This is a genomic window from Aeromonas sp. QDB25 (assembly GCF_027707725.1).
GTDB lineage: Bacteria > Pseudomonadota > Gammaproteobacteria > Enterobacterales > Aeromonadaceae > Aeromonas > Aeromonas caviae.
Genome location: NZ_JAPCIZ010000010.1, coordinates 1 through 57,671, shown reverse-complemented (window position 1 = coordinate 57,671; position 57,671 = coordinate 1). Strand labels below are relative to the sequence as shown.

The following is a 57,671-nucleotide window of genomic DNA, read 5'->3' as shown; positions in this document are numbered from 1 at the left end:
ACTGCCAGGGGGCTGGAGCCGATGTTGCCTATCTGCACGTCGCCGGAGGCGAGCGCCCGTACCACGGTGGCGCCGCTGTCAAACTTGCGCCAATCCACGGTGGCGCCGCTCTCCCTGGCGAAGCTGTTGTCGGCCTGGGCCACCTTGGCGGGTTCGGCGGAGGTCTGGTAGGCCACGGTGACGTCGAGGGCCTGGGCGGACTGGCCGAGCAGCATGGAGGCCGCGAGCCACAGAGAGATGCCTTTTGCTGTCATGATGCACTTCCTTGTTGGGGGTGTTGGAAGCCACATCTTTATCTGAACATCCCCGGTGGCGAAGGAACGAGAAGGGTGCTCTCATGCCGTTTGGTTCTTAGAAAAAGAACGGTAAATCAATGATCTGATTGAGATATGCCAGAAAGTGGATAGCTTGCTCACCCGCCGTCTATCGGGTGGCTGGCGCAAGGGGCCAAGGGCCAGCCCCCAGGGGGCGCAGTGACTGGCAGGGGGAAGAGAGGAAAAGGCCCCGCCAGGGTGGCGGGGCCGGGGGATCAGCGCTCCACCAGCGGGGCCGAGCGGTAGCTCCACAGGCCATAGGTACGCAGGGCGTCCCGGTAGATGCCAAGCAGTTCCTCCGGGCTTGCCTTGGCCAGAGCGGAGAGGGGCTTGTCCGGGTAGGCGACGCTGTCGATGCGGATGTTCGCCGGGCCGCTCTGCCAGCAGGCGATTTCCAGCAGGGTCTGGCCCCGGCGCACATGGCTCGCCGAGCTCACCAGGGTGGCGAACTCAATCTCGTGGCGGGCGAGGGCATAGCCGCTGTAGAGGGCGTTCTCCACCGTGCTGGTGGCGTAGTTCTCCTCGATGATGCGGGAGCGGTCGATGCCCTTTTTCGCCAGCCAGTCCGCCATCAGCTTGCCCTCGGTCTGGCGGTTCTGGGGCACGCCGCCGGTGAGGATGACGAGGGCCGCCGGATCGGCCTGGGCCAGGGCGCGGGTGGTCTCGAGGCGTCCCAGCAGGATGTCGTGCATGGAGCCGTCGGGATTGAGGGCATAGCCCAGGGTGACGATGGCGCGGCGCCCCTTCTTCTCGCCCCGTCCCTGACGTTCCTTGAGGGGGGTGGCGACCACCCTGTCCACGGTGGCGAACAGTCGCTGCAAGTCGGCGGCGCGACCGGCATTGAGCTCGCCGACCCGCTTGAGGTAGCCATCGGATTTGGCCTGGTTGCCCTTGAAGCGCTGCCAGGTGGCCAGATAGGTGTTGATGTCCAGATCGTCCGGGGCGGCGGTGAGGGCCTGCTCGAACAGGGCGATGGCCCTGTCCACGTTGCCGTTGTAGATCTGGGCGTTGGCCGCCGAGATGAGCAGATCGGTGCGATAGGGCTCAAGCTGGTGGGCCTCCAGCAGCAGGGTAGTCACCTGCTCCATGTTGCTCGGCATCTTGGCGGTAAAGCCCGCATCGGAGACCCGGGCGGGGGAGTGGAAGATGCGGGCGGCGTCTGCCAGCAGCTGATCCACCACCTGGCGCTTGCTGATGAACTGCTCGTAATTCTGCTCCTTTTGCAGGGAGCGCACCGGGGCGGCCCAGGCATCGGATGAGATAACGAGCGGCAGCGTCAGCAGGCTGGTGAGGGTCAGGGCAATCGCGGTTTTATTCATCATGGGGCTCCCTGTGGGGTGCGGGGCGCGATGCCTTGGCTCGTCCCCTGAATGCTTTTCCAATAAAAACAGATGCTTGGTTTGCTGCCTACTCTACTCCCTTCCCGATGAAAAAAACGTGAACCGTTCCGGTTATCCCGATGCCCCCCTCAGCGCAGCCCCAGACGCGCCTGCAGGAAGGCCAGCCAGGCCGCCACCTTGGCGGGCAGGTGGCGGCGCTTGGGATAGACGCACCAGATGCCGTGCTCGGGCAGGGCATGGTCTGGCAGGACGGGCACCAGCCGCCCGATGGCGAGATCCCGCGCCACGATGAAGTCCGGCATGTTGCCGATGCCAAGCCCCGCCAGCAGCGCGGTGTGGATGGCATCGCTGTTGTTGACCTCGAAATTGCCCCTGGGGGTGATGGCCACCTCTCCTTCGGGCCCGTGCAGCCGCCACTGGGTGCCGCCGCGAAACAGGGAGTAGAAGAGGCAGTTGTGGCGCTCGAGATCCGCCGGGGTGCGGGGCGTGCCGGCCTGCGCCAGGTAGGCGGGGGCGGCGCACAGGGTGCTGAGACAGGGGGCGAGGCGGCGGGCGACCAGGCTCGAATCCTCCAGCTCGCCGATGCGCACCGCCACGTCGAACCCCTCGGCCACCAGATCCTGCCGGGCGTCGCTCATCTCCAGCTGCAACTGCACCTCGGGGTGAAGGGCGAGAAACTCGGGGACAAGGGGGGCGATGTGGCGCCGGCCATAGACCATGGGCACCGTCACCCGCAGCAGGCCGCGGGGGGCCGATTGCAGGGCGCCGATGGCATCTTCCCCGTCGCTGGCCAGGCGCACTGCATGGCGCACCGTCTCGAAGTAGCGCTCCCCCGCCTCGGTGAGGGTGAGGGAACGGGTGGTGCGATAGAGGAGCTGGCAGCCGAGGGCCTGCTCGAGCTGGCTCACCTTCTTGCTCAGCACCGACTTGCTGAGGCCGAGCTGACGGGCGGCGCCGGAGAAGGTGCCCGACTCCACCACGGCGACGAAGGCGGGGAGCAGGGCGAAGGCTTCCTGGTTCATGTTGTTCTCGATATGGAAACAATGTTGTTCCAGGAGGGTAGATTATCCCCAAATCAAAAACAATTTACCCTGCTCGTCAGTTCAACCAAGGAGCAACCCCATGATCCCCCCGCTTGTTGACCGCGGCCCCGGCCGCCCCGCCCTCGGCCAGACACTTGGCCAGACCCTGGGTGCCCTGGCCGCCTTCGCCGCCGGCCTGCTGCTGGCGCTGATGATCGCCCAGAACGGCGCCCTGTCCCGCGCCACCGACCCCTGGCTCGCGAGCTGGCTGGCCCACGGGGTCGGCAGCCTGGTGGCCGGGCTCCTGTGGTGGCTCTCCCCAAGGCCCCCGACGCCGGAGGCGGCCCCGCCCTGGGCCTGGCTCGGCGGTCTGCCGGGGGCGCTCACCGTGGTGCTGGCGGCCCTCTGCCTCAACTCGCCCCTCGGCATGGCGGGCACCCTGGCCCTGCTGCTGCTCGGCCAGCTGCTGTTTGGTGCCCTGTGCGATGGCCTCGGCTGGCTCGGACTGGCTCGCCGCCGCCCCTCGGGAAAGGACGCGCTCGCCGCCCTGCTGGTGATGGCCGGCGCCCTGTTTATCGTGCTCGGCTAGGAGAAACACCATGACCCTTCTGATCCTGTTGGGACTGCTGAACGGCGTGGCGGTGAGCCTGTCGCGCACCCTCAATGGCCGCCTCGCCAGCGCCCGGGGCGCCATGACGGCCTCCCTTGCCAACCACCTGCTCGGCTTCGGGCTGCTCGGCGCCCTGCTCATCCTCAAAGGGGCACCCTGGGAGCGGCTAGCCGGGCTCGATCCCTGGCTGCTGCTCGGCGGGGTGCTGGGGGCGCTGTTCGTCGCCATCAGCAGTTGGGCCATCGGTCGGATCGGCGCCCTGGCCTGCGCCCTGCTCATCGTCACGGGCCAGCTGGCGGGGGGCGCCCTGCTCGATGCCCTGGCCGGACGGCTGGCCGCGAGCGATCTGCTCGGCATCCTGCTGGTGCTGGCGGGGGCTGCGCTGCAACGCTGGCAGGGCGGCAAGTCGTGCTCCCGAGGGTGAGTGATGCTGTGATGGCCTGGGTAAACCGGCAGGGATGACAGGAGCGCCTCCCTGCCTGGATGCCAAAGGCGGCTCGCCAGCCGGATCAGGGCCCAGATGAAAAGGAAAAGGCGAAAGAAAGGGAGGGAAAGGAAGAAACAGGAAGGCAACAGAGAGCAAAGAAAGAGAGGCGCCTGTAACCCTGGGCCAGCCCAAAAGCAGAACACCGGCGCAAGGCCGGTGTTCTGAACCGCATGGCGGCGGGCCCGACGGGGCGCGCGGTCAGGGCCGCTTAGGCGTAGAAAGCCTCGACGGTGCCCTTGACGGTGATCAGCATGGGGTTGCCGTAGCGATCCTTGGCCTTGGGGGAGGGGATCTTCACCCAACCTTCGCTGATGCAGTACTCCTCGACATTGGTGCGCTCCTTGCCGTTCACGCGAATGCCGATCTCGTGCTCGAAACACTCCGCCACATGGTGCGGGCTGCGCGGGTTGGCCGCCAGACGGTCGGGCAGTGCAGGTTTGTTGTCGCTCATTTTATAGACCTGAGTGTGATAAAAAGTGGGTCATTGTAGGCAATGCCCGCCATGGGCTCAAGGCTGGGTTGCGTCCCATAGGAGTGGCAAGTCCAGGCTACAGTTGCAGCTCGGGCAACAGCGTCGCCTGCGCCTGAAAATGGTCGCAACGGTGCTCAACGTCGTCTCTGTAACGTGCCAGATAAGCCAGCTCGGCGGGATTGTCTGTCTCAACCAGGGCGATGGCGGCATCAAGCTGATGCAGTATGTCGCTGGCCATCTTGTGCAAGGTCTGCTGCAACAGGCGTTTGGGCAGCTCGCATGCCTCGGCCATCTCCAGCAACTGCCATGCGTTGACCGCCTCGGGAGCAAACTCGTCGCCTATGGCCATGGCCAGATGCTGGTTGAACTCGGGGTAAAGCCCCACATTGACCAGATCGTACCAGGGGGTGGGCATCAGCCCTGCTTTTGATACGAAGAAGCTGTAGTTCTTGCCGTGGGCATCGTGATTGTTGACGCAGAGGTTGAAGAGCAGCCATTGCAGCATGTCCAGTCTGGCCTGCGCCGGATTGACGCAAAGTGCGCTGAGACTGAACAGCCGTGGCAGGCTCACCCCTTCCCGAATATGGGCCACGTCTCGCCCGTCACCGAAGTTGCGTTCATATTTTCGGGCGACGGGAAACCCCAGCCCCTGACAGGCATCGATCATATGGCGACGGCGCACCCTCAAGCCATCTTCATCGAGGCGCCGATCGAAGCGTTCTACCAGCAAACCTCGGTGGGACTTATCGCCTTGGCCGACCCTGTGCAGTTCGACCCGCGCCACCGGCATGCCCAGCAGTGCGGCCAGCCCCATGGTCACAAACTCATTGATCACCAGATGAGGGTGATGCTCGAACTTGAGGAGGTGGGTGGAACAGAGCTCGCCCTCGCCAAATCCCAGCGCCCCCTCGAGTCGCAGCAGGTTGAGCTTGGCCTGCACACCCGCAACCGAGAGGCGGGGGCGACCATCCCAGACTTCCAGCGGCCAGATCTCGGGCTGTTCGAGGCGCAGCAACAGCTCCTCTGGGGTGATGGGGCGAAACCGGGTGGGGACGTCGGGCTCTGCGGGCAGGGTAAAGGTGACAGCCCCGGAGACATCGCGGCCGATGCCGTGGATCAGGGCAAAGAGATTGCTGCGCGAAACGGAGAGCGCCTCAATCAGATGGTCCAGCCCGCGATTTTCAGGCAGCAAGTTGCCGAGATACGCCCGGATCTGGGCACTGCTGGCCGATCCATCCAGCGCCAGTGGGGGGGAGAGCGGGAAGCCACGCGCCTGCCACTCAGGTGTATAGCCGAGCTGAAACGCATCCTGGCTGGAGTCATACTCGAGATGGCCGATCAGCTGGTTACCCAGCCGAAGTTCCAGCCGATGGCGCTCAGAACCATTCATCATCACCGACCTCGGGTTGGCTGTTGCCGCTTGTTGCCTGTGAGCCCGTTTCCTGCACCAGTTGCAAGTGCAGCCCCAGCGCCTTCATTACCTGCAACAGGGTCGAGAGGTAGACATCCCCCCCCTTTTCAATCTTGATCAGGGTCTTCTTGGAGATGCCGCACAGTGAGGCCGTCACCTCCTGGGTCATCCTGGCGGCCTTGCGTCTCTCGCGGATCGCCAGCCCCAGCGAGGCGGGATCCAGTTCTTTCGGGCCGGTTTGCAACGATGCGTCTGCCATCATGATCACGGGAAAAAGTGTAGGTTGTTACACCTTAACCTATGGTAAGAGCAAACAGCAATCAAAAGTGTACGATGATGCACTTTTTATGGTCCTGGTGCTGGTTGAGATAAAAAGTGTAGAGGAGTTCACTTTTTAGGGCGGAAAAGTTGGTGAGGGATGGTCTGGGGGATGATCGAGGGGCCGGGAGGATGTCGCTTGCAGAGCCGCAGTGCACTTCATGTTCACTTCACCGAACGGGATTAGGGTAAGCACCAGTTTTCAGTTGGAGCTTCACTCTATGCCCACCATAGTCACCCATGCCGCCGTACCTATCTGCCTTGGACTCGGGCTTGGCAGCCGGATTATCTCGCTGCGTCTGCTGCTGGCGGGGGTTGCCATCGCCATGCTGCCCGATGCCGACGTGCTCGCCTTCAAACTGGGGGTCGCCTATGGCCATGTCTTTGGCCATCGCGGCTTTACCCATTCATTGCTGTTCGCCTTTGCCCTGCCCACGCTGGCCATGCTGTTTCACCGCCATCTTCGGGCCAGCGCCGCCACCGTCTGGTCGTTTCTGCTGGTCTCTTTGCTCTCCCACAGCCTGCTCGATTCCCTCACCACAGGTGGCAAGGGGGTTGGCTGGCTCTGGCCGTGGCGTGACGAGCGTTTCTTTGCCCCCTGGCAGGTGATCCGGGTCGCTCCCTTCAAGCTGGAGGCCTATCTCACCGCCCGAGGTGAGGCGGTGATCCTCTCCGAGCTCTACTGGGTCTGGCTGCCGGGAGTTGTGCTGGTGTTGATGGGGTGGCGGGTGTGGAAACGGGGGCGGTAATGGTGAGATTGGAAAGGGTTGTTGGATATATGGTGGCTGAGAAAAAAATCAAAACGTGGACACCCATCTTTTGGGTTCTGGCGATGTGACGTCTCGCTCAGAAAGGTGGGTGTCCCAGATTTGTGTTATGACAAAGAGTTTAAATAAAAATAATGACGAATCATCAGTAATGTTTCAGCAACTGACCTCAAATCAGCGCTATTATTTCAATAAATTAGCTTTCATATTATCCTCGATAACGATTAATACCCGCAACACTAGAAAATTATATATCTACTCCACACGAAATAATTTAACGCTTTTATCACAAACAATCTCATGTTTAAAAGGTAGGTTCACTTTATCTAGAATAGTATCTGGGAAGAAGCACTTTATCATGGACAAAACAACCGCCATTTTAACAGCGACTATTCTTTTTTCTCGACTTAAGCATGCGACAGAGATGGCATATAAACGAGGGTTGAACTCGGATTTATTTGACAACACCCAAACCCCACCTCCACTCATACCTTGTGGGGCGGGAAGATTCGCTCCCTTATTCTCGAGATTTTCGTCATCCCATCTTGCAGATATTGTCAGTAACTCATCAATGACATCATTAGACATCTTACCTAAAAAATGGTCGGTTGAATGAATTAATAACTTTGGTTTCTTGTATCTATTTTTAAGAAGTTTGTTCATAGAGCTCGGGTAGCCAGCAATAATAAGAAATGTATCCTCACCTAGGGCAGGTTGAAAGTACTTTGTACCAATAATCCTGTGCAATCCTATAAAACAATTTCTCTGAAAATCGATGGTTTTGAAAATACCATATCTTGAAACATTTAACTCTACAACGGCGATATCATGGTGGTGTGGCAAATCTAGACTATCATCGCCGATTATATCTTCGGTTATGGTGAACTTACATCCATCTGAAAAATTCCATATCCATAATTCTTTATCTTTCAAATTTTCTCTAGCATTCATCACATGAGATGCGGTGACAAGAAAAAAACGATCAAGTAAATTTACAATAATACATGTTCCGACAAGTATTTCTTTACCTGATTTCTGGTCATACCCAATAATTGGAAAATGGTATTTACTAATATAATCATATACAGTTGGTTCTGAGTCTTCATTCATAGTTGTTACTCATTCATATTTTTATAGGAGGCAACACTGGGACTCCCACCTTTTTAGTGTTGGCTATGCAGGGTTGTGCTCATAAAGGTGGGTGTCCTGATTTTGGTTTCGTTGCTCAGAAATAGGGGGGGGGCTAACTTTTTAAAGGTATCAGTTTGAATGCTCTCACCCCGATTGTGTCTGCAAGCCATCCGATAGCAGCGCTGGGACGCCCATCTTTTTGAATGTTGGCTATGCTAAACCTTGCTCAGAAAGTTGGGTGTCCCAGATTTGTGAATTGCAAACGCCGGAAGCTACTTTTCGCGCTTAACTTTTCTTTTCATGTTGTTCCCAAGCGATAAATGAGAAACGCATAACGTGCTAGATCAGGGGCGCGCAGCTTGCGGCGCGTCCCTTGGCGCGTAGGGTTAGGCCGTGAACGCTTTTGCTCAAAATAGTTTTTTCCATAGCTGTTCTATGCGCGTTCCCTCAGTGCCTTTTCCGACATTATCTAGGCCACGAACCATGACATATAGCCCACCAAGAATTTGAATGGCTTCAACTGGGCCAAGCTTTGAATAGTCAAAGTTTGGGAAGAATATGTAGTAGGTCATGATTACGCCAACGATAAACTCGAAAATTCCATAAGACAGACGAAAACGCTCACGGTACCAATAAAGGCCAATGCCAAGCACAGGAAGCGCGAACAATGTGCCCCAAATGGAAATTGTGGTAATGAGGTATTTAATATTTGAAAACGCGAAATTACCAAATAGCGCAGAAACAATACCAAGGACAAAGCTAATAATCAGGTAACGCCGCTGATTGGAAATAATTTGCTTGGCTGTTACTTCAATTTCTTTATCTACTTTGCCAATAGATGGTTCGGTCAGAAATTGACGGCCACTGATTGCGCTAATACCCCTAGAGCCAAGGAATTCCACAAGCGCACGATCTGCTGTAACAACACAGACTGCTTTGGTCCCCATGCGATCGGCATAATCTATAGCTATCCGCGCAATGGCTATATCAGCACCATTTAGCCTTTGAGCGGCCCTGTCAGAAGCAATCGGTTCTTGTTTGATACTTGCTGGAGTTGGGGCAACGTGAGCACCTTTCCCGATTGCTTCAGCAATCACGTCTTGTACCCCACGCTGAACTCCGCGCAACCGCGCATGTTGCAGTTCTTCAAGTACCGCTTGTGGAATAACTATTTTTTTTCCGGCGGCCATTGCTAGTACTTCGGGATATTGAAGTACTACATTAGTGTCAATTATGTAGCGATCAGCCATAACTTGTGAAGGCCTAACAGTGATTAGATAGAAGGCGGCACTAATCCGATAGCAGAGTCTTTCGTATCACTATGCTCTGCCCAGATAGTTTCCACGGAAAAAATAAAATTAAATAAAAATATTAACAGTCTGTATCTGATTCTTGCATGTATTCACTTGACCTCATCTTTTACTCTTTCATTACCACTGTATAAAAAACATATCGTGTATTTGGCTAAAAATCGTAGGTTAGCGCAATTATGCTCGCCTGTTGGTCTTCGATCCGCTCTGCACCAACCTACAACAACCACGCTACCGCCCCTGAGTGGCAGACCCCAGTTCGCTGCTGTTAACCTGCGAGATAGCAACAATCGCAGCCATGGTGTGCTCCCGAGAGAGATTGTCGTTTGGCTATCTTAAGGGGGAGGGGGGCGCCTTGAGAAGCGTGTTTTGGCGGGAATCTGTGTTGGATCAATAAATTAGTCATCGATTGTGCTTTGGGTGATCAACGCATTTGGCCGGGAATGCAAAGTTACCCTCACCCCAGCCCTCTCCCAAGGGGAGAGGGGGCTTGTTCACGGTTGCACGATAGCCTCAGGCGGGCACGGTTTTGATCCCCCTCTTATTCGTTGAGGCGAGCCCTCTTGTCCAGGCCGCGAGGCAGGATGCCGAGCGAGTGGCGTTGGGCCATGGACGGCCCATCGGCGCGTGCCGTTGGACAAGAGGGTGAGCCGAAGGAACCCGACATCAGTCGGGCGAATAAGCGGGGGAGAAGACCTTTGGTGTTATTTGCCAAAGAGAGCGGGTCTTTCCAAAGTCACTCGCCCCGGCCCGAAGGGCGGGCGAAACCCTGTCGAGGGCGGAGCCCTCGCGTTCCATGCGGCGAAGCCGCACCGCATCAAGGGCTCAACCGCTGGCTCGGGAATTCGGCGAGAGTCTGTCGTCGTGGAACAGACGATTTCTTGCGGTGCAATGCGCTGCGCTTATTGCACCCTACGGTGCTCCATTGCATGGCGAAGCCGCGCCACCACATCAAGGTCGCGAACGTCTGATTACGCTTCGCTAATCAGACCTACAGAGAAGCCAATCGCTGACGCCGGATAACAAAAGGGAGCCCAAGTGGGCTCCCTTTTTGCAAACATGGCCAATGGCATCTGACCCATGCCGCCCCTTATCGATTGGTCGCGGCCTTCATCCCTTCCACAAACTCCTTCAGGCGAGTGAGCATATGCTCCGGGTTCTGGTGGTGGGTCTCGATGATCTTCACCACTGCCGAACCCGAGATGGCACCGGCGGCGCCAGCCTTGATGGCATCACGTACCTGGGCCGGTTCGCTGATGCCAAAGCCGAGCAGGGCGGGGGGGGCGTTGAACTCGCGCAGGGTGTTGATGAGGCCCTCCACCGGCATGCCGGCCTTGGTCTCGGCACCGGTCACGCCGGCGCGGCTCACCAGATAGGTGTAACCGGAGCCCAGCTCCGCCACGGCCTTGAGCGTCTCGGCATCGCCGTTGGGCGGGGCGATAAAGATGCTGTCGATGCCGAACTTGTCGGCGGCCGCCTTGTAGGGTTCGCACATCTGCACCGGCACGTCCGCCACCAGCACGGAGTCCACCCCCGCCTGCTGGCACTTCTCGTAGAAGCCGTCGATGTGGCGCACATAGACCAGGTTCGCGTAGACCAAGAGGCCAATGGGCAGCTGTGGGTACTTGGCGCGGATGCGGGCGAGCAGGCCGAAGCAGTCATCCGGGGTGGTGTGGCTGGCAAAGGCACGCAGGGCGGCACCCTGAATGGTGGGGCCGTCCGCCACCGGATCGGAGAAGGGAATGCCGAGTTCGAGGGCGTCGGCGCCCCCTTCGACCAGGGCATCGACGATGGCCAGGGACAATTCGGGGGTGGGGTCACCCAGCATCACGAAGGGCACGAAGGCGCCCTGATTGGCCTTGTCCAGACGGGAGAAGAGTTGTGCGTAACGGTTCATGACAAGGTTCCTTCTTTTTCAAAGATGTCGGCAACGGTGAAGATGTCTTTGTCGCCACGGCCGGAGAGGTTGACGATGAGCACCTGCTCTTTTTCCGGTTCACTGCGGGCCATCTTGAGGGCATGAGCCAGGGCGTGGGAGGACTCCAGCGCCGGGATGATGCCTTCGGATTTGGCCAGCTCCTGGAAGGCGTCCAGCGCCTCCTTGTCGGTCACCGAGGGGTACTCGGCGCGGCCGATGGCGGCCAGGTGGGCGTGCTGGGGGCCGACGGAGGGGAAGTCCAGCCCCGCCGAGACGGAGTAGGACTCCTGGATCTGGCCCTGGTTGTCCTGCATCAGGAAGGAGTGCATGCCAAAGAAGACCCCCTTGCTGCCGTGACCCAGCGGCGCGCCGTGCTCGCCGCTCTCGATGCCGTGACCACCGGGCTCGACCCCGATAAGGCGCACGGAAGGCTCATCGATAAAGTCCGCAAACATGCCGATGGCATTGGAGCCGCCGCCAACGCAGGCGATCACCGCATCCGGCAGGCGCTCTTCTTTTTCGAAGCACTGGGCTTTGGCCTCTTCCCCGATCATCTTCTGGAACTCCCGCACGATAGTGGGGAAGGGGTGGGGGCCGGCGGCGGTGCCGAGCAGGTAGTGGGCGGTTTCATAGTTGGCAGCCCAGTCCCGCAGTGCCTCATTGCAGGCATCTTTGAGGGTGCTGGAGCCGGAGTGCACCGGGATCACGGTGGCACCCATCAGCTTCATGCGAAACACGTTGGGCTTCTGGCGCTCGCAATCCTTGGCCCCCATGTAGACCCGGCACTTGAGGCCGAGCAGGGCGCAGGCCAGCGCAGTGGCCACACCGTGCTGACCGGCGCCGGTCTCGGCGATGATCTCGTGCTTGCCCATGCGCTTGGCGAGCAGGGCCTGACCCAGCACCTGGTTGGTCTTGTGGGCGCCGCCGTGCAGCAGGTCCTCACGCTTGAGGTAGAGGCGGGTCTTGGTGCCCTTGGTCAAATTGCGGGTGAGGGTGAGCGGCGTCGGGCGACCGGCGTACTCGGTCAGGAGCGCCTGAAACTCGGCGACGAAGGCCGGATCATCCTTGGCATCGACGAAGGCCTTCTCCAGCTGGAGCAGGGCGGGGATGAGGATCTGGGGCACATACATACCACCAAATTCACCGAAAAACGGATTGAGCAGGGTCATGGTTATCTTCCTTTACATTCTGCAATTGAGATCAGGTATGAGCCTTGGCGGGCTGAGGCGTATGGCTGGGGCACATACATGTCATCGACGAAATTCACCAAAAAACGGATTGAGCAGGGTCATACATTATTCCTTGTGCTTATGGGCAAATGCAGTTCATTAATTCGTTGAATGAGTCACGGGGGAGCTCACAGTTGGCGCAGGGCGCCAAAGGCCGCCGCCAGCTTGTGAGCATCCTTCCTGCCCGGGGCACTCTCCACCCCGGAGTTGAAATCAAGGCCCACACAGCCAACTTGCGCGGCATCGAGGGCGTTGTCGGGGTTGAGGCCCCCCGCCAGCATCAGTTTGCTCTTGTCGAGCCCGGCCAGCAGAGTCCAGTCGAACGCCTGACCGGTGCCGCCGCTCTGGCTGCCGACTTTCGTATCCAGCAGCAGGCGATCCGCCGGGTAGTCGAGGGTGGGCAGGGTCTCGCCACTTGTGACTCCAACCGCTTTCCAGATCTGGCAGCCTGCCGGCAGCAGGGGGCGCAGGGTCTCGACATAGGCGGCATCTTCATCCCCGTGCAGTTGCACGGCGGCGAGCCCCAGCGCCTCCACCGTCTTGGCGATGGTGGCGGGCTGGGCATTGCGAAACACCCCGACGTAAGAGAGCGGCGCACCCGCCATCACGGCGCGGGCGGCGGGAATGTCCACGTAGCGCGGGCTTTTCGCCACAAAGATGAGGCCGCCGAACACGGCCCCCGCCTGATGGGCGGCGGCGGCGTCCTCGGGACGGGTCAGGCCGCACACCTTGTTCTGGCCGAGCACGAGTTTGCGCACCGCGGCCTCCAGATCCGGCTCCGCCATGAGGGAAGATCCCACCAGGAAGCCCTTGGCGTGGTGGCGCAGGGCCGCCGCCTGGGCGCGGTGGTTGATGCCGGATTCGCTGATCACCACCCGATCCCCCGGGATCCTGGCCGCCAGCTGCCGGGTGCGGGCAAGATCGACGCTCAAATCCCGCAGATCCCGGTTGTTGATGCCAATCACCGGGGCGCCGAGGTCGATGGCGCGGGTCAGCTCCTCCTCGTTGCTCACCTCGGTGAGCACCCCGAGGCCCAACTCTTTCGCCACGTTGAACAGGGCGCGATACCCCTCGTCGGTGAGCACGGAGAGCATCAGGAGGATGGCGTCCGCTTGATAGTGGCGGGCCAGATAGACCTGATAGGGGTCAATCATGAAGTCCTTGCAGAGCACCGGCTGCTGGACGCGGCCGCGTACCCGGGGCAGGAAGGCGAAATCCCCCTGGAAGAACTTCTCGTCCGTCAGCACCGAGATGGCGGTGGCGTAGTGGCCATAGATGTCGGCGATGGCCTCCGGGCTGAAGTCATTCCGGATCAAGCCCTTGGAGGGGGAGGCCTTCTTGCACTCCAGAATGAAGCGGGTGGAGCCTTTGCGCAGATCCCCCTCGAAATCCCGATCGCTTGGGGTCAGCGCGTCCTGGAAGCTCGCCAGGGGCTGGCTCTCCTTGCGGGCGGCGACCCACTCCTGCTTGGCCGCCACGATCTTGCCGAGGATGGTCTGGCTGATGGAGGCCATGTTCAGAAAGGCGTGGGGAGCAATGACATCTGACATCTCGTTATCCTTGCGAAGCTGGCTGTTGCCCGTCGGGCGTTCTGGGTGAGTGCCCCTGGGGCACGCTGTGGTGGTGGCTGACATCATGCCTCCTGATGGCTCAGGGTAGCGAGATCCCGGGCGAGGAGGGCGGCCTGGCCGCTTGCCAGCACCGCCAGCACCCGGGCGGCGGCCTGCCTAAAGTCCGGGGCCTCGCCCGCCATGACCAGGAGCGGCGCCACGTTGGCGGCGATGGCGGCGTTGTGGGCCGGGCTGCCGCGTCCTTCCAGGATGGCGGCGGTGATGGCGCGGTTCTCCTCGGGCTCACCGCCCTGGATGGCGCTGACCGGGTAGGTGTCGAGGCCAAAGTCCGCCGGGGTGAGCAAGTACTCGCGAATTTCGCCGTCACGGATTTCCGCCACCTGGGTCGGGCCGTGGATGGCAATCTCGTCGAGACCGGCGCCGTGCACCACCATACCGGTTTTCAGGCCGAGTGCCAGCAGGGTTTCGGCGATGGGGCGCACCAGCTCGGGGGCATAGACCCCCATCAGCTGGAAGCTGGGGCGAGCGGGGTTGATGAGCGGCCCCAGCACGTTGAACAGGGTGCGGGTCTTGAGGGCCTGGCGCACCGGCATGGCGTGGCGTACCCCGGCGTGGTACTGGGGGGCGAACAGGAAGCAGACCCCGAGCTCGTCCAGGCAGCGGCGGGCCTGGGCCGGGCTCATGTCGAGCTTGATGCCCATTTTATCGAGCAGATCGCTCGACCCCGACTTGCTCGAGACCGAGCGGTTGCCGTGCTTGGCCACTTTCAGGCCGCAGGCGGCGGCCACCAGGGCCGAGGTGGTGGAGACGTTGATGGTGTTGAGGCCGTCTCCCCCGGTGCCGACGATGTCGCAGAAGGCATAGTCCGGGCGCGGAAAGTCGCGGGCTTCGGCCAACAGCGCCTCGGCGGCGCCGGCGATCTCCTCCGGGGTCTCCCCCTTGATCTTGAGGGCGGTCAAAAGGCTCGCGAGCACGATGGGATCCACTTCACCACGAACCACCTGGCCGAAGGCGTCGCGGGCGGCGTCGCGGGTGAGAGACTGACCCTGATAGAGGGTGTTGAGATGTTGATGCATGGTCTCTTCCTTACCGCACGTGGCTTTCTGGACGGGTGACATGGGCGAGGGCCTGGGTGAGCAGGCGGGCCCCTTCGCTGGTCATGATGGATTCCGGGTGGAACTGGAAGCCCAGCACCCGCTCGTCACGCTGCTCTATGGCCATGGGCATGCCCTGATAGTGGGCAATCACCTGCAACTCTTGTGGCACATAGGTGGCCACCAGGGAGTGGTAGCGGGCCACCGGCAAGGGGCTCGGCAGCCCCGCGAAGGCGCCATGACCGTTGTGCTCAATCAGCGAGCGCTTGCCGTGGACGATCTCCCCCGCCGCCCCGACGGTGCCGCCGTAGGCTTCGCACAGGGCCTGATGACCGAGGCAGATGCCGAGGATGGGCACCCGGCCCCGGGCCAGCTTGATGAGATCGATGAGGCAGCCCGCCTCATGGGGTGCGCCCGGCCCCGGGGAGAGCACCAGCACGGCGTCCCCTTCGCAGGCGTCGATCTCCTGCATGATGCGGCTCGCAGGCAGGCTGTTGCGGTAGATGCGCACCGGGTAGCCCAGGGTGCGGAACTGGTCGACGAGGTTGTAAGTGAATGAATCGAAGTTGTCGAGCAGGAAGATATTAGTCATGGGACTGCTCCTTCGAAGTGCGGAACTGGTCGGCCAAAGCGTTGTAAGTGAACGAGTCGAAGTTGTCGAGCAGGAAGATGTTAGTCATGGCTCACGTCCTTGTGTTGTTCCTGCTGGGCGCTGAGGGCCTGCAGGGAGGTGCCATGGCTGGCAGCGATGGCGGCCAGCACGGCCGCCGCCTTGGCGCGGGTCTCGTCCGCCTCGGCCTGGGGTTTGGAGTCATAGACCACCCCGGCGCCAGCCTGGACATGGGCGACCCCCTCTTTCACGAAGGCGGAGCGGATGACGATGCAGGTGTCCATCTCCCCTGCGCCGTTCAGGTAACCCACGGCGCCGCCGTAGCTGCCGCGACGCTTGCCTTCCACCATGCGGATAAGCTCGCTGGCGCGCAGCTTGGGGGCACCGGTCAGGGTGCCCATGTTCATGCAGGCCTGGTAGGCGTGCAGGGCGTCAAGGTCGGCGCGAAGGGTGCCCACCACCCGGGAGACCAGGTGCATGACGTGGCTGTAGCGATCCACTTTCAGCAGATCCTTGACGTAGCGGGTGCCGGGGGCGGAGATGCGGGCGATGTCGTTGCGGCCCAGATCCACCAGCATCAGGTGCTCGGCCACCTCTTTCTCGTCCTGACGCAGCTCCAGCTCGATGCGGCCGTCCAGATCCAGGTTGATGCTGCCGTCCGGGTTGAGGCCGCGGCGGCGGGTACCGGCGATGGGGTACATCTCCACCTGGCGGCTATTGGCACAGAACTTGACCGCGCTCTCGGGGGAGGCGCCAAACAGGGTGAAGCCCTCGTCCTGCACGTAGAACATGTAGGGGCTGGGGTTGGTCTGCTTGAGGCGGCGATAGGCGGCGACGGGATCCGGGCAGGGGAGGGAGAAGCTGCGGGACGGCACCACCTGGAAGATGTCACCACGGCGGATGAAGCCCTTGAGCTTCTCGACCTCGGCACAGAACTGCTTGTCCCCCTTGTCGACGGCCAGGGCGCCGGTCAGCGGCGCCGTGCCCTGCGGCGCAGGCAGCGGCTGCTGACAGGCCTGTTTGAAAGACTCGAGGCGAGCGGTCAGGCGGGCGTAGCGCGCGTCCAGCTGCTCATCCTCTTCGCCGCCGAACAGGCAGGCCACCAACTGGGTGCTCTGCTTGATGTGATCGATGGTGATCAGGGTCTCGGCCACATAGAAGCAGTAGTCAGGGCAGTCGTTGCTCCCCTCTGGCACCTCGGGCAAGTCTTCAAAGGAGGCGATGAGGTCGTAGGCGAAGCTGCCCGCCATGAAGAGGGCCTCTTTGCCCTGCGGGCATTGCAGCTCCCGCTGCAGGGTGCGCAGCACGTCCAGCACGCTGCTGCCCTTGAGGCGGCTGTCTTCGTCAAGCTCCCGATCGGACGCCGGGAAGTCGAGGTGCAGCTCGTCCGCCACCCGGGTCTGGGTGATGACGGCGGGCAGGCGCTGCTCCAGCAGGCGCAGCAGGGCGGCGCCGTTGTCGCCGAGGGGGCGCACCTGCACGGCGCGGCCGCGGCACTCGATGCGCAGGCAGGCATCCACCAGCAGCAGGCTCTGGGTACCGGCCTTGGAGTCGATCTCCACCGATTCGAGCAGCAGGTTGTTGGGTCTGTCCTGGCAGAGTCGGGTATAGAGTGCCAGGGGGTCTGTCACATAGGGGGCATTGAGCCGGATGGTATCGAATTCGCCCAGGGGCAAACGGGTCTTGTTGCCTGTCATAATGCCTTCCCTTGCATGTGTTGTGTGTCACCGATGGTCATGGCGCTGTCTCTCTTGAAAATGGGTCGGGTTCGGGTCACGTCAGCGAGTTCGCCATCGCCATGTCAGTGTGCTTCTCTGAATTGTCGGTTTCATCACAGGTCCATTTGCCGGATAATAAAAAAGCCCGCTGGGGTCAGCGGGCTTTTTCTTTGGGTTCTTAACTTGCTGTCAGATTACAGGTACAGCAACGACCACACGCCCGCATGTCAGGGAGTGTGCCACCACCAGATGGTCAGGATGGAAGTCGCTTGCATGAGATTGAGTCCTGTAAAAAGATGTTTGCAATGAAGTGCCTACAGAAAACGATAAAGCCGCGGCCAAGTCAAGTCGCTTTTTTGCCGGCCTTTTCCAGGCAGGTCCCAAACAAGAGCGAAACACGCCGATGAGATTCGATCTGCATTGCCACACCACCGCCTCGGACGGGGTGCTGAGCCCCGCCGATCTGGTGCGCCGCGCCGCCGAAAAAGGGGTGGAGGTGTTAGCGGTCACTGACCACGATACCCTCGACGGGCTTGAGGAGGTGCGCCAGACCATCTCGGCCGACCAGTTGCCACTGCGCCTGGTGAGCGGGGTGGAGATCTCCACCGGGTGGGAACATCACGAGATCCACATCGTGGCCCTCGGGGTGGACGAGAAAAATCCCCAGTTGCTCGCCTTTCTGGCAGGGCAGCGGGCTCGCCGGGAGGCGCGCGCCGAGGAGATCGGGCGTCGTCTGGAGAAGTGCCTCATCCCGGGCACCTATGAAGAGGCCAAGCAGCTTGCCGGTGACGCCGCCGTGACCCGGGCCCACTTTGCCCGGGTGCTTGTGGCGCGCGGGGTGGCCGACAATATGCAGAAGGTGTTCAAGAAGTACCTGAGCCGGGGCAACAAGGGCTATGTGCCCGCCGAGTGGCCCGGGATGGGGGAGGCCATCGAGGCCATCCACGCCGCAGGCGGGCTGGCGGTGCTGGCTCACCCGAGCCGTTACAATCTCACCGCCAAGTGGATCAAGCGGCTGCTGGTGGCCTTCAAGGCCGTCGGGGGGGATGCCATGGAGGTCTCCCTGCCCCAGCAGAGCCCCCAGGAGCGGGCGAATCTCGGCCAGTGGGCCAGGGAGCACGATCTCTATATTTCGGTGGGGTCCGATTTTCACTTCCCCTCCAACTGGACCGAGCTTGGCCGCCACCTCTGGCTCCCCAAGGAGGGGATGCCGCTGTGGCTGGGCCACCCCGGTCATTTCGGGCTCACCCCCGAGGAGCATGCGGGCCTGCTGGCCAGCCGCTGACCCCCCGGGCCGGCATCTTTGATGCAGGCGAGTCTGCGTCAAACAGGTTAAGGTAGTGTCATGGGCCAAGGGGCCCTTGACCATGAAGCGGGCAACGAGCGTGCCCCCTATCGCGAGAAGAGCATATGAGTCAGCATTTTTACGTACATCCCGACAATCCCCAGGTTCGCCTCATCAGCCAGGCGGTGCAGATCCTGCAAAACGGCGGCGTCATCGTCTATCCCACCGACTCCGGCTATGCCCTGGGCTGCCAGATGGGCAACAAGGATGCCCTGGAGCGCATCTGCCGCATCCGTCGCATCGAGCCGAACCACGACTTCACCCTGGTGTGCCGTGATCTCTCGGAGATCTCCACCTATGCCAAGGTGGACAACACTGCCTTCCGGCTGGTCAAGAACAACACCCCCGGACCCTACACCTTCATCTTCAAGGCCACCAAGGAGGTGCCGCGTCGCCTCATGAACGAGAAGAAGAAGACCATCGGCATCCGGGTCCCGGCCAACAACATCGCGCTGGCCTTGCTCGAGGCCCTCGGTGAGCCGCTGCTCTCCACCACCCTGATCCTGCCGGGCTCCGAGATGGCGGAGTTCGACCCCGAGGAGATTGCCGACAAGCTCGGCAAGCAGCTGGATCTGGTGGTCAACGGCGGGTATCTGGGCGAGCAGCCCACCACTGTGGTGGACTTCTCCGACGACGAGCCCGTGCTGCGTCGCCGCGGTGCCGGGGATCCGACGCCGTTTGAGTGATCTTGCCGACCCCGTGCCCGCGCTGACAACCCCCGCGGGCACGACGGGGGAGGCTTCCCTTCCCCCGCCCATCGCCACCGTGCTGGGGCAGCCCTACCATGAGCTGCCCCAGGACTTGTTCATCCCCCCCGATGCGCTGGAGGTGTTTCTCGACACCTTCGAGGGGCCGCTGGATCTCTTGCTCTACCTCATCCGGCGCCAGCAGCTCGACATCCTCAACCTGCCCATCCTGCAGATCACCGCCCAGTACATGGAGTACGTGGATCTGATGCAGGGGCTCAATCTCGAGCTGGCGGCGGAATACCTGCTGATGGCGGCCTGGCTCGCGGAGATAAAGTCCCGCCTGCTGCTGCCCAAGGCCCCGGAGCTGGAAGACGAGGAGGAGGGAGAAGACCCTCGCGTCACCCTCATTCGTCGCCTGCAGGAGTACGAGCGCTACAAGCTGGGGGCGGAGCGGGTCAATGCCCTGCCGAGGGTGGAGCGGGAGATCTTCGTCGCCGCCGCCATGGCGCCGGATTTTGGTGCCTTGAAGCCATTGGCGCCCGATGTTTCTCTGGTTGAACTCGCCCTTTACATGCAAAGTGTGGTAAAACGCGCGACTCATTTTGAACATCACCAGATCCGCCGCGAGCAGATCCCGACCCGGGTACGGATGGCGGAGATCCTCGCCATGCTCTCCCTGGGCCAGACCCTGCGCCTGGAGCAGGTGCTGCGGGCCGAGGAGGGGCGCATGGGGGTGCTGGTGACCTTCCTGGCCCTGCTGGAGCTGTGCAAGGAACAATTGATCTGGATCTTGCAGGCGGAGCCCCTGGGCCCCATCCATTTTGCCCTGGCCAGTCAGGGGAAAGGGGAGGAGCATGAGCATCTACACTGAGCGAGGGGCGGCGCCAGGGCCGCGGACCCGGGAGGTCCACCGTGGCGCTGCCTGCTGAACGATTGAAGACCCTGATCGAGGCGGCGATCTTCGTGGCGGGGCGTCCCCTCACGGTGAGCGAAATCAAGGGCAGCGTGCTCTCGGACTACCCGGTCACCGGCCGCTATGTCCAGCTGCTGCTGGCAGAGCTCAGACAGGATTACAGCGAGCGGGGGGTCGAGCTCAAAGAGGTGGCCTCCGGCTGGCGTTTCCAGGCCCGCCAGGAGTATGCCGAGGAGCTGTCGCGCCTGTGGAGCGAGCGGGCTCCCCGTTATTCCCGCGCCGTGATGGAGACGCTGACGCTGATTGCCTATCGTCAGCCCATCACCCGGGCGGAGATAGAAGCCATCCGCGGGGTGGCGGTGTCGAGCCAGATCGTCAACACCCTCAAGGAGCGTGGCTGGGTGCGCAGCATCGGCCACAAGGAGGTGGCGGGTCGCCCCGAGCTGCTCGCCACCACCCGTGAATTTCTGGACTATTTCAACCTGCAGAGTCTGGAGCAGCTCCCCGAGCTGGATCCCGAGCTGCAGGCCCCCTTGTCGCTCATGCCGGGCGAGGGCGGTGACGGTCAGCCTCTGGCAGGCCGTGCTGAGCATGAACATGGTGGGGAGGCCAACGGGGCCTTCCCACAAGAGCCAAGGTTGTCCGCGATGTCGGCGGGCAGCGATCAACAATCAGGTAAACCCGATGAGTGAAAAACTGCAAAAAGTATTGGCCCGCGCGGGTCAAGGCTCCCGTCGTGAGATGGAGGCCCTGATCACCGCAGGTCGGGTCAGCGTGGATGGCAAGGTCGCCACGCTGGGGGATCGCGTCGAAGTGAACGCCGTGATCCGGGTGGATGGCCACCAGGTCAAGACCCGCGCCGCAGAGGAAGTGATCTGCCGCGTGCTGGCCTACCACAAGCCCGAAGGGGAGATGTGCACCCGCCACGATCCGGAAGGACGTCCCACCGTGTTTGATCGTCTGCCCAAGATGGATGGCGCCCGCTGGATTGCGGTCGGCCGCCTTGACGTCAACACCTCCGGTCTCTTGCTGTTCACCACCGACGGTGAACTGGCGAACCGCCTGATGCACCCGAGCCACGAAGTGGAGCGGGAATACGCGGTGCGGGTCTTTGGCGAGATCACCGAAGCCATGTTGCAGCGCCTGCGCAAGGGCGTGCAGCTGGAAGACGGCATGGCCAAGTTCAACAAGATCAAGCCCGCCGGTGGCGAGGGGCTGAACCAGTGGTTCAACGTCACCCTGACCGAGGGCCGCAACCGGGAAGTGCGCCGCCTGTGGGAGTCCCAGGAAGTGCAGGTGAGCCGCCTGATGCGTATCCGCTACGGCGACGTCAAGCTGGATCGCGGCATCCCCCGCGGCGGCTGGCAGGAGCTGAAACTCCCCGAGGTGAACTACCTGCGCGGCCTGGTCAATCTGCCGAACGAGACCGAATCCAAGGTCGATTTGCAGCAGGATGGCAAGAGCACCCGCCACAAGCAGGCCGCCCAGATCCGTCGCGCCGTGAAGCGCCACAAGGAGATGCAGGGCAAGGAGCCGCGCGCCCGTGCCACCACCGCCCGTCGCAAGCCGACCTCCTCCACCCGCAATTCCGGCACCGGCAGCAAGTAAGCCGCCGCCACGGGCCGCTCGCCCCGGACACGCCACAAGCCCGAACCCCAAGGTGCGGGCTTTTTTGTTTTCTGCTCCTGCCGGGCTCCTTGAGACTGAATCGCACAGGGGAGAGAAAGGGCCAGACAAGCTCCTCCCCCTTTTGAAGGGGGAGGCTGGGAGGGGGTGAGTAGTTGTTATGCTGACAGGGGTCATAGTCGGAGGAATACTGTCATGAACGAGAAGCCAGTTCGTGTTTTCAACCGCGAGGCCACGCTGGATAAACGGCGTGAACAGCGAAACAATCCAACAGAGCCTGAACGGCGATTGTGGCAGACGCTTCGGGCTGGGCAACTCGGAGTCAAGTTTCGCCGTCAGCAAGGTATAGGCCCATACATTGCGGATTTTTACTGCCCCGGGCGGTTGTTGGTCATTGAGGTTGATGGCGACAGCCATTTCGACATGCGGGGTTTGCGTCATGACAAGCGACGGGATGCCTACATGGCGGCCCTGTCGCTGACGGTACTGAGATTTAGCAACAGGGAGGTGATGGAAAATCTACCCGGGGTGGTTGTCTCTATTCGGGCATGGCTTGATCGCGTCTGACCCCAGCCCTCCCCTTGCCAGGGGAGGGGGCCAGAGTGCCCTCTGTACGGGCTGGAAAGCGTCATACACTTCCCTTTTTTGAAGGGGAGGTGGTTGCAGACGGGGATGTGCATCAGGATGGTTGCCCTGTCGGGACGGGCTTGTTAGCCTTTCGCGCACAAAGACAGGAGAAACCAATGAGCAAGGTACTGGATGAGCTGCTGGCGTTGCTGGCGCTCGAAAAGATCGAGGAGGGCCTGTTTCGGGGCCAGAGCCAGGATCTCGGGTTGCGATCCGTGTTTGGCGGACAGGTGATGGGGCAGGCCTTGTCAGCCGCCAAGCAGACGGTGGCAAGCGACCGCCAGGTCCACAGTTTCCACTCCTACTTCCTGCGCCCCGGGGATGCCAACAAGCCCATCGTCTACGACGTGGAGAACATCCGCGACGGCCAGACCGTCTCCACCCGCCGGGTCAAGGCCATCCAGAATGGCAAGCCCATCTTCTACCTCAACGCCTCCTTCCAGGCGGAGGCGGAGGGCTTCGAGCATCAGACGAAGATGCCGGCCGGCATCACGCCCCCCGAGCAGCTCAAGAGCGAGCTGGAGCTGGTGCGTCCCTACGAGCAGATGATCCCGGCGGCCCTGCGGGACAAGATCCTGTGCGAGAAGCCCATCGAAATTCGCCCCGTGACCCTGGTGGACCCCATTCGCCCGGATGTCCACGAGCCCCTTCGCTACACCTGGTTCAAGGCCAATGGCCCGGTGCCGGACGATCAGCGGGTCCACAACTACCTGCTGGCCTATGCCTCCGACTTCCACTTCCTGTTCGCCGCCCTGCAGCCCCACGGGGTCTCCTACTGGGAGCCGGACATGCAGGTGGCCACCATCGATCACTCCATGTGGTTCCACCGGGAGTTCCGGCTGGACGACTGGCTGCTCTACGTGGTGGACAGCCCGAGCGCCAGCGGCGGTCGGGGTCTGGTGCGCGGCCAGTTCTTCACCCGGGATGGGGTATTGGTGGCGAGCACCATGCAGGAAGGGGTGATCCGTCGCCGGGGCTGAGACGCCCTCTTGCGCCAACGAAAAACGGGAGCCGATGGCTCCCGTTTTTTATTGCCTGCGCTATCAGGCTGCGTCCTGCTCGGTGCTGAGTGCTGGCTCGCCCCGGGCGAAGCGGTCGGCCCACAGGGCGATGACGCCGTCACCGGTGACGTTGCAGGCGGTGCCGAAGCTGTCCTGGGCCAGGTAGAGGGCGATCATCAGGGCGATGGAGGCCTCACCGAAGCCGAGCATGGAAGTGAGCAGGCCGAGCGCGGACATGACACCGCCACCCGGTGCGCCCGGCGCGGCAATCATGATGACGCCCAGCATCATGATGAAGGGCACCATGGTGCCGTAGCCCGGAATGGCCAGGTGTTCGGAGAGGAACATCACCGCCGTGGCGCAGGTCACCAGGGTGATGGTGGAGCCGCACAGGTGGATGGTGGCGCACAGGGGCACGGTGAAGTTGGCGATGCCGTCGCTCACGCCGTTGCGCTTGCTGGCTTGCAGGGCCACCGGAATGGTGGCGGCGCTGGACATGGTGCCAAGGGCGGTGAAGTAGGCGGGCAGCATGTTCTTGATGAGCATGACGGGGGAGCGCCCCTGGGCGAGGCCGGTGCCGACGAACAGGACGCAGAGCCAGATCCAGTGCATGACGATGGCCATCACCAGCACCACTCCGAAGGTCTTGAGGGTGGCGAAGACGGTGCCTTCCACCGTCATCTCGACGAAGACGCCGGCGATGTAGAAGGGGAGCAGGGGAATGATCACGTGTGCCAGCAGGCGGTCGATGATGTCACGGCCCTGATCGGCGACCCGGCGCAGGTCGGTGGCCTGGGTGGCGCTGATGCCGATGCCGAACACGAAGGCGGCGGCCAGGGCCGACATCACCCCGAACAGGGGCGGGATCTCGAGGTTGATGTAGGAAGTGAGCTTGGTGGCAGCCTCGGCGGTGGGTTCGGCGGCCGTGGTCAGGTGCGGGATCAGGTGGCTCGCCACGGTGAAGGCGAACAGGCCCGCCAGTATGGTGGAGCAGTAGGAGAGCCCCACCGTCTTGCCCAGCAGCTTGCCGGAGTTCTTCGGCAGGCTGGCGATGCCGCTCATGATGAAGAAGAGGATGATGAGCGGGATGGTGAAGGTGATGAGCTGGCCTATCACCGTCTTGGCGGTGAACAGCACGCGGGCGACCCATTCGGGGGCATAGAGACCGAGCAGCAGGCCGGCGAGGATACCGGCAACCAGATTGAGAACGAGTTTCATGGGGGAATCCAGGTGTTGGTGTCTGATTTGTTATTTAATTTTGATTTTAATGCCGCTTTTTAACACAAACACCGCATCTTGTCTGCTTTATGGTGGTTAACTCAGGGTTAAATATTGTTAACGGGCTGAATGCCGTGAGGTGTCACTGTCCCCGGGGGGGGCGCGGATCAGCGCCGCACCAGCAAGGCGTGCAGCCAGGGGCCGTTCACTTCATCTTCCGCCACCCAGCCATGGTGCAGGGTGAAGGGGAGGGGAGCGATCAGGCGTCGCAGCCCCGCCTCGTCGAGCCGGGTCTGCAGGGGATATTCCCCCGACCGTGGCAGCGGTTCGCCCTTCCCGTGGGGGAAGGAGGCGTAGAGGGGGCCCCCGGCCTTGAGCAGGGTGGCCAGATGACCGAGCGCCGGGGCTATCTCGTGTTCGGGCAGACAGGGGAGGGAGCCGCTGGCCCAGATGCCGTCATAGGGAACGACGCTTTGCATCTGCTCGACGCGGCAGACTCGCACCGGCTGACCGCACAGGCGCGAGGCGGCGGCGGCCTGCGCCCGGCTCGCATCGAAGGCGGTCACGGTGAGGCCTTGCTGGCGAAAGAGGCGCAGATCCTCTCCTGCCCCGCAACCGGCCTCCAGCAGATGACGGCCGCTGCCCAGCAGGGCCAGGAAGAGGGCATGGGCGCCTGCCACGAGGGCGGGGCGAGGGGCGGCGTCGTTCGCCGGCGCGGGGGCGTGTGGCAAGGGTGTCGGGCTCATCGTGGTGGGGGACGTTACTCTAGCAGGTTTGCCCCCGGCTGTTGAGCATTGGCGGGGGCGGCGCGTCTTGCCGACTCAGGGGTGGCGGCGAAGGGTGGGGCTCGCGATGAGGGTGAACAGGGTATCGAGGAGAAAGTCCGACTCCTCAATCAGATCGATGCGATCCGGGAAGTGCAGCCAGTTGATGATGTAGCCGTCCAGGGTGCAGTGGAGCAGGGTGGCGGCGCGGCGCAGATCCAGCCCCTCGGGCAGTTGGCCGCGACGCACGGCATTGGCCAGGGTGATCTCCAGATCCCGGAAGAAATTCATGGATTGCAGGTGCATGTGCTCGCGCATGACGGCGGCCTCTCCCTCCATGGATTCCAGATTGAACATGATGGTGAACATCTGCTGGTGGGCGGGCTCGGTGCTGATCTTGAGCATCACCTCCTTGAGAAAGCTGCGCAGCTTGCCCAGAGGATCCGGCTCCGCCTCGTCGACGCAGGCATCGAGCTGGTGGGAGAGGGGGGCACACAGCTCCTCCCACAGGGTGACGAACAGCTCTTCTTTATTCTTGAAGTGCCAGTAGATGGCGCCCCGGGTGAGGTCCGTCGCCTTGGCGATATCGGTCAGGCTGGTGCGCGCCAGCCCCTGTTGGCAGAAGAGATCCAGGGCCGTGCTCATGATGTTGCAGCGGGTTTGCTGCGCCTCTTCTTTGGTGCGTCTGGCCATTGACTCCGGTCCTGTTTAAAAGTGAAAAAAGTTTCTTACATACATTCATGAATGTATGTATATTGCCTCATCTTCGCCGTTTTACCAACAGGGGCCTTATAAACCCTGTGGTTTTGTCACTTCTTTTTGATTGAAACTGAGGTTCAGAGACTTGATGCATAAACATATTCTCGCACGTTCGGTCGGCCTTGCCTTGCTGGCAAGCGGCCTGCTGGCTGGCTGTGGTGACAAGGACGGGGCCCAGCAGGCCATGGGGGAGATGCCTCCCGCCGCCGTGGACGTGGTCACCCTCCATACGGCCCCCCTGCAACTGTTGTCCGAGCTCACCGGTCGCACCGCCCCCCTGCGGGTGGCCGAGGTGCGTCCCCAGGTGAACGGCATCATCCTCAAGCGCCTGTTCACCGAGGGGAGCGACGTCAAGGCCGGTCAGCTGCTCTATCAGATTGATCCCGCCGTCTATCAGGCCGAAGTGGCCTCCGCCAAGGCCAACCTCGCCAAGGCCGAGGCCAACGAGCGCAGCGCCCGCCTCAAGGCCCAGCGCTACGCCGAGCTGGTGAAGGTGAAAGCCATCAGCAGCCAGGAGTATGACGACGCCGACGCGGCCTGGAAACAGCAGCTGGCCGAGATCGGGGCCGCCAAGGCCGCGTTGCAGACCGCCAACATCAACCTGGCCTACACCCGCATCACGGCCCCCATCAGCGGCCGCATCGGCAAGTCGGCGGTGACCGAGGGTGCCCTGGTGACCGCCCAGCAGGCGGACAGCCTCACCTCCATCTCCCAGCTCGATCCCATGTACGTGGACGTGCGCCAGTCCACCGCCGACCTGCTGCGGCTCAAGCGCCTGGTGGCCGAGGGCAAGCTGACCCAGGGGGAAAAGGACGGGGCCGGTGTCAGCTTCCAGCTGGAAGATGGCAGCCAGTATGGCGAGAAAGGGGCCCTCCAGTTCTCCGACGTGACCGTGGACGAGGCGACCGGCATGGTGACCCTGAGGGTGATCGTGCCCAACCCGGATCAACTGCTGCTGCCCGGCATGTTCATGCGTGCCACCTTGCAGGAGGGCGAGCGCCCGCAAGGCCTGCTGGTGCCCCAGATTGCCGTGACCCGTACCCCCAAGGGCGGTGCCACCGTCATGGTGGTGACGGCGGACAACAAGGTGGAACTGCGTGAAGTGCAGGTCGGCCGCATGTCCGGCGACAGCTGGGTGGTGGAGTCCGGTCTCAAGGCTGGCGAGAAGGTGATCGTCGCCGGTCTGCAGAAAGTCAAACCCGGGGTCGTGGTGGCGCCCACTGAACGTGCCGGCAACAGCGCACAACAGACCCCGGCAACCAAGCAGTAGGATGGAGTAGTCGCCTCATGGCACGTTTTTTCATAGATAGACCCATTTTCGCCTGGGTGATCGCCCTGGTGATCATGCTGGCCGGGGCCATGGCCATCATCGGCCTGCCGGTGGCCCAGTACCCGACCATCGCCCCGCCGGCGGTTGGCATCTCCGCCAGCTACCCGGGGGCCTCCGCCAAGACGGTGGAAGACTCGGTGACCCAGATCATCGAGCAGAACATGACCGGGCTGGATCACCTGCTCTACATGTCGGCGCAATCCGACTCGTCAGGGAACGTCAGCGTGACCCTCACCTTCAAGCCGGGTACGGATCCCGACATCGCCCAGGTGCAGGTGCAAAACAAGCTGCAACAGGCCATGTCGCTCCTGCCCCAAGAGGTGCAGCAACAGGGCGTGCGGGTCCAGAAGACCTCCAGCAGCTTCCTGATGGTGGCCGCCTTCATCTCCACCGATGGCGCCATGACCAACGATGACCTGGCGGACTATGTGGTAGCCAACATCAAGGAGCCCCTGAGCCGTCTGGACGGGGTCGGTGACATCACCTTGTTCGGCAGCCAGTACTCCATGCGCGTCTGGCTCGATCCCCACAAGCTCAACCGGGTGCAGATGACCCCGGCCGACATTCAGGCCGCCATCAAGGCCCAGAACGCCCAGGTTGCCTTCGGCAAGCTGGGGGGGACCCCTGCGGTGAGCGATCAGCAATTTACCGCCACCATCATGGGCCAGACCCGGCTCTCCACCGTGGAGGAGTTCAACAACATCCTGCTGCGGGTGAACCAGGACGGCTCCAAGGTCCAGCTCAAGGACGTGGCCCGGGTCGAGCTTGCCGGTGAAAACTACGACGCGACCGCGCTCTACAACGGCCAGGCCACCGCCGCCGTCGCCATCAAGCTGGCGACCGGTGCCAACGCCCTGGACACCGCCGAGCACGTGCGGACCAAGCTGGGTGAACTCTCCGAGTACTTCCCGGCCAACATGGAGATCGTCTATCCCTACGACACCACGCCGTTCGTGAAGATCTCCATCGAGGAGGTGGTGCAGACCCTGATCGAGGCGATCTTCCTGGTGTTCTGCGTCATGTATCTGTTCTTGCAGAACTTCCGGGCAACCCTGATTCCGACCATCGCGGTGCCCGTGGTCCTGCTCGGCACCTTCGGGGTGATGGCGGCCTTCGGCTTCTCCATCAACACCCTGACCATGTTCGGTCTGGTGCTCGCCATCGGCCTCTTGGTGGATGACGCCATCGTGGTGGTGGAGAACGTGGAACGTCTGATGAGCGAGGAGGATCTCTCCCCCCTCGAGGCGACCCGCAAGTCCATGACCCAGATCACCGGCGCCCTGGTGGGCATCGCCCTGGTGCTGTCGGCGGTGTTCGTGCCCATGGCCTTCTTCGGTGGCTCTACCGGTGCCATCTATCGCCAGTTCTCCCTCACCATCGTCTCGGCCATGGTGCTCTCGGTGCTGGTGGCCCTGATCCTGACCCCGGCCCTGTGCGCCACCCTGCTCAAACCCATGAAGCACGGTGAATTCGGCGCCCAGCGCGGCTTCTTCGGCTGGTTCAACCGCTTCTTCGACACCAACGCCAACCGTTACCAGAACGGCGTGCGCAAGGTGATCAAGCAGGGCACCCGCTACGGCATCATCTATCTGGCCATGCTGGCGGTGCTGGCGGTGCTCTTCATGCGCATGCCCACCTCCTTCCTGCCGGAAGAGGATCAGGGGGTCATCATGTCCATGGTGCAGCTCCCGGTGGGGGCGACCAAGGAGCGGACCGAGGTGGTGCTCGGGGAGATGCGCGACTACTTCCTCGAGAATGAGAAAGAGAACGTGGACTCCGTGCTGACGGTGGCGGGCTTCAGTTTCGCCGGTAGCGGTCAGAACAGCGGCATGGCCTTCATCAAGCTCAAGGACTGGAGTGAGCGCAAGGGAGAAGAGCGCAGCGCCAATGCCATCATCGGCCGCGCTATGGGGTTCCTGTTCAGCATCAAGGAAGCCCAGGTCTTCGCCTTCAACCTGCCCCCCATTCCGGAACTCGGCACGGCCACCGGCTTCGACTTCTTCCTGCAGGACCGCGGCGGTCTGGGTCACGAGAAGCTGATGCAGGCGCGCAACCAGTTGCTCGGCATGGCGGCGCAGGATCCCAACCTGGTGCGGGTACGCCCGAACGGGATGGAAGACACGCCCCAGCTCGACATCAAGATCGATTACGAGAAGGCGCTGGCCCAGGGGCTCTCCATCACCGACATCAACAACACCCTGTCGGCGGCCTGGGGCTCCTCTTATGTGAACGACTTCGTCGACAGAGGCCGGGTCAAGAAGGTCTATCTGCAGGCGGATGCCCCTTTCCGGATGAACCCGGAAGATCTGAAGCTGTGGTACGTGCGCAACAGCGCGGGCCAGATGGTGCCCTTCTCCGCCTTTGCCAGCACGGAGTGGAGCTTCGGCTCGCCCCGTCTTGAGCGCTACAACGGTGTCTCCGCCATGGAGATCGTCGGTGAGGCGGCCCCTGGCAAGAGTACGGGTGACGCCATGGTGGCCATCGAGGAGATGGTGAAACAGTTGCCGGAAGGGATCGGTATCGAGTGGACCGGCCTCTCCTTCCAGGAGCGTCAGGCAGGCTCCCAGGCGCCGGCCCTGTACGCCATCTCGCTCCTGGTGGTCTTCCTCTGTCTGGCCGCCCTCTACGAGAGCTGGAGCATTCCGTTCTCGGTCATGCTGGTGGTGCCGCTCGGGGTGCTGGGGGCCATTTTGGCCGCGACCCTGCGCGGGCTTGAGAATGACGTCTACTTCCAGGTGGGCCTGCTCACCACGATCGGGCTGTCGGCCAAGAACGCCATCCTCATCGTCGAGTTCGCCAAGGAGCTGCACGACAAGGGGATGAGGCTCGGGGATGCGGTGGTGGAGGCCTCGCGTCAGCGCCTGCGCCCCATCCTGATGACCTCGCTCGCCTTCATCCTGGGGGTACTGCCCCTGGTGATCAGCACCGGGGCTGGCGCCAGCAGCCGAAACGCCATCGGGACCGGCGTGATGGGGGGGATGATCAGTGCCACCGTGCTCGCCATCTTCTTCGTGCCGCTGTTCTTTGTGCTGGTGATGCGCTATTTCACCGAACGCAAGCATGCCGGGGAAGAGAGTGTCCACACCAAGGAGATCAACCATGACTAAGACCCTGATCGCCCTGGGCGTGACCCTGATGATGGGGGGCTGCTCCATGGCCCCCGACTACCAGCGCCCCGAGCTGCCCCAAGGCGCCTCCTGGCAAGCTGACCTGGCCGCCAAGGGGGAACTTGCCCCCTGGCGCCAGCAGTTCCAGGACCCGGCCCTGCAGACGCTGATCGGCACCGCCCTTGAGAGCAACCGGGATCTGCGCCTGGCAGCCCTCAACGTCGAGGCCTACGAGGCGAAATACCGTATCCAGCGGGCGGCCCAGTTGCCGACCCTGGCCGCGAGTGGCAGCGGCACCCGCCAGCAGGGATCCGACGATCTCAGTAGTACGGGGCAGGGCACCATCAGCAGCCAGTATGGCGCCAACATCGGCATCACCGCCTATGAGCTGGATCTGTTTGGCCGGATCCAGAGCCTGAAAGATCAGGCCCTTGAGACCTATCTGGCGCAAATCGAGACCCAGCGTAGCACCCAGATTGCGCTGGTGGCCTCGGTGGCGAATGCCTACTTCACCCTGCTGGCGGATCAGGAGTTGCTGGCCCTGAGCCAGGCGACCCTCGCCACCGAGCAGGAGAGCTATGCCCTGACCGAGCACAAATACCGCCTGGGTGCCGCCTCCGAGATGGAGCTGGCCCAGGGGCGCACGGCACTGGAAAACGCCAAGGTCAGCCAGGCGCAATACCAGCGTCTGGTGAAGCAGGACAGAAACGGTCTGGCCCTGCTGCTTGGCACCGATATCCCGGTGCTGGCGGCACAACCTGCCACCCTGGCCGAGGTGAAACTGGCGCCGATCCCGGTGGGGGCTCCTTCCAGCCTGTTGCAGCAACGCCCGGACATCCTGGCGGCGGAGCACAACCTGAAGGCGGCCAACGCCAACATAGGGGCGGCCCGCGCCGCCTTCTTCCCGACCATCTCGCTCACCGCGACGGCGGGCACCGCCAGCAACCAGCTGAGCGGTCTGTTTGACGGCGGCACCGGCACCTGGACCTTCATGCCCCAGATCAATCTGCCCATCTTCGATGGCGGCAAGCGCGTTGCGGATCTGGACGTGGCCGAGGTGGGAACCAGGCAGGCGGTGGCGAGCTACGAGAAGAGCATCCAGACCGCCTTCAAGGAGGTCGCGGACACCCTCGGTGCCCAGGCGGACTACGCGCAGCAGTTGCAGGCGCAACAGGCGCTGGTGGAGGCCAACCAGACCTACTTCAGGCTGGCGGAGGTGCGTTACGAGCAAGGGGTGGACAGCTACCTGACCCGCCTCGATGCCCAGCGCTCCCTGTTCAGCGCCAAGCAGGGGCTCATCAGCACCCGGCTCGCCCAGCTGAGTAACCAGGTCGCCCTCTACAAGGCCGTCGGTGGCGGCTGGCAGGCGCCAAAGGACGCAGAGCCGGCATCAGACAAACAGGGTTGACCCGTCGGGGTTGACGTAAAAAGCATCAGGGGCGAACCACTAGGTTCGCCCCGTTTTTTTATCTGTCATGTCGAGAAGCCAAATCGAGGCAGGTGACAACGGCGCTCCCTGCCCGGGGCAGGGAGCGGGCAGGAGGAGCCACATGCTCATGGGCGCCGCCCTCGGCAACCATCATGGCCCGCCTGGAGGTGACCACCTCATCGCCGTCATCCGTTGCGCCGGACCCAGGAGATGCCATTTATCGCATAAGCTGAGCAGTAATTATTCTTTCAAAGAATAAATGGTCGGCTCTTATAGTCAGTCACTCGCCCCTCATTCCAAGGATGTGAAATGAAACGACTCGTGCCCGCCACCCTGCTTGTTGCAGGACTGGCTCTCGCCCCGCTGGCCCAGGCGGCCACCCTGCTCAACGCCTCCTATGACGTGATGCGCGATTTTTACAAGGAGTACAACGGAGCCTTCCTGAAGCACTGGCAGGCCGAAGGCGGGGAGCCACTGCAGATCAACATGTCCCACGGCGGATCGAGCAAGCAGGCGCGCGCCGTCATCGACGGCCTGCCCGCCGATGTCATCACCATGAACATGGCCACCGACATCAACGCCCTCGCCGAGCATGGGGGCCTGGTGCCCAAGGGGTGGGCGGATCGCCTGCCGGATCACAGCGCCCCCTTCACCTCGGCCACAGTGTTCATCGTGCGAAAGGGCAACCCCAAGGGGTTGAAGGATTGGCCTGATCTGCTCAAGGAGGGGGTACAGGTCATCGTGCCCAACCCCAAGACCTCGGGGAACGGCCGTTACACCTACCTGTCTGCCTGGGGGTATGTGCTGGAGCAGGGGGGCGATGAAGATGCGGCCAGGGCATTTGTCGGCAAGCTGTTCAAGCAGGTTCCCGTGCTCGACACCGGCGGCCGCGCTGCCACCACCACCTTCATCCAGAACCGCATAGGGGACGTGCTGGTCACGTTCGAAAACGAAGCCGAAATGATTGCCCGGGAGTTCGGTCGTGGCAGCTTCGAGGTGGTCTATCCGAGCGTCACTGCCGTGGCCGAACTGCCGGTGTCAGTGGTGGACAAGGTGGTCGACAAGCAGGGTACCCGCAAGGAGGCCGAAGCCTATCTGGCCTATCTCTGGTCCGACGAAGGCCAACGCATTGCTGCCAGCAACTATCTACGCCCGCGCAACCCGGCGATCCTCGCCGAGTTTGCAGACCGTTTCCCGAACGCCACCTTCCTCGACGTGGTGAAGACCTTCGGCGAGTGGCCTGTGATCCAGCGCACTCACTTCAAGGAGGGCGGGGTGTTCGACCAGATCTATGCCCAGCGCTGAGGGGCCTCTGGATAACGATGCTCACCCAGGTGCAGCCGGGGCGTGGCTGCCTGGCAGCCCTCTCTGATGGTGGGGCCAGGTTGGTGCGTCAGGCTCTGAAAGATGAACAGGACCTTCGCGGATGGCGGTGTCCTGGAGGGGGAGGGTGATCTGACGCAGTCACACCGGCGTCTTGACCAGAGACCCGGGACAAACAGCACGAAGGGTTGGCCTCGCGCTGAGGCCAACCCTTCGTCTGTCTGGTGCCGGTAATAGGAGTCGAACCTACGACCTTCGCATTACGAATGCGCTGCTCTACCAACTGAGCTATACCGGCGGTTTGATGTTCAGAGTCGTGAAAAAAGCCGGACAAGTCAATTGAGCCAACTCGATTTTATGAGTTGGCTCATGATGTTAAGGCATATCAGAGGTCAACGAACTCCGGGATGTGAGCACGGCCGCGGCTCTCGAGAAAATCGAGCAGGGCACGGGGGGAGCGGGCCAGGATCCGCTCATGTGGGAAGTTGGCTTCGGTGACCAGACGATGGCAGTGATCAAAGTCGCCGAGGCTGAATGCCACGTGGGAGTCGGAGCCGAAAGTGAGGTAGGCACCCAGATCGCGCGCCGCCTCGACGATGGCGCGGCAGTTGCTTTCGCTGCCTGCACGGGAGTGGTTGAACGATGAGTTGTTGACCTCCAGTGCCACTCGATACTCTGCCGCTGCCTTGACCACCGCCTGAATATCGATGGGGAAGGCGGGATTGCCGGGGTGGCTAATCATGTCGACCCGACCACTTCGAATGGCGTTGATCATGGCCTGGGTGTGGGTTGCCTGATCGCAGGGGGGAAACACCGGTTCGTGAAAGCCCGCCATGATCATGTCGAGCCGCGATTCGTAGCGCTCGGGGAAGTCTATTTCACCGTCGATATTCTTGATGTTGGCTTCGATGCCGCGCAGGATACCGACCCCGTCCACGACTCTGGGCAACACGTGCAGATTGACGAAATGCCAGTAATGCGGGGCATCTGCCATGTCCGGGCCATGGTCCGTGGTGGCAAACAGCTTGATCCCCTTGGCTTTGGCGATGGGCAGGTAATCGTGAATGGTGCTGTAGGCGTGGGTGCTGGCGACGGTGTGCGTGTGGGTATCGACCGTATACTTCATCTTCTCTCCCCTCTGGCATGAGGCGACAGCATAGCAAGATTGGCGAAGCCGGGCCATGTGGCTGGTTGCCATACTTTGTCACAATTTGGGTCTGTGCTGACAAAGTCTGATGACGTTTCACTGCGAGGATAGCGACATCGATGTAAGCCTGAACACCCATCGATGGGTCGACACTGGATGGTCAGACCCGTTTTCCCCGCCGTCGCCCCTGCGACGGTTTTTTTTGGTTCTCTGTCGGCGCATCGGGTGACGGCAGGCCAAAAAAATGCCCAACTAGCATGACGCAGGTTGGGCGAGACTTAATGTTTAATTGCAGTGGCATAGATATAGAGTGCCGTCTCGCCGCGAAGTTCCCGCCATCTTCCCTCTTTTTGATTAAAAACATTTAGCCAACACTTGTTCACATTCTCTTGACATGGGTGGGCGTGAAACGTACTTTTTAAACATTCGTTTAAGTGAGGTGTCCAGTGAGTAAAATCGATACCAAGAACCGTATTCTCGATGCCGCCGAGGTGCTGTTTGCCGAGCGAGGGTTCGCCGATACCTCGTTGCGTCTGATCACCAGCGAGGCCGATGTGAACCTGGCTTCGGTCAATTATCACTTCGGCTCCAAGAAGGAGCTTATCCAGGCGGTGCTCGACCGTTATCTGAGCCTCTTCATGCCGGCACTGGACGGGCGGTTGCAGACGTTGATGGCGCAGGATCAGCTGACCCTGTTACAGGTGTTCGAGAGCTTTGTAGAACCCCTGATGAAACTGTCGGCCGTCAGGGCGAATGGTCCGGCGCTCTTCATGCAGTTGCTGGGGCGCGGCTATATCGACAGTCAGGGCCACCTGCGCCGCTTTATTACCACCCATTATGGGGCGACCCTGCACGGGATCACCCAGGCCATCTCCAAGGCCAATCCGGATTTGTCGCCAGCGGATCTCTTCTGGCGCCTGCACTTCACCCTGGGCACCGTCGTCTTCACCATGGCCTCTGCGGATGCCCTGCGTGACATCGCCCAGGCCGATTTTGGCCAGCAGCTCGATGTGGAAGGGCTGGTGCGCAACGTTATTCCTTATCTGGCGTCCGGTGTCGGGGCGCCCGTGGAGTCGACCAGGCTCTCCCTGGCCGTGTAACACCTAACAATAATCAACGGAAACAGTGAAATAGAAGGAACTTCGGTATGATCACATTGCTTGTCCTGCTGGTGCTGGCGATAGCCGTGGTGCTCGGTGTCCCCGCCATCCGTAAAAAGGTGGTGACCCGCCCCGTGTTCGGCATCTTCAAGAAGATACTGCCGCCCCTGTCGGCCACCGAGCGGGAGGCCATGGAGGCCGGCTCCGTCTGGTGGGACGGGGAGCTGTTTCGCGGCAACCCGGACTGGAAGAAACTGCACGGCTACGGCAAGGCCGAGCTGAGCGCAGAAGAGCAGGCCTTTATCGACAACCAGGTCGAAACCCTGCTCGCCATGGTGGACGACTTCAAGATCGTCAACGAGACCAAGGACCTGCCGGAGCCGGTGTGGGACTATCTGAAGAAAGAAGGCTTCTTCTCCCTGATCATCCCGAAATCCTACGGCGGCCGCGAGTTCTCGGCGATTGCCAACTCCACCATCGTCACCCGTATCGCCACCAAGAGCCTGAGCGTCGCGGTCACCGTCATGGTGCCCAACTCCCTCGGCCCGGGCGAGCTGCTGATGCATTACGGCACCCAGGCCCAGAAAGATTTCTGGCTGCCGGGGCTGGCCAACGGCAAGGAGGTGCCCTGCTTCGCCCTGACCGGGCCGGAAGCGGGCTCCGATGCGGGCGCCATCCCGGACAAGGGGATCGTCTGCAAGGGGATGCACAAGGGGGAAGAGGTGCTGGGCATTCGCCTGAACTGGAACAAGCGCTACATCACCCTGGCGCCGCGTGCCACCGTGCTGGGGCTGGCGTTCAAGCTCTATGACCCGGAAAAACTGCTGGGTGACAAGGAAGAGATCGGCATCACCTGTGCGCTGATCCCGACCAGTCACCCTGGCGTGCGCGTCGGCGATCGCCACTACCCCATGGGGCTGGCGTTCCTGAACGGCCCGACCTTCGGCAAGGATGTGTTCATTCCGCTCGACTGGATCATCGGCGGCCCGGATTACGCCGGCCGTGGCTGGCGCATGCTGGTGGAATGCCTCTCCGCCGGTCGCGGCATCTCGCTGCCTGCCCTTGGCACCGCCTGTGGTCACATGGCGAGCCGCACCGTGGGCGCCTACTCCTACGTGCGCAAGCAGTTCGGCATGTCCATCGGCAAGTTTGAAGGGGTACAGGAAGCGCTGGCCCGCATTGGCGGCCTCACCTATCAGCTGGAAGGGGCTCGTCGCATGACAGCAGGTTCCCTGGATTTGGGTCAGGCACCGGCCATCGTCACCGCGATTTCCAAGTACCACATGACCGAGATGGCCCGCCAGGTGATGGATGACTCCATGGACATCCACGCTGGTCGTGCCATCCAGCTGGGCCCGAAAAACTACACCGGCTACGCCTACATGGGCATTCCGGTGGCCATCACGGTGGAAGGGGCCAACATCCTGACCCGCAACCTGATGATCTTCGGGCAAGGGGCCACCCGCTGCCATCCGTATGTGTTTGCCGAGCTGGAAGCGGCGGCCGACACCGATGTGGAGCGCGGTCTCGAGAAGTTTGACGCCCTGTTGATGAAGCACATCGCCTTCGGTACCGGCAACTTCTTCGGTGCCCTGTTCCAGGGACTGACCCTGGGCCAGTTCAACAGCGCCCCGGTGGCTGGCGAAACCGCCCGCTACTACAAGCAGCTCTCTCGCATGAGCAAGGGGCTGGCCCTGTGCGCCGACGTCTCCATGCTGATGCTGGGTGGCGATCTCAAGCGCAAGGAGATGATCTCCGCCCGTCTGGGTGACGTGCTGAGTCACCTCTACCTGGCCTCCGCCACCCTCAAGCATTACGAGGATCAGGGCCGCATGGTCTCTGACCTGCCGTTCGTCCAGTACGCGGTGGAGCGCAACCTCTACCTGATTGGCAAGGCGTTCGAGGGCTTCTTCCAGAACTTCCCGAACAAGGTGGTGGGTGCCGTACTCAAGAGGGTGGTGTTCCCGTTCGGCGTTGGTTACAAGATGCCGGCGGACGATCGCTGCCATGCCATCTGTCTGGCCATGATGACGCCGGGCGAGTTCCGGGATCGTCTGACCGCGCTCTGTTATGTTGGCAAGGACGAGGCGGATCCGGTGGGGCTGATGGAGCGTGCCTTCCAGGCCATGGTCTTGGTGCAGCCCATCGAGAAGAAGCTGATGCAGGCCCAGAAAGAGGGCAGACTGCCCCGCAAGCTGGCGCTGCCTGAGCTGGTGGCTGCGGCCCTGTCCCAGTCCATCCTCGGCAAGGAGGAGGCGGACAAGCTGCTGGCCGCCGATGCCCTGCGCTACGAGGCTATCCAGGTGGACAACTTCGCTCCTGGCGAGCTGGAAGGATTGTCTCAACCGAACCCGGTTGAGCATGCAGCCTGACCCCGAGCGTAAACCGACAACCGGCCCTAGTGGCCGGTTTTTTGTTGTTTAACCAGGCATTTACAAGGTCGATTAATTCCAGTTTAATGCAATGGCCCCCACCCTTGGGGCAGGAAGCAAGGCCATCGGAATGGCCGATAACAACAACTCAGGAAGAGTGAATGAACCTCGCCAAAACGGCGATCGAACGCCCCATCTGGGTGGCGGTCTCGGTCGTGCTGATTTTTTTGCTGGGCCTGCTCAGCATCCGGGGACTGCCCGTCCAGCTGTTTCCCGACATAGACCGTCCTCACCTCAACATCACGGTGGACTGGCGCTCGGCCTCGCCCCAGGAGATGGAGTCGGAGATAACCGATCCCATCGAGCAGGAGATGCAGGGGGTACAGGGGCTCAAGAGTCTCAGCAGCAACAGCTACCCCGGCTTCACCGAAATCGACATGGAGTTTGCCCTCGGCACCGACATGCAGCGGGCCCAGCTTGACGTCATCTCCCGCCTGAACCGGGTCTCGGGGCTGCCGGACAACATCGGTGGCCCCTACGTCAACAACTACAGCAGCAACGACACCCTGACCTTCTTCTTCATCCAGCAACTGCCCGGTGCCAAGGGGGAGATAGACGATCACCAGGCGCTGATCGAGGCGAGGGTCAAACCCGAGTTGGAGCGGATCCCCGGGGTGTCCACGGTCGACATCGAGGGGATCAACGAGCGCCAGATCCAGATCCGTTTCGACCCTTACCGCGCCGCCGAGCTGGGGGTGGAGATCCCGGTGCTTGCCAGCCGGGCAACGACGGGCTGGGATGTGTCGGCCGGCACCCTCGACATCGGACGCTGGGAGTACAAGCTGCGCTTTGCCGGTCGCTATGACGTGGCGGCCCTGGGGGACAAGGTGGTGGACTGGCGTGACGGCCTGCCCATCTATCTGCGGGACGTTGCCGAGATCAGAGTGGCCCGGGAGGAGAACCCGGTGTTGCGCATCCAGAACGGCAACACCGCCATCGCGGCGCAGATCTTCAAGGAGAGCGGTGCCAATGCCCTGGCGGCGCTCGAGGGGATCAAGGCCAAGGTCGGGGAGCTCAACCGGGAGGTGCTGGAGCCGGTTGGCCTGCACATGGAGCAGTCGTTTGACGCTTCTCTCTACATCAACCGGGCGGTGAGCATGGTGACCGCCAACCTGGGGCTCGGGGTGCTGCTCTCCTGCGCCATCCTCTGGGTCTTTCTGCGCCAGCTCAAGGCGACCCTGATGATCGCGATCGCCATTCCCATCAGCATCATGCTCACCTTCTGCCTGCTCAAGGTGATGGGGCGGACCCTCAATATCATCTCCCTGGCGGGCATTGCGTTTGCGGTCGGCATGGTGCTCGACGCCGCCATCGTGGTGCTGGAGAGCATCTACCGGCGCCATGAGCGGGGTGACATCAACAAGGGAGAGGCGGCGCTGGAGGGCACCCGCCGGGTGTGGACCGCTCTGGTGGCGTCCACCCTGACCACGGTCGCCATCTTCCTGCCGGTGCTCCTGCTCAACGACGTGGAAGGGCAGTTGTTTGCCGATCTTGCGCTCACCATCGCCTGCGCGGTGACGGTCTCCATGGTGGTGGCGGTCACGGTGTTGCCTGCGGTGGCGGCGCGCTGGATGGGGCACGAGCGGCTGATTGATCCCTTTGAGCGCCTGTGGTGCCGCGCCACCCGCCATGTGATCCGCTGGACTGCCACCGCCCCCAGGCGCTGGGCCATCATCGTCCTGATGATGACGGGGCCTGTGCTGGTGAGCTGGTTGATGTTGCCCAAGATGAACTACCTGCCGGATGTGAAGCGGGACGCCATCGACGTCTGGATGAGTTTCACCCCCGGGGTCAATCTCAAGGCCCAGCGGGAGGAGGTGATCGATACCCTGATTGCCCGCCTCGACCCCTATATGAAAGGGGAGAAGGAGCCTGTCCTCAAGAACTACTACATCCTGCGCTACCCGGGCGGTGCCCAGATCGGGGTGCGGCCAAAGGAGGAGAGCCAGATCAAGGTGCTGGAGCAGCTCTTGATGAAGCAGTTGCTGGTGGGCATTCCCGACACCCGGGTGTTTGGCGGTCAGGGGTCCCTGTTTGGCGGTTTTGACAGTGAAAACAGCATCTCCCTGCTGATCCAGGGAGGTGGGCTGCCCGAACTCTATCAGGCTGCCCGGGAGAGCATGACCATAGTGCAGCGGGACTTGCCCGGCGCCCAGGTCAGGCCAGAACCCGGACTCGATTTCACCGCTCCCGAGCTTCGGCTGGTGCCCCAGGACAGGCGCCTGGCCGAGGTGGGCTGGGATCGTTCCCCCATGCCCGCCATCATCCAGACCTTTGGCGATGGTCTGCGGGTCGGCGAATATTTCGACGGGGATGAGCGGCTCGACATCCTGCTGATGGGGCAGGCCTCCGCCAACCCGGACGAGCTCAAGGCGGTGCCGCTTGCTACCCCGTCCGGGCGCATCGTTCCCCTTGGGGAACTGCTGCGGGTGGAGCCGCAACTCGGGCCTGAGAGCATCTTCCGATCCGATGGGCGGCGCAGCATCAGCCTGCAGATATCGCCCCCGGCGGGAATGAGTATGGAGCAGGTGCTCGACACCCTGCAGCACAAGAGCTTTGCCGCCATCCGGCCCTTGCTGCCGGCCGGGGGGGAGCTGCGGGTCGCTGGCAATGCCGACAGCCTGCAGCAGGCGCTCGGCAACCTCGGCAGCATCTTCCTGTTCGCCGTGATGATACTGCTCATTCTGTTGTGGGGGGTCTTCGCCTCCCTCAAGGATGCCGTGTTGGTGCTGCTCACCTTGCCGCTCGCCACCGTAGGTGGCGTGCTGGCGCTGCACCTGAGCGGTCTGGTGGCGCCGCTGCCGATGGACTTGCTCACCATCATCGGCTTCGTCATCCTGCTCGGGTTGGTGGTCAACAACGCCATTTTGCTGGTGCACCAGACCAGGATGGCCGAGCGGGAGGGGATGAGCCGACAGTCGGCAGTCACCGATGCCCTGCAAAGCCGGATGCGTCCCATCGCCATGACCAGCCTCACCAGCATCTTCGGCATGCTGCCCCTGATGCTGAGTCCGAGCGAGGGGAGCGAAATCTACCGGGGGCTGGCCACCGTCATCGTCGGCGGCATGAGCTGCAGCACCCTCTTCACCCTGATCCTGTTGCCCGCCTTCCTGCGGTTGGGGGAGCAGACCGACATACCGCACGCCCTTCGGCAGCGTGCCTGAGCAAGGAGCTCATCGATGACACAAGGTTTCACAAGGATAGTGGTGGGGGCTCTGCTGCTGGCTGGCGGGCTGCCTGCGCTTGCACAAAGCAAGATGGTGATGCTGGCGGAGGTGGCCCAGGGAGAGGCGGGGGCCAGCATCTGGGTCAGCGGCACGGTGGCGAGCCGGCAGCAGGCGGCGCTCAGCGCCGAAGTGAGCGGTCGGGTGGAGTGGATAGCCGAGTTTGGCAGCCGGGTGAAGACGGGGGACGAGTTGCTGCGCCTGGACAGCGCGACCCTGCGCCTCTCGCTGGAGCAGGCGAGGGCGGAACAAGCCAGAGAGGGGAGCAATCTGCGTTACGCTCGCGCCGAGTTCCAGCGCCTGGATCGTTTGCACCAGCAAAAGAGTGCCTCCCAGAGCCAGTATGACAAGGCGCGCTATGACGTGGAGCAGGCTGAGCTGGCCGAGCAGCTGGCGCGGGTGCAGGTGCGCCAGATTGAGGAGCAGCTGCGCAGAAGCCGCATCTTTGCCCCGTTTGACGGAGTGGTGAATGAACACTTCATCCAGCCGGGGGAGCATGTGGATGCGGGCGAACAGGCGCTTGAGCTGGTCAATCCGGACCAGCCGGACATCCGGTTGCGTGCGCCTATTGCCTGGGCCCGGCAACTGGCCATCCAGACCCGGTTGCGGGTGGAAGGGGAGCAGCTCAGCAGCCACGCCATCTATTACCAGCGGGCGGCGAGCGCCGATCCCAAGTCCCGGCTCATCGAGCTGCGCCTCAAGCCGGAAGCGGGCACGTTCATCATTGGCTCGCCGGTGCGGGTGGCGCTGCCGATGGGAGAGCAGCACACCATGCTGCTGCCACGGGATGCCCTGGTGCTCGGCACCGAGGGAAGCGTGGTCTATCAGGTGGAGCAGCGTGGCGAGGCGCTCACGGTGAACCGGGTGCCGGTCACCGTGCTGTTCGGGGACAGCCGGGAGGTGGCGGTGAGTGGCGCCCTCAAGCAGGGAGACAAGGTGGTGGTGCGCGGCGCCGGCAGCCTGCAGGATGGGGACAAGGTGGAGCTGTTTCGCGGTTGAACCTGGGCAGATCCCATAAAAAAACGGCTCCCGCGGGAGCCGTTTTTGTTGCAGGGAGGAGGGGCGATTACTCGACCATCATCACCTTGCAGGTGTTGGTGCTGCCGACGGTCTCCATCTTGTCGCCGTGGGTGAGCAATACCATGTCGCCACTTTGCAGCAGTCCCTTGGCCTTGAGCACGTCCAGCGCGTCGCGGCACACCTCGTAGACCGGCTTGGTCTCGTCGCCATCAAACAGCACGGGGGTGACGCCGCGGTAGAGGTTGGCCCAGGCCAGGGTCTTGTTGTGAGGAGACATGGCGAAGATGGGCAGGCCGGAGCTGATGCGGGACATCAGCAGCGGGGTGGTGCCCGACTCGGTCAGCGCCACGATCGCCTTGACTCCTTCCAGGTGGTTGGCCGCATACATGGTGGACATGGCCACCGCCTCTTCCACCGAGGTGAAGGTGTAGCTCATGCGGTGGTTGGAGACGTTCAGGCTCGGGTGCTTCTCGGCGCCCACACAGACGCTGGCCATGGAGGTCACGGTCTCGATGGGGAACTGGCCGGCGGCGGTCTCGGCGGAGAGCATCACCGCATCGGTACCGTCAAGCACGGCGTTGGCCACGTCCATGACTTCGGCACGGGTCGGGAGCGGCGCGTTGATCATGGACTCCATCATCTGGGTCGCGGTGATGACCACGCGATTAAGGCGACGGGAGTGGCGAATGAGCTTCTTCTGCACACCCACCAGTTCGGGGTCGCCGATTTCGACACCCAGGTCACCACGGGCCACCATGACGGCATCGGAGCCAAGGATGATGTCTTCCATCGCCTCGTCGCTGGCGACGGTCTCGGCGCGCTCGACCTTGGCCACGATCTTGGCGTTGGAGCCGGCTTCGCGGGCCAGTTCGCGGGCGTAGCGCAGATCATCGCCGCTGCGGGGGAAGGAGACCGCCAGGTAGTCCACGTTCATGCGGGCGGCGGTCTTGATGTCTTCCTTGTCTTTCTCGGTCAGGGCCGGTGCGGAGAGGCCGCCACCTTTCTTGTTGATGCCCTTGTTGTTGGAGAGAGGGCCGGCCACGGTCACCGTGGTGTGGATGCGGGTGCCTTCGACCTGCTCGACCTTCAATTGCACGCGGCCATCGTCCAGCAGCAGGATGTCACCGGATACCACGTCCTGCGGCAGGCTCTTGTAGTCGATGCCGACCTGCTCCTGGCAGCCTTCGCCCTTGCCGAGGGCGGCATCGAGAATGAACTTGTCACCGATGGCGAGGTAGATCTTGCCATCCTTGAAGGTGGAGACGCGGATCTTGGGGCCTTGCAGATCGCCCATGATGGCCACGTGGCGGCCCAGCTTGGCGGCGATGTCACGCACCTGGTTGGCGCGCTGGATATGATCTTCAGGAGTGCCGTGGGAGAAGTTCATCCGCACCATGTCGGCACCGGCGCGAATGATCCCCTCGAGAATGCCGTCGCGATCGGTCGCCGGACCGAGTGTGGTAACAATCTTTGTACGTCTTGGCATGAAAGACTCCAATGTGAAGTTGATATGACTTGAAATACTGCCCCGTCAAGCATGTGGCATGGCGCCAACTGGCAGGCCATCTGGGTGGCCTTGTTTGATTGAATTTCGATACTACACCAAGCCCGTTGGCATAGACAGTCGGGTGCGGACCCCCGAATGATCAGGAGGAGTGCGGGGTATCAAAGCGGGATTCGCGCAAACCTTCTTTGACTTTCTTCAGGTTTTCGCGAAATTTCATGCCACGGCGCAGGGTGAAACCGGTGGCCAGCACGTCCACCAGGGCGAGCTGGGCGATGCGCGAGGCCATGGGCATGTAGACGTCGGTGTCTTCCGGCACGTCCATGGAGAGCACCAGGTTGCATTCGCGGGCCAGGGGAGAGTCCTTGGCGGTCATGCCGATGACGGTGGCATCGTTTTCCCGGGCCAGCGCGGCAATTTCCACCAGGGCCTTGGTGCGGCCGGTGTGGGAGATGAGGACCACCACATCCCCTTCGCTGCTGTTGATGCAGCTCATGCGCATCATGACGATGTCATCGAAGCTCACCACGGGGATGTTGAAGCGGAAGAACTTGTTCTGGGCATCCCGGGCGACGGCGGAGGAGGCGCCCAGACCAAAGAAGCTGATCTTCTTGGACTGGGTCAGAATATCGACGCAGCGGTTGATGGCCGAGATGTCCAAGCTGTTCTTGGCGGCATCGAGGCAGGCCATGGTGGATTCGAAGATCTTGGCGGTATAGGTATCCGGGCCGTCTTCCGCTTCCACGTGGCGGTTCACATAAGGGGTGCCGTTGGCCAGACTCTGGGCCAGGTGCAGCTTGAAATCGGGAAAACCCTTGGTATCGAGGCGACGGCAGAAACGGTTGACGGTCGGTTCGCTCACATCGGCCAGCTTGGCCAGGGTAGCAATGCTGGAGTGAATGGCGGTCTGGGGTGAGGCCAGGATCACTTCAGCCACCTTACGCTCTGATTTACTGAAACTTTCCAGATTGTTCGTAATTTTATCGAGGGTATTCATCATTACCACCAAGCATTTTTGTAATTTAACTTCAGTGTCTGTGCACTAAATTCACAGCTCAAGCAGGTTTCCAGTCTCCGCGATGACTATACAAGACAAGCGCTTATCGGAACTAATCTCGGCCCTGCAAAGTATGACTCATGTCTAATTATTTCGTGTTTTTAGTTGCAAACTTCCATTTTCGTCTTGAAAACGCTTACAAATGTTGCAAAGCAACAACACTGTGAGCGGGCGCACACTTGTCTGCATAAATCGCGCAGCCCGGCTGCGGGCTCGAGTAGTATTGCAGCCAAATAATAATGTCGGGACGGTAAGGGCCGCCCCGAGTCGGTAACGAAGGAGTTTGTTATGCAGCATACCCATGCGCTGGTGGGCGACGTTGGCGGTACCAATGCCCGGCTGGCCCTGTGCGAACTGGCGACGGGCGCCATTTCCCAGGCAAAAACCTATTCGGGGCTGGCCCATCCCAGCCTGGAGGCCGTGGTGCGCCTCTATCTCGAAGAGCACGATGCCACCGTGGGCGAGGCGTGCATCGCCATCGCCTGTCCCATCAATGGTGACTGGGTCGCCATGACCAACCACAGCTGGGAGTTCTCCATCCGCGAGATGCAGGCCAACCTCGGCCTTGCGCGCCTGCAGGTGATCAACGATTTCACTGCCGTCTCCATGGCGGTACCCGTGCTCGGCGAGAGCGATCGCATCCAGCTCGGGGGCGCGGCTCCGGTAGCCGGCAAGCCCATCGCCATTTATGGCGCAGGGACCGGCCTTGGCGTCGCCCACCTGGTGCAGGCCGGTGAGCAGTGGCTGAGCCTGCCGGGTGAGGGCGGTCACGTGGACTTCGCCGCCAACACGGAAGAGGAAGATGCGGTGCTGCAGGTGATGCGCGGCGAGCTGGGCCATGTGTCGGCGGAGCGTTTCCTCTCGGGCCCCGGGCTCGTCAATCTCTATCGCGGCCTGGTCAAATCCGATGGCCGCGAGCCTGAATCCTTTGCCCCCAAGGACATCACCGAGCGCGCGCTGGCGGGGGATTGCCTCGATTGCCGCCGTACCTTGAGCCTGTTCTGCGTGCTCATGGGCCGCTTTGCCGGCAACCTGGCCCTCAACATGGGCACCTTCGGCGGTGTCTATATCGCCGGTGGCATAGTGCCGCGCTTTCAGGAGTTCTTCATCGGATCGGGCTTTCGGGTCGCCTTCGAGGACAAGGGGCGCTTCAAGCCTTATCTCAAAGACATTCCGGTCTTCCTCATCACCCATGAAGGGCCGGGGCTGCTCGGGGCGGGAGCCTATCTGCGCCAGTCGCTCGGGATCCGTCTCTGACAGGCTAGAGAAACAATTTTATTGCGGTTCAGCCCTGATTCAGTGGCCCTAGCGTAGAGTAGGCCCACGTACTCAAGAGGACGGGGCTTCATAGGGATGTGAAACCGGTCTTCATCCGCTGGGTGCGCATTGTCACCTGACAAGCCTGAACTGTTTTACCGGCCCTCGCGGCCGGTTTTTTTATGCCTACCGTTTCTGCGCGAGCATGGGGCTGAGGGGAGCGGCAGACCAGCTTCTGATGGGAGTGCAAGCTCGTCAGCCTCGCTGCCATGTGCTTTGCTTTGTCGAAGCATAAGGAGTGAGGCGTGAGACAGGGAAAGCACCGGGATGGCAACGCCTGAATGCGGCAGAAGCCAGGTACTGGCCTCTGCGCTGTCAGGGGAGGGTGATGTGGAATCTCGCGCCGCCGAGCGGGGAGTCATCCACCCGGATCTCGCCGCCGTAGCTGTGCACGATTTCGGTCACCACGGCGAGGCCAATCCCCTGGCCGGGGGAGCTGTCAGCCCGCACGCCGCGCTGGAAGATCTGCTGCGATTTGCCGGGATCGATGCCGGGGCCGTCGTCTTCCACCACGATGAGCAGACCCCTCTCCCGGTGGCGGACATGAACCCGGATCTCGCTGATGGCGAATTTGCAGGCGTTGTCCAGCAGGTTGCCCATCAGCTCCATCAGATCGCCCTGCTCGCCGTGAAAGAAGACATCGTCGTCAAACTGGAAGCCGGTCTGCAGCTTCTTGTGGCGATAGACCTTGGCGAGGCTGGCCAGCAGCTTCTCGATGAGGGGAACCGGTTCGGTGCCCTTGCTCGCGAGGCGTTTTCGCCCGGTGACGGCGCGGCGCAACTGGTACTGAATGATCTGATCCATGGTGGTGATCTGTTCATTGATGTTGTCATGGATGTCGTGGCCGAGCTTGAGCTCCTGGGCGGTGATCTGGATGAGCGCCAGCCGGGTTTTCAGGCTGTGGGCGAGATCGTTGAGGGCGTGCTGGTAGCGCTGGGTCTGCTGGCGTTCGTTCTCCAGCAATTGGTTGACCGAGCTTGTCAGGGGGGTCAGCTCGCGCTCGTAGTCGTTTGACAGTGCCTCTCGCGTACCGGCGCGGATCTCGTCAATCTGGCGTGCCATGGTACGCAGGGAGGAGAGGCTCCAAAAACTGGTGAGCAGCAACAGGGCGCCCAGCAGACAGTAGGCGAGCAGCGCCTGGCGAATGCAGCGGTAGAGGTAATCGCGGGTCTGGGCCTGATAGCGCCGGGCGGAATCGACCATCACCACGTAGTAGGTGGTGGGGCCGGCGCCATGATTGCGCAGGAAACGCAGGCTGTAGATGAAGTAGCTCTCGCCGTTCTTGATGGTATGCAGCTTGAAGAAATAGTCCTGATCCAATCCCCCCAGGTATCTCATCAGATCCCGGCAGATGGTCTCCTTGATGGAGACCACCTCCGGCATGTGCAGGCTGGACCAGCTCAGCGCCCCGTCGGCGCGGCAGATCAGGGTGTCGAGATTGGGGTCGATGGCATCCGGGGTGAGCTTGCCAAGATCCGTCATTGCGTGGGGCTCCGGCTGCTTGGACGAGAACAGCTTGGAGAGGTTCTCCTGCATGCGGACACTGGCTTTCTGGGCCTGCTCCTCGGCATGGCCGAGGTAAAGGATGTAGACGGAGAAGGCCATGATGAGCGCGATGACCAGCATGGCACTCAGCATCAGCTTGAGGTGCAGGGAGCGGCGGATCAGGGCTAGGGGATGCAACATGGCAAGGCGCATCAGCTACAGGCGAGGTTGAAGATGTAGCCCTGGCGGCGGATGGTGGAGATGGGCTGGATGCTCCCTTCCGGATCCAGTTTTTTGCGAAGCCGGCTCACCATCACCTCGATGGTGTTGGGATCCCCTTCACCGTCCCCATAGAGCTGATCCAGCAACTGCTGTTTGGAGACCACCTGACGGGCATTTCGCATCAGGTATTCCAGGATCAGGTATTCGAAACTGGTCAGCACGGTGACCTCGCCGGCGATGGTCAGCTCCTTGCGGGAGAGATCCAGCTCGTAGTCACCCGCCTTCACTCTGGGGGAGATGAAGCCGGCGCTGCGGCGTACCAGCGCATTGAGGCGGGCCAGCAGCTCGTCCTTCTGGAAGGGTTTGACCAGGTAGTCGTCCGCCCCGGCTTCCAGTCCTTCCACCTTGTCCTGCCAGTTGCCTCTGGCCGTCAGCACAATGATGGGAAAGGGGATCTGCTGCTCGCGCAGGCGGGTGATGAGCTGAAGGCCATCCATGTCAGGCAGGCCCAGATCGATGATGGCGACATCGATGGGGTAGTCGGCCGCATAGTGCAGCGCCACCTGGGCTTTGTCCGTGCTGTAAACCTGGTTCTGGGCCTCGGTCAACAGGGTGGAGAGGTGGTGATTGAGTAGCTTGTCGTCTTCAACCAGTAGGATTTTCATAAGATGCATGATGATGAGGGTCCAGGCTGTCAATTAGAGGGTCAACAAGAGGGAGAGTCAATCCGGATCCTACCTGACCCCGCTGTATCGGGACTGAATCATCCCAGACTGAACTCCTCAATAGAGTGTTTAATAAGATGTCAAAACACTGTGACACGAAGCGATTTACATACGGTGACAGCAGTATGCGACCGTTATGATCGCAGTGGAGGGGCAGTAAGGTACGTGAATGGGTCAACAGAAGAGCACACTCTTGATCTCTTGGCGCTATCCTAACAATCTGATGCCCACGAATGAGGTGATAAGAGCACACTGACAGACATATTTTTTCTATTCTTCATCGAAAGGTGTCACTAGAGGATTATCAGTAAAAATACTGGTGACATTGAAGTCAGTAGGTTAATGGGAATGCTGTTGAATCCTTACCCTATTGAGGGCCTTTTGCACCTTTTGACTATTCACCCTTGGGTTAAACAAGATAGAATCTGACCCGCGATCGGGTTTAGGGCGCAAAAAGCCCAAGATGTGAGCAATGTAGGTTCCGGACAGCCTAGTAAGGTAATGGAATGCTTAAGAATTGTTAAACATCAATCAAAACAAGAAGCTGGAGGATCTGATGGCCAACAGCACGGACAAGAAGGTTAAAATCAGCATATTGGGAGCTGTAACTCAAGGGCGGTAGCGTTTCACTTTGTTGACTATGTCATCTTTTTCATAATTACCCTCCCCACCAAGTTTATCAAATAAGAATTATTTACAAATCGTATCGCTAGAAATTATGCAGAAAAATTAACCAAGCTTAGTTTCAGTGATATATCTGTGTGCTAGACGATTTAGTCATCAGTGTAGGCGCTTCGCAAACCTACCGTGAAAATCTTCTACGCAAGCGTCAAACAATGTCTTGTCATTTCGTTATCTTGAAATCGGGAACCTTTCAATGAAGATCCTTGTGACTGGTGGTGCCGGCTTTATCGGTTCAGCCGTTGTTCGCCATATCATCCAGCATACCCAAGACTCAGTTGTCAACCTCGACAAGCTGACCTATGCAGGCAACCTGGAATCCCTGGCTGAGGTCTCGGGCAGCGATCGTTACGCGTTCGAGCAGGTCGACATCTGCAGCCGCGTCGAACTGGATCGGGTGTTTGCTACCCATCAACCGGATGCCGTGATGCACTTGGCCGCCGAGAGTCACGTTGATCGCTCTATCACAGGCCCCGCCGACTTCATCGAGACCAATATCGTCGGCACCTATATGATGCTGGAAGCGGCCCGCGCCTATTGGAACGGTCTGGACGAGGCGCGCAAGACGGCCTTCCGCTTCCACCATATTTCCACCGACGAGGTGTATGGCGATCTGCCACATCCGGATGAAGCGTCTGCTGGTGAACCCTTGCCACTCTTCACTGAAACGACGCCCTACGCCCCCAGCAGCCCCTATTCTGCCTCCAAGGCTTCCAGTGACCATCTGGTGCGCGCCTGGCGCCGTACCTACGGCATGCCCACCATCGTCACCAACTGCTCCAACAACTACGGCCCGTACCACTTCCCCGAGAAACTTATCCCGCTGGTGATCCTCAATGCGTTGGATGGTAAGCCGCTGCCGGTCTATGGCAAGGGCGACCAAATTCGCGATTGGCTCTATGTGGAAGACCACGCACGCGCGCTCTACAAGGTGGTGACCACGGGCTTGGTCGGGGAGACCTACAACATCGGCGGTCATAACGAGAAGCAGAATCTGGAGGTGGTACACACCATCTGCGATCTGCTGGACGAGATGGTGCCGAAGGCGGGCTCTTATCGTGAGCAAATCACCTATGTGGCGGATCGCCCTGGCCATGATCGCCGTTATGCCATCGATGCCAGCAAGATGAGCAGTGAGCTCGCATGGCAGCCGCAAGAAACGTTCGAATCTGGCATTCGCAAAACCGTGCAGTGGTATCTGGATAACCAGCAGTGGGTCAACAACGTCAAGAGCGGTGCCTACCAATCCTGGATTGAGCAGAATTACGGGGAGCGTGCCTGATGCATATTCTGCTGTTTGGCAAAAACGGTCAGGTCGGTTGGGAGCTGCAGCGTGCACTCGCACCGCTGGGCCACATCACTGCCGTTGATTTTGACTCCACCGATTATTGTGGCGATTTCAGCAACCCGGCAGGGGTGGCCGACACGGTACGTCTTGTCAAGCCGGACGTGATTGTCAACGCCGCAGCCCACACCGCAGTCGACAAGGCGGAGAGTGAGCGGGAATTTGCCGAGCTGCTCAACGCGACCAGTGTGGCGGCGATCGCCAAAGAAGCGGAAGCATTGGGTGCCTGGCTGGTGCATTACTCCACCGACTATGTGTTCGATGGCAGCGGTGAGCGTCCCTGGGTGGAAACCGATGCAACTGCACCGCTCAACGTCTACGGTGAAACCAAGTTGGCAGGGGAACAGGGGGCGGCTCTCTGCGCTCGTCACCTGATCTTCCGCACCAGCTGGGTCTACGCCGCCCGTGGAGCCAACTTTGCCAAGACAATGCTGCGCTTTGGCAAAGAGCGTAGCGAGATGTCGGTCATCAATGACCAGTTCGGCGCCCCGACCGGTGCCGAGTTACTGGCCGATTGCACCGCCCATGCGATCCGCGTGGCGCAGAGCAGACCCGAGGTTGCCGGGCTGTACCATCTGATTGCCTCCGGTACCACCACCTGGTTTGACTACGCCCAATTGGTGTTTGCCAAAGCCAGAGAGGCTGGCGTTGATCTGGCGGTCACGCAACTCAATGCAGTGCCGACCTGCGCCTTCCCGACCCCTGCCAAACGCCCCCATAACTCCCGCCTTGATACCGACAAATTCCAGCGCACCTTTGATCTGGTACTGCCGGACTGGACCGTCGGCGTGGAGCGGATGTTGACCGAGATCCTCAGCAAGTAAATCCCTGGTCAGGGATGTGTTGAGTGCATCCCTGGCTGGCAAGAGATAAAACGTAAAAGGTGTAGCTGCAAGCCACCTTTTTCTTTTGCAATTTAAAAATAAGAAACAAGCATCATGACCAAACGTAAAGGCATCATTCTGGCCGGTGGCTCAGGCACCCGTCTCTATCCGGTGACCATGGCGGTGAGCAAGCAACTGTTGCCTATCTATGACAAGCCGATGATCTACTACCCGCTCAGCACCCTGATGCTGGCGGGCATTCGCGATATTCTGATCATCAGCACGCCGCAAGATACCCCCCGTTTTGAGCAATTGCTGGGTGACGGCAGTCAGTGGGGCCTGAATTTGCAGTACAAGGTGCAGCCAAGTCCGGACGGGTTGGCACAAGCCTTTATTCTGGGTGAAGAGTTTATCGGGTCAGACCCCTGTGCGCTGGTGCTGGGGGACAACATCTTCTATGGCCACGACCTGCAGAAACAGTTGGCGGCGGCAGCGGCCAAAGAGAGTGGTGCTACCGTCTTTGCCTACCATGTGCATGACCCCGAGCGTTATGGGGTGGTGGAATTTGATAAAGAGGGTACCGCTATCTCGCTGGAAGAGAAGCCGTTGGAGCCCAAGAGCAACTATGCGGTCACCGGCCTCTATTTCTACGACAACAGCGTTGTTGAGATTGCCAAGTGCCTGAAGCCGTCACCGCGTGGTGAGCTGGAAATCACCGATGTGAACCGTATCTACCTGGAGCAAGGCAATCTGTCGGTGGCGATGATGGGGCGTGGCTATGCCTGGCTGGATACCGGTACCCATGAAAGCATGATAGAAGCGAGCAACTTTATTCAGACTATCGAGACGCGCCAGGGATTGAAGGTGGCGTGTCCTGAAGAGATCGCCTATCGCCAAAAGTTTATCAGTGCTGACCAGATACGTGAGCTTGCAGCGCCGCTGGCGAAAAATGCATATGGCCAATATTTGTTAAGAATGGTTGCTAACGCCTGATGTGATATGGGGGGGAGGAATGTTGTTCCCCCATAAAAACTGGATCAAATGTGGGTAAACAGATGAACGTAATCAAAACAGCAATTCCTGACGTGCTTATTTTTGAACCAAAAGTATTTGGTGATGAGCGTGGATATTTCTTTGAGAGTTTCAACCACAAGTTGTTTGAAGAGGCAGTAGGATATCCTGTGAGTTTTGTGCAGGATAATCACTCCAAATCGTCGAAAGGGGTATTGCGTGGCTTACATTATCAATTGTCTCCCCATGCCCAGGGCAAGCTGGTGCGCTGTGTTGCAGGTGAAGTGTTTGATGTGGCGGTAGATATCCGCAAAAGCTCTCCAACCTTTGGACAGTGGGTTGGCGTTCACTTGTCAGGTGAAAACAAACGACAGTTGTGGATCCCGGAAGGGTTTGCACATGGTTTTTTCACTATAAGTGAGACAGCTGAGTTTTTATATAAAACGACAAACTATTACTCTCCTAAAAATGAAAGGAGCATCCTCTGGAATGACAAAGAGATCAATATCAATTGGGGGGAGATTATTCCTATGTTGTCAGAAAAAGATAAAGTAGCTGTTGGTTTTTCATTTGCAGAATGCTTTGAATAAGGTTTTTGATGATGCAGTTATTAAGGCTTTCGCTTGAATTTAGTCGCAGGGAATTGCTAACAAAATATAAAGGTAGTGTATTGGGGCCTGCATGGGTTGTGTTGAGCCCTCTTTTATTGTTAGCGTTATATTCTGCTGTTTTTCAATATGTTTTTAAGGCGCGGTGGGATATCGATGGGTTAGAATTCAACTATACTGTTGCATTGTTTTGTGGTCTAACCCCTTATTTTTTTATGACGGAGATGATTGGGAAATCATCTGATTTGATTAATAATAACGCTAGTTTAATTAAGAAGGTTGTTTTCAATAGACTATCAATACCATTGTCTTCAACGATTAGTGCATTATTTATCTTGGTTATAAATATGACATTGGTTTTGCTATATAGAGCATATGATGCTGGCACGATAAATATTATCTGGCTATCGATATATTTATATGCAATTCCATTGTTTTTTATTGGGTTTGCAATTTCAACAATACTTTCTGCTCTTGGTTCTTATATAAAAGATCTAGGCAATGTTGCCAACTTTATCAATCCTGTATTGATGTTTATATCTCCTGTTTTCTTTGATGCTAAGAAGGTTAGCCCCATCTTCGAGAGTGTTATAAAATACAACCCCCTGTCGCCAATTATTTCAGGGGCCCGTAAAATTGTACTTGAATCATATGTTGATTTTAATTCCATTATGATGGTTACTTTTTTTAGTCTACTTGCATGTGCTATGGGTGTCTTTTTATTCAAAGCATTGGAAGAAGATTTTGCCGATCTTACGTGAGTTTTTAATATGCTAAAAGTTGAGAATGTTAGTAAAAAATTCAATATTAGTAGAAGCCCGTGGCGGCGCATATTTTTTAATCTCGGTATTAAATCAGCAGTTAAGAGCAGTGAGTTTTTTCATGCCTTAGATAACATCTCATTCTCAATTTCAAAGGGTGAGACTGTTGGTATTATCGGCAAGAATGGTGCTGGTAAGTCAACCTTGCTTCAGATTATTTGTGGAACATTGAAAGCATCTACTGGTAATGTATCCAAGCCAAAGAAAATAGCAGCTTTGCTCGAGTTAGGGGCCGGTTTTAATCCTGAATATACTGGCAGGGAAAACATATCATTAAACGGTTCCCTTATCGGTATGAGTAGCAAGGAAATAGCCGAAAAAGAGCAAGAAATAATAAATTTTTCGGAAATTTTGGATTTTATAGACATGCCTGTTAAAACATATTCATCAGGTATGTTTGCCAGGCTTGCATTTTCTATTGCTGTGCACTCCTCCCCTGACTTATTGATCGTGGATGAAGCTTTAAGTGTCGGTGATATGGCATTTCAAGAAAAGTCTATAAACAAGATGAAAGAACTTCGAGACTCAGGTATCCCGATCTTCTTTGTAAGTCACTCAATCCCAATGGTAAGGAACTTCTGTACACGTGCGATTTGGTTAGAGCATGGCAAGATTAAAATGGACGCCTCAGCAAAGGATGTGTGTACAAAATATTTAAAAGAAACCATGCCAACAGTTCAATGTGATTATAAGCATGCTGTAGTTATGACACCAAATTCACCGAAACTTAAAATTAAAAATTTTATAATAGAAAATGGGGTTGTTGCCACTGGATCTCGCCTTAATTTGTCATTTGATATTGAAAAACTCATTGACATATCATCTAGTATTGGCATCGGAGTTATTATTAGAAACTCTTCTGATAATATCGTTTCTGTGTTTAGCACAGTGAGAGATTCACTAAAAATAGAACGAGTTCCAAAAAACGTTTCTATAGAAATGAAAGATTTCCCACTTTTGAGTGGAAGATATAGTATATCAATATCAGTTACGGATGATTTGGCGACATTTCACTATGATAGGATAGACTATATTGCTCACTTTGACGTTACAACTCCAAAAAATGAACGTGGTTTAGAACGATATGAAGGTGCTGTCGGTATAAATCATAATTGGAGAATAGAGTAACATGTATAGTTATGAATATTATCTTGGCCGAGTAAGTAATCCAAAAGTTATTGTTATTACTCGGGTTAGAAACGAATCTTTAATTATGAAAGACTTTTTAGAGCACGTGAGTGTTTTTTGTGATGCCATTATTGTATTGGATGACTGTAGTATAGATAATACCTATGAAATTCTTCAGCAACACCCTAAGGTTACATCTATTATAAGAAATAACAGATGGGATAAAAATAATCGGACTGGACAAGAGACCGCTCACAGAAAATTGCTGAATGATCTTGCAATCAAGTTGTTTAGACCTCAGTGGATAATCTATATGGATGCGGACGAACGTTTGGTTGGAAATATTCGAACTGAGCTTGATTTACTCGATTATAATAAAATAGATTATATTAGAGTTCCATTATTCGATGCGTACATGACACATGATGATGCCCTCGATATAAAGGAGGGCGAAGTATTGCTTAACAGACGTAAATATTTTGGTCCTGAGCGTCGAGACATAATATTTATATGGAGCAGTTTATCTGGAGCTGATTTTATTCTCGATGATGCAAGAGAGCCTACTATATCTTCAAAAAGATACTTAACCTTATTTAAATGTCAACATTTTGGTAAAGCTCTGTCTGTTAGTCGATGGGAAGATAAGTGTGACTATTATATTGATAACTTCCCAGGGATCTATGCCGATAAGTGGTTGAGTAGAAAAGGTCAGGCAATACACAAAGAGTCTGACTTTTCTACTCCATTATATAAATGGGGGAAAGATTTATTCGACAATGCGGTTGTTATTCATCCCATAAGTTGAGGTGTCATGTACAGAATCGCTATTTTATGTCAATCTTTGCGAAACTACGCTGGGGCTGAGAGAGTTGTTTATGAACTCACACAGGCATTTATTAGAGAAAATCATCAGGTACATATAGGATGCATCGATATAGGTGACTTTTATCATCAGCAGCTGGCTGGTGTAAGAATAAATGACTTGGTTGATGGTATGGATCATGAATATGATCTTGTTATTTGTTTCCATACCCACACGCTCCCGTATTTTTTCCCAAAAGGTGTAAACTGTAGGAAGTTATGCTACTTTTCACTAAGCCCTTATGAGCCTATAGAGGCCCCACTTTGCTCAGGTCAGCTATTTGATAGCTATCTATGTAACTCAGATGAAACAAAAGAAGAGCTGATTCGGTGCGGTATTGCGGCAGATGATGTTTATGTATTTCATAACTCTTGTTCTTTTCAAAATGATACATTTGAGTTGAAGCAAACTCTGAATAGAGTGGCAATTGTTTCTAATCACCCTCCACAGGAATTGTTAGAGTTACCATCATTAGACCATAATTTACATTTCGACTATTATGGCTCAGCAGCCAAGGTTGAAATGCTGAATGATTCGATACTTTCAAAATATGATGTGATCATTACTATAGGCTATACAGTTGTTTTTGCTGTTTCCGCGAAAGTGCTTGTATATATATATGACCACTTTGGTGGTGATGGATATCTTGATGCTGATAATTATGAATTAAATTCTTACTACAATTTTTCAGGTCGTCCAGCCTGTAGTAAAAAAGATGCTAGCACTATTATTAAAGAATTAAAAGATGATTTTCCTTCGGCTCTCGATACCTTCCAGCAAGTGTATGAACGTATGGCTGCCGAGCGAGATATAGCATCAAATATTGATAAAGCTTTTAATCTGAATGGTTTTGGCTTTAAAAAAATACTTTGCGATGCACTACAAGTTAAACATGCACTTGCTTATAGCAAACAATTACTTAGTAATAGATTTTTGCAAAAAATTGTAGATGGAGTTGATCGTGAAGCTATTAGTAAAAATATACTAACTCTTAGTGATACCGTTATGCATCAGGCTCGCCTCATTGAAAAACTAAATAATGATATCTTAATGTCTAATGACAAAATTAATATCTTAGTTGCACAAAGCAAAGAATATGCAGATATTTTGGCGGAGCATAGCATGCATTTAGCAGAAAATAGGGATGTTTTGGCGGAGCATAGAGGACTTTTAGTAGAAAATAGAGATTTTTTGAGCGCGCTAAGTGATGATGTAAAATCAATGAGAAATAACAGCTTTGTGGCTTTATTAAAGCGAAAAATTAAAAAGTTCACCAATCATCATTAATTAAAACTGAACTACTTAAGAACATCAATATGAAATACAATTTTTCTATTCTTAAATTTGCATTGAAACGGTTTATTCTTTTAACTAGAGATAGAGGTTTAAAATATTCGTTGTCGCTGGCTCTCTCTAAAAGAAAGCAGTTGATATCTATGTTGTCAATTAGTGGCAAGCATTTTAATAAACAAAGCTTCAACATGGTATCTACGACTGAAAGTAATAATGGTATAGAAAATTTAGTTTCAGTTATCATTCCTATATATGATCGAACATGGGAATTGCAAGCCGCAATAGATTCAATATTAAATCAAACGCGAATTCAGATAATAACTGCAACACCCATGGTGCATAGGAGAGAAGAGGCCAACTGCCGGTTCTGGTACGCTTCTTCTCGCCAAAGAAACAAAGCGGAACACCATGA

General features: G+C 59.1%; 50 protein-coding genes and 1 tRNA gene (1 of these 51 running past the window's edge). 28 read left to right on the top strand and 23 right to left on the bottom strand.

What is annotated here, in order from left to right:
* From tauA to PG883_RS05475, 3 genes are all read right to left on the bottom strand, one after another.
* Positions 1 to 254, bottom strand: the 5' end (the start) of a protein-coding gene (gene tauA / locus PG883_RS05485; RefSeq protein WP_201896703.1) for a taurine ABC transporter substrate-binding protein. The gene continues 721 nt to the left of window position 1, outside the view; 254 of the gene's 975 nt are visible here — the first part of the coding sequence; it begins with the start codon at positions 252 to 254; its stop codon lies beyond the left edge, outside the window.
* Between the two features lie 275 nt (positions 255 to 529).
* Entirely contained in the window at positions 530 to 1,633 is a 1,104-nt protein-coding gene (locus PG883_RS05480) for an ElyC/SanA/YdcF family protein (RefSeq protein WP_128297550.1), read from the bottom strand.
* Between the two features lie 149 nt (positions 1,634 to 1,782).
* Positions 1,783 to 2,676 carry a LysR family transcriptional regulator gene (locus PG883_RS05475; RefSeq protein ID WP_128297549.1) on the bottom strand — a complete coding sequence of 298 codons (894 nt, stop codon included), beginning with the start codon at positions 2,674 to 2,676 and terminating at the stop codon, positions 1,783 to 1,785.
* A 100-nt stretch (positions 2,677 to 2,776) separates the two neighbouring features.
* On the opposite strand from PG883_RS05475, the gene PG883_RS05470 reads away from it, so the two are divergent.
* A complete protein-coding gene (locus PG883_RS05470; RefSeq protein WP_171864988.1) occupies positions 2,777 to 3,265 on the top strand; it encodes a DMT family transporter in 489 nt (162 codons plus the stop codon).
* Positions 3,266 to 3,275: 10 nt separating this feature from the next.
* Complete coding sequence (locus PG883_RS05465) at positions 3,276 to 3,710, top strand: DMT family transporter (protein WP_048208022.1); 435 nt, start codon at positions 3,276 to 3,278, stop codon at positions 3,708 to 3,710.
* A gap of 271 nt (positions 3,711 to 3,981) precedes the next feature.
* Here PG883_RS05465 and PG883_RS05460 read toward each other — a convergent pair whose 3' ends face one another.
* The 3 genes from PG883_RS05460 to PG883_RS05450 form a co-directional block, all read right to left on the bottom strand.
* Positions 3,982 to 4,224, bottom strand: coding sequence for a DUF3297 family protein (locus PG883_RS05460; RefSeq protein ID WP_010673692.1), 243 nt, complete (start codon positions 4,222 to 4,224; stop codon positions 3,982 to 3,984).
* A gap of 97 nt (positions 4,225 to 4,321) precedes the next feature.
* The gene (locus PG883_RS05455; protein ID WP_128297563.1) at positions 4,322 to 5,638 is read right to left on the bottom strand and encodes a HipA domain-containing protein; all 1,317 of its coding nucleotides are present in this window, start codon (positions 5,636 to 5,638) and stop codon (positions 4,322 to 4,324) included.
* On the bottom strand, positions 5,622 to 5,918 hold the full coding sequence (locus PG883_RS05450; RefSeq protein ID WP_128297564.1) for a helix-turn-helix domain-containing protein: 297 nt from the start codon (positions 5,916 to 5,918) through the stop codon (positions 5,622 to 5,624). The genes PG883_RS05455 and PG883_RS05450 overlap by 17 nt, the downstream gene beginning before the upstream one ends.
* Positions 5,919 to 6,195: 277 nt before the next feature.
* Here PG883_RS05450 and PG883_RS05445 point away from each other — a divergent pair, with 277 nt between their 5' ends.
* Positions 6,196 to 6,723, top strand: coding sequence for a metal-dependent hydrolase (locus PG883_RS05445; protein WP_128297155.1), 528 nt, complete (start codon positions 6,196 to 6,198; stop codon positions 6,721 to 6,723).
* Between the two features lie 273 nt (positions 6,724 to 6,996).
* Here the strand turns inward: PG883_RS05445 and PG883_RS05440 are convergent, their stop codons facing one another.
* From PG883_RS05440 to PG883_RS05400, 8 genes are all read right to left on the bottom strand, one after another.
* Complete coding sequence (locus tag PG883_RS05440) at positions 6,997 to 7,851, bottom strand: hypothetical protein (protein ID WP_128297156.1); 855 nt, start codon at positions 7,849 to 7,851, stop codon at positions 6,997 to 6,999.
* Between the two features lie 428 nt (positions 7,852 to 8,279).
* Positions 8,280 to 9,122, bottom strand: coding sequence for a PIN domain-containing protein (locus PG883_RS05435; protein WP_128297157.1), 843 nt, complete (start codon positions 9,120 to 9,122; stop codon positions 8,280 to 8,282).
* A 1,150-nt stretch (positions 9,123 to 10,272) separates the two neighbouring features.
* On the bottom strand, positions 10,273 to 11,079 hold the full coding sequence (gene trpA / locus PG883_RS05430; RefSeq protein ID WP_039039197.1) for a tryptophan synthase subunit alpha: 807 nt from the start codon (positions 11,077 to 11,079) through the stop codon (positions 10,273 to 10,275).
* Positions 11,076 to 12,269 carry a tryptophan synthase subunit beta gene (gene trpB / locus PG883_RS05425; RefSeq protein WP_041214833.1) on the bottom strand — a complete coding sequence of 398 codons (1,194 nt, stop codon included), beginning with the start codon at positions 12,267 to 12,269 and terminating at the stop codon, positions 11,076 to 11,078. Before trpB ends, trpA begins: the two co-directional genes overlap by 4 nt.
* Positions 12,270 to 12,457: 188 nt before the next feature.
* The gene (gene trpCF, locus PG883_RS05420; protein WP_164882967.1) at positions 12,458 to 13,963 is read right to left on the bottom strand and encodes a bifunctional indole-3-glycerol-phosphate synthase TrpC/phosphoribosylanthranilate isomerase TrpF; all 1,506 of its coding nucleotides are present in this window, start codon (positions 13,961 to 13,963) and stop codon (positions 12,458 to 12,460) included.
* Positions 13,963 to 14,976 carry an anthranilate phosphoribosyltransferase gene (trpD, locus tag PG883_RS05415; protein WP_010673697.1) on the bottom strand — a complete coding sequence of 338 codons (1,014 nt, stop codon included), beginning with the start codon at positions 14,974 to 14,976 and terminating at the stop codon, positions 13,963 to 13,965. The genes trpCF and trpD overlap by 1 nt, the downstream gene beginning before the upstream one ends.
* Before the next feature lie 10 nt (positions 14,977 to 14,986).
* Positions 14,987 to 15,586, bottom strand: a complete 600-nt coding sequence (locus PG883_RS05410; protein ID WP_039039194.1) for an aminodeoxychorismate/anthranilate synthase component II — start codon at positions 15,584 to 15,586, stop codon at positions 14,987 to 14,989.
* Between the two features lie 80 nt (positions 15,587 to 15,666).
* On the bottom strand, positions 15,667 to 17,301 hold the full coding sequence (locus tag PG883_RS05400; RefSeq protein ID WP_039039193.1) for an anthranilate synthase component 1: 1,635 nt from the start codon (positions 17,299 to 17,301) through the stop codon (positions 15,667 to 15,669).
* 424 nt (positions 17,302 to 17,725) lie between these two features.
* Here PG883_RS05400 and rnm point away from each other — a divergent pair, with 424 nt between their 5' ends.
* From rnm to tesB, 7 genes are all read left to right on the top strand, one after another.
* Positions 17,726 to 18,607 carry an RNase RNM gene (gene rnm / locus PG883_RS05395; RefSeq protein WP_039039192.1) on the top strand — a complete coding sequence of 294 codons (882 nt, stop codon included), beginning with the start codon at positions 17,726 to 17,728 and terminating at the stop codon, positions 18,605 to 18,607.
* A 125-nt stretch (positions 18,608 to 18,732) separates the two neighbouring features.
* Entirely contained in the window at positions 18,733 to 19,353 is a 621-nt protein-coding gene (locus tag PG883_RS05390) for an L-threonylcarbamoyladenylate synthase (protein WP_010673702.1), read from the top strand.
* The gene (locus PG883_RS05385; protein WP_010673703.1) at positions 19,346 to 20,227 is read left to right on the top strand and encodes a segregation and condensation protein A; all 882 of its coding nucleotides are present in this window, start codon (positions 19,346 to 19,348) and stop codon (positions 20,225 to 20,227) included. Before PG883_RS05390 ends, PG883_RS05385 begins: the two co-directional genes overlap by 8 nt.
* A 41-nt stretch (positions 20,228 to 20,268) precedes the next feature.
* Positions 20,269 to 20,961, top strand: a complete 693-nt coding sequence (gene scpB, locus PG883_RS05380) for an SMC-Scp complex subunit ScpB (protein ID WP_042014199.1) — start codon at positions 20,269 to 20,271, stop codon at positions 20,959 to 20,961.
* Positions 20,954 to 21,877, top strand: coding sequence for a 23S rRNA pseudouridine(2605) synthase RluB (rluB, locus tag PG883_RS05375; RefSeq protein WP_039039190.1), 924 nt, complete (start codon positions 20,954 to 20,956; stop codon positions 21,875 to 21,877). The genes scpB and rluB overlap by 8 nt, the downstream gene beginning before the upstream one ends.
* 213 nt (positions 21,878 to 22,090) lie before the next feature.
* Positions 22,091 to 22,462, top strand: coding sequence for an endonuclease domain-containing protein (locus tag PG883_RS05370; RefSeq protein ID WP_045524070.1), 372 nt, complete (start codon positions 22,091 to 22,093; stop codon positions 22,460 to 22,462).
* Positions 22,463 to 22,638: 176 nt separating this feature from the next.
* Positions 22,639 to 23,502, top strand: a complete 864-nt coding sequence (gene tesB, locus PG883_RS05365) for an acyl-CoA thioesterase II (RefSeq protein ID WP_010673706.1) — start codon at positions 22,639 to 22,641, stop codon at positions 23,500 to 23,502.
* A gap of 63 nt (positions 23,503 to 23,565) precedes the next feature.
* Here the strand turns inward: tesB and PG883_RS05360 are convergent, their stop codons facing one another.
* From PG883_RS05360 to PG883_RS05350, 3 genes are all read right to left on the bottom strand, one after another.
* A complete protein-coding gene (locus PG883_RS05360) occupies positions 23,566 to 24,741 on the bottom strand; it encodes a dicarboxylate/amino acid:cation symporter (protein ID WP_010673707.1) in 1,176 nt (391 codons plus the stop codon).
* Positions 24,742 to 24,908: 167 nt separating this feature from the next.
* Positions 24,909 to 25,472: a class I SAM-dependent methyltransferase gene (locus tag PG883_RS05355; RefSeq protein ID WP_010673708.1), complete on the bottom strand. Its 564-nt coding sequence runs from the start codon at positions 25,470 to 25,472 to the stop codon at positions 24,909 to 24,911.
* A 90-nt stretch (positions 25,473 to 25,562) separates the two neighbouring features.
* Positions 25,563 to 26,198, bottom strand: a complete 636-nt coding sequence (locus PG883_RS05350) for a TetR family transcriptional regulator (RefSeq protein ID WP_010673709.1) — start codon at positions 26,196 to 26,198, stop codon at positions 25,563 to 25,565.
* Between the two features lie 154 nt (positions 26,199 to 26,352).
* On the opposite strand from PG883_RS05350, the gene PG883_RS05345 reads away from it, so the two are divergent.
* The 4 genes from PG883_RS05345 to PG883_RS05330 all read left to right on the top strand — a co-directional run bounded on the left by PG883_RS05345 (position 26,353) and on the right by PG883_RS05330 (position 33,435).
* Positions 26,353 to 27,534 carry an efflux RND transporter periplasmic adaptor subunit gene (locus PG883_RS05345; RefSeq protein ID WP_103858916.1) on the top strand — a complete coding sequence of 394 codons (1,182 nt, stop codon included), beginning with the start codon at positions 26,353 to 26,355 and terminating at the stop codon, positions 27,532 to 27,534.
* Between the two features lie 17 nt (positions 27,535 to 27,551).
* Positions 27,552 to 30,701, top strand: coding sequence for an efflux RND transporter permease subunit (locus PG883_RS05340; RefSeq protein WP_234658333.1), 3,150 nt, complete (start codon positions 27,552 to 27,554; stop codon positions 30,699 to 30,701).
* The gene (locus tag PG883_RS05335) at positions 30,694 to 32,109 is read left to right on the top strand and encodes an efflux transporter outer membrane subunit (RefSeq protein WP_270807024.1); all 1,416 of its coding nucleotides are present in this window, start codon (positions 30,694 to 30,696) and stop codon (positions 32,107 to 32,109) included. Before PG883_RS05340 ends, PG883_RS05335 begins: the two co-directional genes overlap by 8 nt.
* 330 nt (positions 32,110 to 32,439) lie before the next feature.
* Positions 32,440 to 33,435, top strand: coding sequence for a sulfate ABC transporter substrate-binding protein (locus PG883_RS05330; RefSeq protein WP_104453163.1), 996 nt, complete (start codon positions 32,440 to 32,442; stop codon positions 33,433 to 33,435).
* Positions 33,436 to 33,675: 240 nt separating this feature from the next.
* On the opposite strand, the gene PG883_RS05325 is transcribed toward PG883_RS05330, so the two are convergent.
* Positions 33,676 to 33,751: transfer RNA gene (locus tag PG883_RS05325), tRNA-Thr, on the bottom strand.
* Between the two features lie 87 nt (positions 33,752 to 33,838).
* The gene (locus PG883_RS05320; protein WP_161470320.1) at positions 33,839 to 34,579 is read right to left on the bottom strand and encodes a phosphatase; all 741 of its coding nucleotides are present in this window, start codon (positions 34,577 to 34,579) and stop codon (positions 33,839 to 33,841) included.
* Between the two features lie 467 nt (positions 34,580 to 35,046).
* Between PG883_RS05320 and PG883_RS05315 the strand changes: the two genes are divergently transcribed.
* The 4 genes from PG883_RS05315 (at position 35,047) to PG883_RS05300 (ending at position 42,355) form a co-directional block, all read left to right on the top strand.
* A complete protein-coding gene (locus PG883_RS05315) occupies positions 35,047 to 35,700 on the top strand; it encodes a TetR/AcrR family transcriptional regulator (protein ID WP_005324182.1) in 654 nt (217 codons plus the stop codon).
* Positions 35,701 to 35,747: 47 nt separating this feature from the next.
* A complete protein-coding gene (locus tag PG883_RS05310) occupies positions 35,748 to 38,072 on the top strand; it encodes an acyl-CoA dehydrogenase (protein ID WP_113736204.1) in 2,325 nt (774 codons plus the stop codon).
* Positions 38,073 to 38,233: 161 nt separating this feature from the next.
* Positions 38,234 to 41,296, top strand: coding sequence for an efflux RND transporter permease subunit (locus PG883_RS05305; protein ID WP_201901299.1), 3,063 nt, complete (start codon positions 38,234 to 38,236; stop codon positions 41,294 to 41,296).
* A gap of 15 nt (positions 41,297 to 41,311) precedes the next feature.
* Positions 41,312 to 42,355: an efflux RND transporter periplasmic adaptor subunit gene (locus PG883_RS05300; RefSeq protein WP_270807023.1), complete on the top strand. Its 1,044-nt coding sequence runs from the start codon at positions 41,312 to 41,314 to the stop codon at positions 42,353 to 42,355.
* A gap of 67 nt (positions 42,356 to 42,422) precedes the next feature.
* On the opposite strand, the gene pyk is transcribed toward PG883_RS05300, so the two are convergent.
* Together pyk and PG883_RS05290 are read right to left on the bottom strand one after the other, a co-directional pair.
* A complete protein-coding gene (pyk, locus tag PG883_RS05295; RefSeq protein WP_041214849.1) occupies positions 42,423 to 43,862 on the bottom strand; it encodes a pyruvate kinase in 1,440 nt (479 codons plus the stop codon).
* Positions 43,863 to 44,022: 160 nt separating this feature from the next.
* Positions 44,023 to 44,877, bottom strand: coding sequence for a MurR/RpiR family transcriptional regulator (locus PG883_RS05290; RefSeq protein ID WP_029314760.1), 855 nt, complete (start codon positions 44,875 to 44,877; stop codon positions 44,023 to 44,025).
* Between the two features lie 348 nt (positions 44,878 to 45,225).
* On the opposite strand from PG883_RS05290, the gene glk reads away from it, so the two are divergent.
* Positions 45,226 to 46,194 carry a glucokinase gene (glk, locus tag PG883_RS05285; RefSeq protein WP_201888417.1) on the top strand — a complete coding sequence of 323 codons (969 nt, stop codon included), beginning with the start codon at positions 45,226 to 45,228 and terminating at the stop codon, positions 46,192 to 46,194.
* Positions 46,195 to 46,569: 375 nt separating this feature from the next.
* On the opposite strand, the gene PG883_RS05280 is transcribed toward glk, so the two are convergent.
* Complete coding sequence (locus PG883_RS05280) at positions 46,570 to 47,940, bottom strand: ATP-binding protein (protein WP_371175053.1); 1,371 nt, start codon at positions 47,938 to 47,940, stop codon at positions 46,570 to 46,572.
* Positions 47,941 to 47,951: 11 nt separating this feature from the next.
* On the bottom strand, positions 47,952 to 48,626 hold the full coding sequence (locus tag PG883_RS05275) for a response regulator (protein WP_161646571.1): 675 nt from the start codon (positions 48,624 to 48,626) through the stop codon (positions 47,952 to 47,954).
* Between the two features lie 937 nt (positions 48,627 to 49,563).
* On the opposite strand from PG883_RS05275, the gene rfbB reads away from it, so the two are divergent.
* From rfbB to PG883_RS05230, 9 genes are all read left to right on the top strand, one after another.
* Complete coding sequence (gene rfbB, locus PG883_RS05270) at positions 49,564 to 50,649, top strand: dTDP-glucose 4,6-dehydratase (RefSeq protein ID WP_039041243.1); 1,086 nt, start codon at positions 49,564 to 49,566, stop codon at positions 50,647 to 50,649.
* Positions 50,649 to 51,536: a dTDP-4-dehydrorhamnose reductase gene (gene rfbD, locus PG883_RS05265; protein WP_201896709.1), complete on the top strand. Its 888-nt coding sequence runs from the start codon at positions 50,649 to 50,651 to the stop codon at positions 51,534 to 51,536. Before rfbB ends, rfbD begins: the two co-directional genes overlap by 1 nt.
* A gap of 114 nt (positions 51,537 to 51,650) precedes the next feature.
* Positions 51,651 to 52,529 carry a glucose-1-phosphate thymidylyltransferase RfbA gene (gene rfbA / locus PG883_RS05260; protein ID WP_113069999.1) on the top strand — a complete coding sequence of 293 codons (879 nt, stop codon included), beginning with the start codon at positions 51,651 to 51,653 and terminating at the stop codon, positions 52,527 to 52,529.
* A 62-nt stretch (positions 52,530 to 52,591) separates the two neighbouring features.
* A complete protein-coding gene (gene rfbC / locus PG883_RS05255) occupies positions 52,592 to 53,137 on the top strand; it encodes a dTDP-4-dehydrorhamnose 3,5-epimerase (RefSeq protein ID WP_201896710.1) in 546 nt (181 codons plus the stop codon).
* 8 nt (positions 53,138 to 53,145) lie between these two features.
* On the top strand, positions 53,146 to 53,916 hold the full coding sequence (locus tag PG883_RS05250; RefSeq protein WP_201445123.1) for an ABC transporter permease: 771 nt from the start codon (positions 53,146 to 53,148) through the stop codon (positions 53,914 to 53,916).
* A 9-nt stretch (positions 53,917 to 53,925) separates the two neighbouring features.
* A complete protein-coding gene (locus tag PG883_RS05245; RefSeq protein ID WP_113978057.1) occupies positions 53,926 to 55,104 on the top strand; it encodes an ABC transporter ATP-binding protein in 1,179 nt (392 codons plus the stop codon).
* A gap of 1 nt (position 55,105) precedes the next feature.
* Positions 55,106 to 55,909 carry a glycosyltransferase family 2 protein gene (locus PG883_RS05240; RefSeq protein WP_113978059.1) on the top strand — a complete coding sequence of 268 codons (804 nt, stop codon included), beginning with the start codon at positions 55,106 to 55,108 and terminating at the stop codon, positions 55,907 to 55,909.
* A gap of 6 nt (positions 55,910 to 55,915) precedes the next feature.
* The gene (locus PG883_RS05235; protein WP_133280071.1) at positions 55,916 to 57,253 is read left to right on the top strand and encodes a hypothetical protein; all 1,338 of its coding nucleotides are present in this window, start codon (positions 55,916 to 55,918) and stop codon (positions 57,251 to 57,253) included.
* A 29-nt stretch (positions 57,254 to 57,282) separates the two neighbouring features.
* Positions 57,283 to 57,671, top strand: a 389-nt coding sequence (locus tag PG883_RS05230; protein ID WP_270807022.1) for a hypothetical protein, incomplete at its 3' end; no start/stop codon positions are given.

Coding starts and splice junctions, on each gene's coding strand:
- PG883_RS05305 (WP_201901299.1), top strand. CDS start 38,234: ATGAACCTCGCCAAAACGGCGATCGAACGCCCCATCTGGGTGGCGGTC.
- PG883_RS05310 (WP_113736204.1), top strand. CDS start 35,748: ATGATCACATTGCTTGTCCTGCTGGTGCTGGCGATAGCCGTGGTGCTC.
- PG883_RS05450 (WP_128297564.1), bottom strand. CDS start 5,918: ATGATGGCAGACGCATCGTTGCAAACCGGCCCGAAAGAACTGGATCCC.
- PG883_RS05460 (WP_010673692.1), bottom strand. CDS start 4,224: ATGAGCGACAACAAACCTGCACTGCCCGACCGTCTGGCGGCCAACCCG.
- PG883_RS05250 (WP_201445123.1), top strand. CDS start 53,146: ATGATGCAGTTATTAAGGCTTTCGCTTGAATTTAGTCGCAGGGAATTG.
- PG883_RS05390 (WP_010673702.1), top strand. CDS start 18,733: ATGAGTCAGCATTTTTACGTACATCCCGACAATCCCCAGGTTCGCCTC.
- PG883_RS05350 (WP_010673709.1), bottom strand. CDS start 26,198: ATGGCCAGACGCACCAAAGAAGAGGCGCAGCAAACCCGCTGCAACATC.
- PG883_RS05245 (WP_113978057.1), top strand. CDS start 53,926: ATGCTAAAAGTTGAGAATGTTAGTAAAAAATTCAATATTAGTAGAAGC.
- trpD (WP_010673697.1), bottom strand. CDS start 14,976: ATGCATCAACATCTCAACACCCTCTATCAGGGTCAGTCTCTCACCCGC.
- PG883_RS05340 (WP_234658333.1), top strand. CDS start 27,552: ATGGCACGTTTTTTCATAGATAGACCCATTTTCGCCTGGGTGATCGCC.
- PG883_RS05465 (WP_048208022.1), top strand. CDS start 3,276: ATGACCCTTCTGATCCTGTTGGGACTGCTGAACGGCGTGGCGGTGAGC.
- PG883_RS05235 (WP_133280071.1), top strand. CDS start 55,916: ATGTACAGAATCGCTATTTTATGTCAATCTTTGCGAAACTACGCTGGG.
- PG883_RS05320 (WP_161470320.1), bottom strand. CDS start 34,579: ATGAAGTATACGGTCGATACCCACACGCACACCGTCGCCAGCACCCAC.
- trpA (WP_039039197.1), bottom strand. CDS start 11,079: ATGAACCGTTACGCACAACTCTTCTCCCGTCTGGACAAGGCCAATCAG.
- PG883_RS05370 (WP_045524070.1), top strand. CDS start 22,091: ATGAACGAGAAGCCAGTTCGTGTTTTCAACCGCGAGGCCACGCTGGAT.
- rfbA (WP_113069999.1), top strand. CDS start 51,651: ATGACCAAACGTAAAGGCATCATTCTGGCCGGTGGCTCAGGCACCCGT.
- PG883_RS05335 (WP_270807024.1), top strand. CDS start 30,694: ATGACTAAGACCCTGATCGCCCTGGGCGTGACCCTGATGATGGGGGGC.
- rfbC (WP_201896710.1), top strand. CDS start 52,592: ATGAACGTAATCAAAACAGCAATTCCTGACGTGCTTATTTTTGAACCA.
- rluB (WP_039039190.1), top strand. CDS start 20,954: ATGAGTGAAAAACTGCAAAAAGTATTGGCCCGCGCGGGTCAAGGCTCC.
- PG883_RS05410 (WP_039039194.1), bottom strand. CDS start 15,586: ATGACTAATATCTTCCTGCTCGACAACTTCGATTCATTCACTTACAAC.
- PG883_RS05440 (WP_128297156.1), bottom strand. CDS start 7,851: ATGAATGAAGACTCAGAACCAACTGTATATGATTATATTAGTAAATAC.
- tesB (WP_010673706.1), top strand. CDS start 22,639: ATGAGCAAGGTACTGGATGAGCTGCTGGCGTTGCTGGCGCTCGAAAAG.
- PG883_RS05455 (WP_128297563.1), bottom strand. CDS start 5,638: ATGATGAATGGTTCTGAGCGCCATCGGCTGGAACTTCGGCTGGGTAAC.
- PG883_RS05330 (WP_104453163.1), top strand. CDS start 32,440: ATGAAACGACTCGTGCCCGCCACCCTGCTTGTTGCAGGACTGGCTCTC.
- rfbB (WP_039041243.1), top strand. CDS start 49,564: ATGAAGATCCTTGTGACTGGTGGTGCCGGCTTTATCGGTTCAGCCGTT.
- trpB (WP_041214833.1), bottom strand. CDS start 12,269: ATGACCCTGCTCAATCCGTTTTTCGGTGAATTTGGTGGTATGTATGTG.
- trpCF (WP_164882967.1), bottom strand. CDS start 13,963: ATGTCAGCCACCACCACAGCGTGCCCCAGGGGCACTCACCCAGAACGC.
- PG883_RS05280 (WP_371175053.1), bottom strand. CDS start 47,940: ATGTTGCATCCCCTAGCCCTGATCCGCCGCTCCCTGCACCTCAAGCTG.
- PG883_RS05290 (WP_029314760.1), bottom strand. CDS start 44,877: ATGAATACCCTCGATAAAATTACGAACAATCTGGAAAGTTTCAGTAAA.
- PG883_RS05345 (WP_103858916.1), top strand. CDS start 26,353: ATGCATAAACATATTCTCGCACGTTCGGTCGGCCTTGCCTTGCTGGCA.
- PG883_RS05470 (WP_171864988.1), top strand. CDS start 2,777: ATGATCCCCCCGCTTGTTGACCGCGGCCCCGGCCGCCCCGCCCTCGGC.
- PG883_RS05300 (WP_270807023.1), top strand. CDS start 41,312: ATGACACAAGGTTTCACAAGGATAGTGGTGGGGGCTCTGCTGCTGGCT.
- PG883_RS05275 (WP_161646571.1), bottom strand. CDS start 48,626: ATGAAAATCCTACTGGTTGAAGACGACAAGCTACTCAATCACCACCTC.
- PG883_RS05445 (WP_128297155.1), top strand. CDS start 6,196: ATGCCCACCATAGTCACCCATGCCGCCGTACCTATCTGCCTTGGACTC.
- pyk (WP_041214849.1), bottom strand. CDS start 43,862: ATGCCAAGACGTACAAAGATTGTTACCACACTCGGTCCGGCGACCGAT.
- PG883_RS05475 (WP_128297549.1), bottom strand. CDS start 2,676: ATGAACCAGGAAGCCTTCGCCCTGCTCCCCGCCTTCGTCGCCGTGGTG.
- rnm (WP_039039192.1), top strand. CDS start 17,726: ATGAGATTCGATCTGCATTGCCACACCACCGCCTCGGACGGGGTGCTG.
- PG883_RS05360 (WP_010673707.1), bottom strand. CDS start 24,741: ATGAAACTCGTTCTCAATCTGGTTGCCGGTATCCTCGCCGGCCTGCTG.
- PG883_RS05240 (WP_113978059.1), top strand. CDS start 55,106: ATGTATAGTTATGAATATTATCTTGGCCGAGTAAGTAATCCAAAAGTT.
- PG883_RS05480 (WP_128297550.1), bottom strand. CDS start 1,633: ATGAATAAAACCGCGATTGCCCTGACCCTCACCAGCCTGCTGACGCTG.
- PG883_RS05400 (WP_039039193.1), bottom strand. CDS start 17,301: ATGACAGGCAACAAGACCCGTTTGCCCCTGGGCGAATTCGATACCATC.
- PG883_RS05435 (WP_128297157.1), bottom strand. CDS start 9,122: ATGGCTGATCGCTACATAATTGACACTAATGTAGTACTTCAATATCCC.
- rfbD (WP_201896709.1), top strand. CDS start 50,649: ATGCATATTCTGCTGTTTGGCAAAAACGGTCAGGTCGGTTGGGAGCTG.
- glk (WP_201888417.1), top strand. CDS start 45,226: ATGCAGCATACCCATGCGCTGGTGGGCGACGTTGGCGGTACCAATGCC.